The following is a 50925-nucleotide window of genomic DNA, read 5'->3' as shown; positions in this document are numbered from 1 at the left end:
TTGTAATTCTACATCCATTGACCTACTTACCTTTCAGGGTTTTATTTTTTTATTCTTTTATTCAGAATACCCGGAAAGTGACAGAAGAGGGGTATTATTGTCTATGAGTTTGTGGAGATTGATGTATAAGCCTGTATTCTCGCTCAATCAAACCCAACAATTTTTCTTCGACAGCCGTTAAATAAGGGCGATTCACCTTCCCCAATAACTGCAACAGACTTTTGACTGTCTCCTCCAGCGAGTCTGAATACACCCGACTGATGCGATCGCAAATCACCTGCATCTGCTGACACTCCTGGGGCAGATAGTTGAAGGACTTCAGGTGCTGCAACCCAACGGCGTACTCCCCATCCCAGGTTTTGACAGTACAGCTGAATTCGCCCACATGGTTAACTAAATCTGTTAAGCATTGTGCAATTGATAGCAGATACCCTTGTGAAATGAAACCTGCTTGAATGAGCCATCCAGGTTGATAGTCGTCTCAGCACTACCGAGAAACAGGTAGCCATCTGTTCTTAATTGCTGTTTTACCTTTCTTAGCAAGGCTTTCTTGGTCTCTAGATCGTAGTAGATTAAAACATTGCGTAAAAATATCACGTCGATTTCGGGAAGGGATGACCAAGATTGCATCAGGTTGATCTGACGAAACTCTGCCATCTGGCGAATTTCAGACTTTATTTGCCAGTCACTATCTAGCCGATGAAAGTACTTGTCACGGAGATTTTCAGATAGTCCGCGGTTAATTTCAAGTTGGTTATAATGCCCTTTTTGGGCGCGCGCTAATACCTTAGTGGAAAAATCACTAGCAATTAGCCTTATAGACCAATTGGTAAGTAAGGGAAAATGTTCACGAATTAGCATAGCGATGCTGTAGGGTTCTTGTCCATTAGAGCAAGCAGCACACCAAATGTTTAGCGATCGCTCAATGGCTCGTTTTTTGATTAGCTCTGGTAGTATGTATTGTCTCAGTGCTTCAAAAGGGTAATGATCTCGAAAGAATGAGGTTTCATTAGTGACTAACGCCTCGATTGTCTGGATGTGAAGATTGTTAAAGGGTTGAGTGCGTAAATATTTCACCAGTTCAGCAATGAAAGCGAATCCTGCTGATTCTGCAATTGGTTGTAAATGTAACTCCGCTAGATAGCTTTTCTCAGCAGACAACACAACTGCTGAATGATCGCGAACTAATTGACGAAGATACTCAAAATCATTGGTGCTTACACTCTTAGTCTGTTCCATTACAGACCTAAAATAGGAATTTGATTGTAACGAATTCGCCGCATAATTTCACTTGCCATCTGGTCAAGGGTGACAATTTGATCGGCAAGTCCAGCATTAACCACAAAACTAGGCATCCCCCACACTACGCTACTAGCTTTGTCTTGTGCTAGCACTTGTCCACCCGCCTCGCGGATGCACTTACAGCCATGTAATCCATCTTGGCCCATACCTGTAAGGATGACTGCGATCGCCCCGGCACCATAAACTTCTGCTACCGAGCGAAACAGAACATCTACTGAAGGACGACAGGAATTTTCGCTCGGTGCTTGATGAGTAGCAAGTCGAACTACACCTTTGTCGCGTTGCACAACCAAATGAAAATCTCCCGGTGCAATCCAAGCTTGTCCAGGTTCTAATACCACTCCGGGAACCGCTTCGTTCACTGGGATTTGGCATTTAGAAGATAATCGTTCAGCTAATAGTTTCGTAAACATGGGGGGCATGTGTTGCACAATCAAAATGGGAACTGATAAATCGGCTGGAAGCTCTCTAAGCAAGACAGTTAGGGCATTAGGCCCTCCAGTAGAAACCCCAATTGCTACAACGTCAACCCGCTTGGGATTGGTGTAAAGGGGAAAAACAACTGGATGAGCAACCGTGCTTGGTGTTGTCAATGTAGTAGTTATTGCACCAAATACTTTAATTTTGGGAATCAAATCCGCTTGAATATATTGATTTATCGCCTCTACACTTCCTAAGTTACTAGGTTTTGTGGCATAATCTGAAGCCCCTAAAGAGAGAGCTTCGAGTGTTGCGATCGCTCCAGTCCGTGTAGAGGTGCTGAACATAATCACTGGTAGGTGGGGATAGATTTGTCGAATCGCGGAGAGAGTTTGTAAACCATCCATTTCTGGCATTTCAATATCCAGGATCACAATATCAGGATTAACCTGGGGAATTTTGGCAAGGGCGATACGACCGTTAGCAGCGACTCCTACCACTTCTAGTTCTGGATCGATGGACAAAATTTTACTAATTCGACTCCGAACTACTACCGCGTCATCAACAATTAGTATTCGGATTTTGGGCATTGGGGATTGGGGATTGGGGACACTTCTCTGCGAGAGTCTGCGCCAACGGCAAGCTCAGTACATCGCTGGGGACTGGGGACAGTGAAAAAACTAAATATAGCGTGAGTTTGACAAGTCTTATTTGACCTCTCCCCCAGCCCCTCTCCGACACGGAGAGGGGAGCAAAAAGCTTAATTTTTTGTTGCTCCTCCCTCTCCGAAACGGAAAGGGAGGTTGGGAGGGAGAGGTTCATCGAACTCAGGTTACGTTAATATATGAACTGGCTGACGACTTTCTGCAAATCTACTGCCATGCGCGATAATTCTGTGGCTGCCTGTAATGTATTATTCGTGCCAATCGTTGTACTTTGAGTATTCAATGCGACAACTGCGATATTTCTGGCGATATCAGATGTTCCTCTGGCTGCTTCAGCAATATTGCGGCTAATTTCATTTGTCGTTGCTGTTTGCTCTTCAATAGCACTAGCGATCGTGCTTTGAAAGTCGTTGATTTGATTGATAATATCAGTAATTTGAGTAATGGCTTGAACCGCAGCTTTTGTATCTGTCTGAATTGCTTCAATGCGCTGACTAATATCTTCAGTTGCATTTGCTGTTTGTTTGGATAATTCTTTCACCTCGTTTGCGACTACAGCAAATCCTCTGCCGGCATCTCCGGCTCTTGCGGCCTCAATTGTAGCATTGAGCGCCAGTAAGTTTGTTTGCCCAGCGATCGCAGTAATAACTTTAATTACTTTGCCAATTTCAATGCTGCTTTGACCAAGCTTATTAATTGTTTCATTGGTGCGGTCAGCAGTTTTAACTGCTTGAGTCGTGACTTTTGCCCCTTCCATGACGGTCTTAGCAATTTCTTGAATGCTGGCATTCATCTGCTCTACCGCAGTCAAAATTGTACTGCTATTTTGGCTCACCTGTTCGGCGGAGCTAGATGCAGAGGTTGCCTGTTCAGAAGTTTGTTCGGCGTTTTGAGTCATTTCTGTGCTAACTGCGGTCAATTCTTCTGATGAAGAGGCAACTGCCGTTGCCACCTCTGCCATCTGTCTGATTGAAGACCTCAAGCTACTAATCATTTGATTGGCATTATCTGTGAGTTGCTTAAAATCTCCAGCATTGCTTTCCTCAATTTGTTTGGCTAAATTTCCTTGGGCAACGACAAGGGTTACTTCATTAATACTTTTGATCTGCTCTTTTAAATTTGTAGACATTTGGTTAAAGTTATCAAGCAATCCTTGCCAACTCCCGTCTGCTCCTTTGACAACGGCTTGAGATCCGAGCTTCCCTTCTGTACCAATTTCAGTTGTCAAGCGAGAAACTTCTTGGGCAAAGTTTTGGTTTAAACTTACCACTTCATTAAAAACCAAGACAATTTCACTTAGTTCATTATCCTCAACAGGTAAACGGACGCTAAAATCACCATTTTTTACAGATTTAAGTGCTAAAAGTAACGCTTGCAGTTGCTCTTTTTTGACACCATTATCAGTCGCCGAAGCTACACTATCCTCTGAGGAAGATTTAGAGTTGGCTGTTTTTGCAGCCCGATTCGTAGTCATTGCAAGGCGCTCCTCAATTACTCGGTAACGTGATTTATCAAATTAACATTTAGAATTTTTTCGGCATCTAAAACTAGCAGAAATTCATCTAAGAGAGGGTAAGCTCCTGCTAGCATCCAACGCATTTTACCTTTTAAGGTTGTAGGTGGAAGTTGAAACGTGTTCTGTGGAAACTCTAAGACATCACCAACATTATCGACGAGCAGACTGACTACTTCATCTTCAAAACTTACAATAATATTAAATCCCTGTGACTCATCTACAAGTTTTATATTTGATTGTGTCTGTTGTTCGCTCATCTCTAATCGGCGTTGCAAATCGATTACAGTAATAATTTGTCCACGTAAATTAATTAAACCACAGATATCTGGTGGGGCTAAAGGTATACGAGTTATTGCTTGTGGGCGAATCACTTCTTGAACGTGCAGCACGTTAATACCAAAATAAACTCCTTTGAGAAAAAATGTACAAATTTGTTGTTCAGCCATTAGTAATCAATTGCAGCAAATGAGGGTTAGCAATGCGAATTACAGCCTCAATGTCAAGGATTTCTGTAATTTGACCCTGAAATACAGCGCACAAAAGCACACCTGGTCTACTAGAGACACCTGTAATTGTCAGTGGTTCTTCTACAATGTCAAGAATCCGCTCAACCACTAGCCCAACACTGAGTTCTGAGGAGGGTGAGACAATCACTATCTGGAGAGTCTCTGCCACAGTTGCCTTAGTCCGATCGTGGAGGTCATTTTCATAACTACGGAAAAACACTTTGTTCAGGTCAATTAACGGCAAAATTTTCCCGTAGGATTGTACGACATCCTGATTACCTACTTTCTCTACCGCAGAGCAAAGAATTTCTTCAAGCCGAAAGGCAATAGTCAATGGAATGCCCATACGAGCGCCTTCGGGCCCCTCAAACAATAATATTGTTTGACGAGCGATAACTTGATCTTGATCTTTTATGGCGTTTTCAATCAATAACTGCTGCTTTTGTTTTGCAGTTATACCAGAACGGTTCGCCAGACCAACAACATCAATAATTAATGTAACTGTGCCATCCCCTAGAATAGTTGCTCCGGCAAATAAAGATTGCGCCTTTAACTGTTTCCCTAAAGGTTTAACCATAATGTCTTGGATGTCTTCAATTGTGTCCACAACTAATCCGAATTGATAGTTATCAACTTGCACAATTACTAGACTGAACATTTCCAATTTGGAAACACTATTGGGTATTTGTAATACTTGATTTAAATAAACTAATGGTACAAGAGTGTCTCGCAAGCGATACACAGGTACATCGTAAAACATCTCAATCTGATTAACTGCCTGTGCTTCTAGGCGTACTAGCTCTTGGATACTTGCTTGGGGAATAGCATAGCGATCGCTGCCACTGGTGACAATTAATGCGGGAATAATCGCCAAGGTCAGGGGAATCTTAATTTTGAATGTCGTTCCTTGTCCTTTCTGGCTATGAATTTCAATCGTGCCATTAATTTTATCAATATTACTCTTGACAATATCCATCCCAACTCCACGCCCAGAAAGGTTTGTCACCTGTTCTGAAGAAGAGAAGCCGGGTAAGAAAATTAAGTTTATCGCTTCCGACTCACTCATAGATGCGGCTTCTACGGCACTCACTAAACCAAGTTGCTGCCCTCGCCTTTTGAGTTTTTCTAAATCCAGACCACGACCATCATCGCCAATTTCAATATTGACTTTGCCACTTTCATGAAAAGCTCTTAAAAATAGCCGCCCGACAGATGACTTTCCACAAGCAGTCCGCTCTGCTGGTAACTCAATGCCATGATCTATACAGTTGCGTACTAAGTGAGTCAAGGGGTCTTTAATCGCTTCAATAATGCTTTTATCCAGCTCAGTATCTATTCCCTCCATGTCAACCTTAACTTGTTTACCAGAAGCGATCGCCAAATCGCGCGTTACGCGAGGAAACTTTTGCCAAATAGTACTAATTGATTGCAGCCGAGTTTTCACGATCTCTTCCTGCAACTGGGATGTCAGAAGACTAAGGTGTTGGCAAGTAGCAGTAAAGCTACTATCCTTAAACTTGTTACTAAATCCAATCACCTGATTACGGGTTAAAACGAGTTCACCCACTAGGTTCATTACCTGATCTAGCAGGTTAACATTAACTCGGATCTGAGAAGATTCTGATGCTGTCAAGGTTGAGATTTCCGGGAATTCGTGAAGGAAATACGTAGTATCAATATTTGTCTGTAACCCTTGCGGATTAACAGCAGATGCGATCGTCGCCTGCTCAGTGAACTGCAATTGAGTTAAAGTCGTAATCAGTGCTGAATAATCGCGATCGCCCTCATGTCTGGTTGCTTCAATTTGGGACAGAATCTGCCGAATGCCGTCAAGTATTTGCAGTAAAGTATTGATAATCTTGGGGGTAATTGCTAGCTGGCGATCGCGTAAAGACGAGAGCAAATTTTCTCCAGTATGAGCAAGTGATTCCAATTTGGGAAACGGTAAAAAGCCGCAGTTTCCTTTAATTGTGTGGAGCGATCGATAAATGCGAACTACAGCTTCTCCTTGTTCTGATACTTTATCGAGACAAATAATATCTTGTTCAATTTGATTCAGATTTTCATAGCTCTCAATTAGGAATGCTTCTATATCATCGTTAATTTCAGTTAGCTCCATTACCTTTTCTGTGAAAAATTAGACCCTTTGTGTTCATGGTAATTTAATGTTAGTTTAATTGAAAATTTCAGCAATATACGGCTTTCAAATAATGTTTAGATGTTTCATGCTGAAAAGATAATGTTATTTTAATGGTAAAGTAATAAATATGCAATGTCCTTGTTGCTATTCAACTCAAACTTTCAAGAATGGTTTTCGCAAAGGCAGACAATGTTACAAATGTAAACAATGTGGTCGTCAGTTCCTCGAATCTTACCAAGCTTGGTGCTACTCAAACGATGTCAAGCAATTGTGTCTCAAGATGCATCTTAAAGGCATGAGTCTGCGAGAAATCGAGCGGGCGACAGATATTCACCACACGACAATTTTGCATTGGCTTCGTAAAGCCAAGCTTGACTTAGATGAAATTGCAAATACTTAACTAAAGTTTAGTTACACCTTATACCATTAACCTTTCAGCAGATGAATTTTAAATCTTTTTAACTTAAGCAACTAAATTTAAATATTTTTTTATGGTATAAAGATTATTTGATTAATATTTATTTAACTGATATCAAGATATCAATCAACAATTCTTGAGCTAAAACACAAAAGGGCAGAGATAATGACATTGGTTTTGATTATTGATGATGCAGCCTTTTCTCGCAGAATGATCCGAAAGTATTTGCAAGTTGATGGTTACGAAATTATAGAAGCAACTAATGGGCGTGAAGGATTAGAATTAGTTCACCAGCGCAAACCAAATTGTGTATTAGCGGATTTACTCATGCCAGACATGAATGGGTTTGAATTTCTGCAAGCTTTACAAGATGAAGAATTAAAAATTCCCACAATTATCATCTCAGCCGATATCCAAGAAGGGGCACGCAATCAAAGTTATAGCCTTGGGGCTATTAACTTTATTAATAAACCACCAAAAGAAAATGAATTGCGAAAGGCAGTCCAGCAAGTTCTTAATACTAAGGAATAAGTTTTGATGAATATAACAGCAGAACAACTGGATGCACTTCAAGAGTTGATTAATATTGGAATTGGTCGAGCCGCAAGTCTACTGAATGAGATGGTAGACTCTCACATTGGTCTGAAAATTCCATTTGTGAAAGTATTAACTGCTGCTGAAGCCTATCAGGAATTAGCAACACGATTCCATGATGACAGCTTGGCATCTGTAAGACTAGGCTTTACAGGTTCTTTTTCTGGTGCTGCTGGCTTGATTTTTCCTACTGACAGTGCATCATCACTCGTTGCAGTGCTTACAGGTGAAGAGCCAGGTTCTGCCGATCTAGATGCGGTGAAAATTGGCACTCTGAGCGAAATTGGTAACATTGTCATCAACGGGGTAATGGGTTCGCTTAGTAATGTGCTAAAGCAGCATGTGAACTATACATTACCTGTTTACTTAGAAGATACAATTGAAAACTTATTATTATCTACTTATGAAAACGATTCCAAAATCTTGCTAGCACAAGCTCGATTCATAATTGAACAGTTAGAAATTGTTGGGGATATTATTTTAATCTTTCACGTAGGTACATTTGATGCGCTCATAAATGCAATTGATGATGAAATTGCAGTCATGTAATCTATAAAACTTCCTAACCTAGCTAGATAAAAATATTTAAATCTTCTACTCAAATCCTGACGATGAAACAATGAATATCATAGAAAAAGCTCATGAACAATTTAGCCTTTTAGATAAAATTCCTTTAGGAGCTTTTGTTCTACAGTCAGATTACATTGTTTTATTCTGGAACTGCTGCTTGGAGGAATGGACAAAAATTTCCCGAAGTAAAATTTTAGGAAATTCAATTCTTGAATATTTTCCTCATTTAAATCAGTCTCGTTATAGTAGTCGCTTAGAGCAAATTTTTCAAGGCGGTCCTCCTGCAATCTTTTCTTCTCAATTGCATAAATATGTTATTCCTATACCGCTATCTCAAAATAAATATCGTATTCAGCAGACAACTGTAACTGCTGTATCTACAATGGACGAAAATAGGTTTTATGCCCTTTTCTCAATTGAGGATTTCACAGATTTAACTTTTCGAGTTCAGGAATATAAAAACTTACGAGATCAAGCACTAGCAGTAGCGGAAGAACGCCAGAAAGCCCAAGAAGCTGCTGAAGTAGCAAACCGCATCAAAGATGAATTTTTGGCAATTGTTTCTCATGAACTTCGTTCCCCTCTTAATCCAATTTTGGGTTGGGCAAAGCTACTGAAAAACCGCTCATTAAACGAAGCTACTACTGTGCGTGCCCTTGAGACAATCGAACGCAATGCTGTACTCCAGGCTCAGTTGATTGAAGACCTGTTGGATATCTCCCGCATTCTTCGAGGCAAGCTAGCACTTAATTTAGAAACTGTTGATCTTGCTTTTATTATTGAAGCTGCCTTAGAGACAGTGCATTTGGCAGCAGAAGCAAAGTCTATTCAAATTAATCTTGATCTAGATATAAAAATTGGACAAGTTAAAGGTGATGGTAGTCGTCTTCAACAAGTTGTTTGGAATTTACTCTCTAACGCCATTAAATTCACACCAGCCGGTGGAAAAGTCGAAGTCTACTTAGAACAGATTGATTCTCAGATACAACTCAGAATCATTGATACGGGTAAAGGTATTAATCCTGATTTTCTGCCACACGTATTCGAGTATTTCCGTCAGGCAGATAGTAGTACAAGCCGAAGTTATGGCGGATTAGGACTTGGTTTGGCGATTGTGCGCCAACTTGTCGAGTTGCATGGTGGTAGAGTTTGGGCACAAAGCCCTGGTGATGGACAAGGCGCGACATTTACAGTTTGCCTACCAATGCTTCAACAGAGTCTAGAATTCAAAATTGAAGATCAGAATATCTCTGACGATTCCCATCCATTCTGTATACTCCATGCTCCACTAGAAGGGGTACGCTTGTTAATTGTGGATGATGATGCTGATACCCGTGAGTTTCTTGCCTTCCTATTGGAAGAAAACGGAGCAATCGTGATGAGCGCAGCATCCGCCAACGAAGCACTCGCTCTAATTGCACAGTCAAAACCAGACCTACTGTTGAGCGATTTGGGTATGCCAGAAGTTGATGGCTACGCTTTAATCAAAAAATTACGAGCAATGCCTGCTAATCAAGGTGGACAGATTCCCGCTATCGCTCTAACTGCTTACGCCGCAGAAACTACACAAAAACAGGTTTTAACCGCTGGATTTCAACTTCATATCACTAAACCAGCCGACCCCTCAAAATTAGTAGCTGCAATTGCAGCACTTGTTGAGGACTAACTGCTTAATCAAAAGGTTTTCTGCATATATTGTTAAGATACGTAAACAGCTAGTGATCCTTACGGCAGCAAGCTATCCCTTCGGCGGCAAGCTACGCAACGTTAGTAACCTGAGTTCGGGATAATAAATCCTCAAAACCCTTGATTTCTCATTGTTCGGTCTGAAGCTCTGTTTTAATATCTTCTCAATAAAGCATATTGTTGATATTAGTCTTATTTATAAGTCTTGTTGACAAAATGATTGCACTTTAAAGGTTTCTTATATCACTTAGAGTTATGCTCAACCCTTACAAAATACGCTTTTTAGCTTCTGTCTTAACCCGAACTCAGGTTTAGTAAGTTATCCAAGTTTAAGGGACTTCCAGAAATTAAAATATACAGTATACAATAATAATAATCATTCCAAGGGGAAGGGAGATGCTGCCTGCGGCAGCATCTCCCTTCCCCGTTTTGTAGTAAATTCAAGAATGATTCAATTTTTGGGTATCTAGAGGTGTCTATACAATTAACGGATTCACTCGTAAAGTTGTTGAAGGAAACGGCACAACAATTAACAGGAGCAGCCAAACGTAAATTCATCGCACAAACAGTTGCGGCATTAGGACAAGGAGGACAGTCTCGCTTCCGAGCGAGAGTTAGGATGGAATCGCGTAACTATTGGTAAAGGAATTAAGGAATTAAATAGTGGTATCACTTGTGTGGATAATTACCAAGGCATCAAAGATGGCGATTTCCTGAAATAAAAACTCTCAGTAGACCGAAAAGTTCTGCGATCGCTAAAAAACAGTAGTCTACGATACCGTTTTTTTGAAAATGTAGAAGTGCTGATAGGCTGAGATAAATGATAAGATTAGCTTATAAAAAAGCCCTAAAAATCAACCAAAATTAGCCAGATGGCAAGTAAATTTCGCAGGCTAGCCCATAGTTGCGGTCTACTGCTTGGCGTAAAAATTCAAGCATCTGTTTGAGGGTAAATAGATGAGAAAAAACTTGTCTAGTGCTTCTTTTTAATCGGCTCAGATAATGCCATACTAGATAAATCCATATATTAATAATTAAAAAAGCTAAAGCTACAAATAGAAGCCGAATAGTGGGATTTTTAATAGTAGTTTTTATCCGGCACTGATTTTTCATTCGGTAGCTGCTTTCAATACTATCCTTTTGGGTAGCTGCCCGAATTAAAATTTCAAAAATATTCATTTTAAATCCAAACCAATTGAGCTACCGAAGATTACAATCCTCATAGATCACGGCTATCATCCTGAGAAACTTACCCAAGCGTTAGCAGATTTATCCTCAAATCATGAGCTTTCATCCAATTAGAACTTTCAGCCAAGCAATCGTTAGCCGAAAAAGAAGCTAATGAGAAATCTGGATTGTGCCTATTGCTGCTAGATGGGTAATTGAGAAGTCAAACGCTTGGGTGGAGCGATGTAAGAGTTTAGTTAAAAATTTTGACCGGACACTCGTTTGTGCCAATGCCAAGCTCAAGCTTTGTTTTATCAGATTGATGCTCAAAAGACTAACCACTACCTAGAAAAAAGATATCAAATGGGTTCTATAACTCATCAAAAAGTAAGCGATTTCTGTAGACGCAAAGATGCCTCTGGTACGGAATTTAAATATATTTGCTAATGCTCAACTTTGTTGTTAGATAGCCCATCTTTTTGGGAAAGCTAGTCTTATTAATTAGTAAATTATTATATCCCTAGATTTTTATGACAATTTCTCTCTTTTTTGGAGATGCTGGGCGTAGCTTCCTTATCCGTTCGCGGAGTGTCCCGCAGGGAAGGGGTATGGATAGCCACGGTGAAGTAAGCAGGAGGCAGAGGGTTGCAATACAGTTTAGGCTGCTTTTCTACACGAGAGGCCATGCGATCGCAACTGGTAAAAACTAAGAACATGCCTGTCTGTGGAAACTTAGCCCCAGAGGTAGCAGATAAAATTAATAACCTGGTTGGCTTGAATTCAGCCAATTTACAACTCGCTACTTATGAGGTGTTTCATGTTCGCAGTTAGCCTCAGAAAAATGCTCAACAAAAAGGAGTTGCCATCTCTACTTCATAACTTAATTTACCAGATGTTCCAACGCCACCCAATTTCATTAAGGCTTTACGCCACTTTCTTGTCTTGGTTCTGTTGTTCTAATCTTACCCAAATACGCTATTAAAAGAAACCTCAACCATGTTTACTACGCTAAAGAACCTAGAAAAAACTGGTCGCTACAGTCCCTATGAGAAAGACTTAATCCCCAAAGAGGGGCATCTGGTTCCGGTCAGGATCTCTCAACTGATGATTCAGAAAGATGGGGAGCAACTGATCTGGTCTATCCAATTTCTTTTTTATGGATGTGTTTAGAACAATGAGAAAAATGAATAGTAATTCGCTAGGACAAAAAAATAAAAGTATTTTTGTAAACAAATTTAATTTAAGAGTTACAAAGAAGAAAGCTTTCTTCGGTACTCTCATCTTATTGCTTGGTTTGCTTGGAATTACTACTTTCTGGTTTAAATCCAGATATGATTTTGATAATCAGATGACGGTTAAAATCCAAGAATTATCTAATGCCGAGTATCCAGCAAATCCTGCCCCATTAGGCAAAAATTTTCAAAGATATTCCCAACGGAAATTAACAATTATCAAGAAAGATGAAACTCACTTCGATTTTATACTCGAACCGACAAATAAAAAAACAGCAAAGATAATTATAAAAAATGTTGATTTAAAGCTATTAGTGCCTAAAGCACCAGAATGGGTGAAAAAAGATAAAGGTTTAGAAATAATTGCCTTTACAGATCGGGAGTGGAACCGACAACAAGTTAGCTTTCCGGCAAATTCTGAAAATATAGAAATTATCGGAGGCGATGGTTTTGAAACGCAAAATCTTGTAGAGATTGCTTTGGCTAACAATTGCTTAAATGCTGGATTTTGGGAAATTTTGCTTTTTACTAAAGAAGATGGTAATAAATCCCTTTATTATCAAAATTGGTTTACCTTGCCATTAGGGCATTATAAAAATGTATTTGAGAATATCAATAAAATTTCTTATTGGGACTATTGGTGGAGATTAGAACACTGGCAAGATCCGAGTAGCACAGTAATAAATACTAATTTGCTTAGGAAAGTGATCGATGAAAAAGAAATCATTAGCAACTTTCCAATTGATGAAAAAATTATTTTGGCAGGGGAACAAAGTAGAAAAATTAGGACTACACTAGCAACTAATTTAACTAGCTGGAGAGATTTTTATCGCAATGAAAATAAAATTGAATTTGCAACTTTTAGAGCACCAGGGTTTTACGATACCAATAAACCTTGGAAAAATGAATACTGGAGAATCGGTAAATTTGAAAAAGCTATTTTGAGAACCATTAAACCTATCGGTACTCAGCAAAATTTGCAAGAGATAGAATTAATTTTAGGAGATACAAAGAATGGAGAAAAAAATAAATTATTCATCAGTGGTATCGACATAAAAAATCTTCCTAAATTGCCTGTGGAAGAATATCCTAAAGGCTTATATATGCCGATGGGAATTGGGATACCTCCTTTTTATCAAAGTTACGAAGAATTAACAAAATCTCATCCAGACGAAAGCCCCTACTTCAGTTTTTTACTAGATTCAAAAGATAGATGGATAGATCATCACCACTTAGCAGTTGATGGTTCAGTAATGCATCTTGATATGGATAATCCAAATCTTTTGCATCTTTATTTACTGTCTTATGAAAGAAATACTTTAATTGCTCATCTCTTAATCTATTTGAAATAAACGCCGCGCTACCACTGATTACTCAGCACTCACCACTCTCTTATGCTAAAAAACCCTAAATTACTTAAAACTGCTCACCAAGGAATTCTCAAGCAATTCCTGATCGCTTTCTTACCACTGTCTGTCCTGGTCGGGGGCGTGCTGATCATCATTCATCAGGCAGAGAGTAAAACTGAACGGGGCGCAATTTCGATCAACGAAAGCCGTAACGTTGAACTGCAAGCCAAAATAGCTGCTAATGATTTCAATTTAATTAAGTCAGACTTGATGTTTTTGGCTACCCAAAACGAACTACAGTCGATGCTCAACCGACCTGGGAGTACAACTGAAACACTGGAGTTAAGGCAGGCGATCGCTAAAGAGTATTTTTCCATGTCTCAGCAGAAGCAACTCTATGACCAGATTCGCTTTCTTGACACAACTGGTAAAGAAATTGTCAGAGTCAACTTTAATAAAGGTCAGCCCAGCGTTGTCCCTGACGAAAAACTGCAAGTCCAAGCAAAGCGTTACTGGTTTAAGGATACCTTACCCCTCAAATCAGGTGAGGTCTTTGTTTCGCCACTGGATCTAAATATTGAGCGGGGCAAAATTGAACAACCGCTCAAACCAATGATCCGTTTTGGCACTCCTGTATTTGATTCTCAGGGGCAAAAACGCGGCATCGTTGTGCTTAACTATCTAGGTGAGAAATTTATCCAGAATCTGCAAAAAGAAAACTCGACAACTTTAGGCGAAATGCTGCTACTCAATGCTGATGGTTATTGGCTTAAGGGATCAAAGCCAGAGAATGAGTGGGGCTTTATGTACGAAGACCGCAAAAACCAAACCTTCGCAAAAGCCTTTCCGAAAGTTTGGCAGCAGATAGCCACAACGGAGTCGGGGCAGTTCCAAACGGCTGAAGGATTATTCACCTTTAAAACCCTGTATCCTCTACTGGAAGTTCAAAAAGCTCAATCCAGTACGGGGGCGACCCGCGCCTTTGATTCCAGTCAAGAGAAGGTGGATGCCAAGTCTTACCGTTGGAAAATTTTGACTCATGTTCCCCCTGCGACCTTAAATGCGCGATCGCAAAGTTCTTTTAAGCGACTCGTGCTGTTTTATGTTGTTCTGACTGGGTTGATTGGGGTGGGTTCCTGGCTATTAGTCCTATCCCGCTTAGGACGGCAACAAACAGACACAGAACTGCAAGCAACATTCGCTGACCTGACTGCGATTATTGACAATCTAGCAGATGGGTTACTAGTAACCAACACCATTGGCCAGATCACCCGCTTTAACCCGGCGCTACTCAAAATGTTCCAGCTTGGCGACATTGATCTTAAAGGAAAAGACTATCAAGAAATTTCTCAAGTTGAAATTGCTGATTTGGTAAAGCAGACCCACAAGCAGTCACGAGAAATCTTCACAGCTGAGGTCGATCTAGCAGCAGGTCGGGTTGGTCAAGCTCTAGCAACTACCATTTTTAAAGAAGCGTCTAAGGATGAGGCGAGGAAGTGGCTAGGCTCAGTGATCCTGATTCGGGATGTGACAGCTGAGAAAGAGATCGATCAGATGAAAACCGATTTCATCTCTACGGTTTCCCACGAGTTGCGGACGCCACTAACTTCTGTCCTCGGTTTTGCGTCGATCATTAAAGAAAAGCTGGAAACTGATGTTTTTCCAATACTTCCTACCGAAGACCGTAAACTTCAGAAAACGATTAAGCGGGTGGGTGACAATCTCAACATTATTGTGTTAGAAGCAGAACGGCTTACATCTTTGATTAACGATGTCTTAGATATCGCCAAGATGGAAGCAGGTAAGGTGGAATGGCAGATGCAACCCTTCGATCCCAGCGAATTACTAGATTGGGCAACCAATTCCACCGCTGGGTTATTTGAAACCAATGGCTTGCAATTGGTGAGCGAGATTGAACCTGGACTGCCTCAGATAGTAGGCGATCGCAATCGTCTGCTACAAGTCCTGATTAACCTGATTTCTAATGCCGTTAAGTTTACCGAATCCGGTTCTGTCATCTGCTGCATTAAACAAGAGAACGAAGGTGTTTGCATCAGCGTCATTGACACAGGCGTTGGTATTACACCTGAAGACCAGCCAAAAGTATTTGAGAAATTTCGCCAAGTTGGCGACACCCTCACCGACAAACCCAAAGGCACAGGGCTAGGACTGCCCATCTGTAAACAAATCGTCGATCATCACGGTGGTAGAATCTGGGTGGAGAGTGAACCAGGCAAGGGTAGCATATTCTCGTTCCTCATTCCCACCTCTGCTAGCGATCGCAAAACCAGTACCAGTCTGAATCTGGATGCGCTAGTCAAACAACTTAAAGAACACGTCATTACCACCAACCCTGTGCTGAATCAAAACAGCAAAACAATTCTGGTAGTAGATGATGATATCAACATTCGGGAATTGCTTCGTCAACAACTAGAAACCGAAGGCTATAATGTTCGGGAAGCGAAAGACGGCGTGGATGCTATTCATCAAATAAAAATAGCCCGTCCCGACCTGATTCTGCTGGACGTGATGATGCCCCAAATCAACGGCTTCGACGTGGCAGCTGTCCTCAAAAATGATCCTCAGACCGCAGACATTCCGATCATTATTCTGTCAATTATTGAAAACAAAGAACGAGGCTACCATATTGGCATTGATCGCTATCTCACCAAGCCCATTGACACAGAGAAACTCCTCAACGAAATTGGCTCATTGCTTTCCCAAGGTACTTCCAGTAAAAAGGTATTGGTTGTGGACAAAAATGCCTCAACCTTAAAAACCATATCGGATGTACTACAAACTCAGGGATACAGCGTGATTGCAGCCTCCGATCCCCAAGAATGCATCAATAAAGCTCGGTCAGCCAAACCTGACATGATTATCATCGATTCTATTTTCTCTCAAGAAGCCGACATGGTGAAAACCCTACGCTTTGAGAAGGAGTTGGAAAATGTATTTTTTATTATGCTGTCTGAACAGTAATCGCTGCGACTGGGGATTGGTCAAAAATTAGTTTAACCCAATGCCCCACTCCCCACTCCCCACTCCCTCCCAATCTTATGACCCAGAAAATTCTAATTGTTGACGATGAACCCAATATCTTGATTTTGATGGAACAAGCCTTAGAAGCATTAGAAGATGAGGGTGTTGAACTTCTAACTGCTAGAAATGGAGAAGAAGCTCTCGAAACTATTAAAACTGAAAAACCAAACCTGGTTTTTCTTGATGTGATGATGCCGAAAATGAATGGTCTGCAAGTCTGCCATATTGTAAAACACGACCTGCAAATGACTGATGTCTACATTGTGATATTGACAGCTAAGGGACAAGAATTTGATAAACAAAAAGGAATTGAGGTTGGCGCAGATCTATATCTAACTAAACCATTTCGCCCCAAAGAAGTACTTGAAAAATCAATGCAGGTGTTGGGCTTTTGAGGAAAATTTTGAATGCTTTTCACCTGCTTTCGCTTCCATTCTACCGCAGGCGATCGCATTTGATTTAGTTAAGTCGATTACTACTGAGATTAACACCAGTCAAATACTGGTTTTGCCTTCGGAGGTAGCGGCTTGGGACTGCTTTAGTCATGCAGCCACCTCTATGACCAAATCATCGGGTACTTCAAAAATCCCCAACCGCCCAATGTAAGGAATCGGCGTAATCTCTCGCGGATTCTCCAGCTTCCAGTGGTATTGCCCAGGCATTCCCCAGCTAGACGCAACTTGTGAGAATCGGCAATCAACTATTGTGACAACGCCAATATACTTGACCGCGACGTAGAGATATTAGTTCTGGGATTACTACTCCCATGCTTTGACAAAATTCTTTCGCTAACTGCAATACCATTGCCAATTTACGAGGCTTTAAAGCCCGTAGAAACGGCATGAATACGTCCCAAAGAAGTAAGCTTGGCAAAAATCTGATTTAATAAAATAGGCTCAGGCATTTCCGGAAGCATTTTTAAGATTTCATTAACATATCGAAAACCACGGTAGTGAGCCTTAAGGTCAATAATGCCGGAACCGGGATTGTGGTGACGAAAATCAGCGAGAAGATGGTGGGATAAATTAACCATGAAGAATGCTAGATTAGCAGCATTAGTCACAGCAGTTTGTCCCAGGTTCATAAAATCTTCGTGATATTCCTAACATAGTTACTCGGCCGTTCATTGCTAACATAGCCAAGATTATTTGGTTCAACTGCCGCATTGTTGTAGCGTTTATCTGTGGTAGCAGGCATTGTAAGAGTGATAGGATGTCGAACATGGGCAAAATTGTAGTTTTTGAGTTGTCGTTTGGGAAGACAACAACTCTACTACAGAACGCCCTCTCTCTTCATACTCTTGTTTTGGCGAAGGTATTATAGTACATAAGGTTATCAGTGTATTGCTATCGGCAATATCATTGATTTGACTCTTGATGTCTTTAGGCTTACTAACGTCTATAGCTGCTGCTGCCAGTGCAGTGCCAGAGGCAATACCTATTAATCCAAGAACACTAGGAGTAATAATGTCATATGCCCCAGTAATTAGCCAAACGAACAGAAATGAAGCGATGACCAAGAAAAACCAAAATGCCATCTGACAACGGGCAAGGCTAAACCGCTTATCCTTTGGATCTGATGCTTTTGGTGTAAAATCGCGCACTATGTCGGTTTCATTAACCAAATACAACATCCAAACTAGTGATACCCCAAGTCCTATTAAGCAAATCCAGAATAGCCAATCGCGGATACGGACGAGTTTGAATTTTTCGCCTTTTATATCTGTAGGTTCTGCGTAACCGTTTTCTAAACCCACGCTAACTTGAGTAGGTCGTTTAAAAAATTTGTCGGTTAAAAAAGGAGGTGCGCCAAGTAAATCAGCATTGCACTTTTTTATTATGTTTTATAACGGTGATTGTACTCAATATTAATAAACGTGCTATGGTTATAAACCCTGTTTTGTTACCTTGAAAACAATAATCTCAGCTAGATTGTGAAACTTTTATTTAATAAATCCTTGAGTTTTTATTTTCACTCCAGTAACTAAAACTTCTAACTTCAAAGTGAAGCTAAAACCCAAAAAGGCTTTCACCAACTGGTCAAAACTCCCGACAAGCTGAACGAAGTCGTAGCGATCGCAGCCAAAGAAAAACCCTTCCCCACTGCCGCCGATTTTGCTAAAGCAGTACAGAAGGTCGTTCCAAAAAATACGTCACCCACTAGAACCAGTAGCACAGAACAAGAAAAAATCAAAACGCAATTGTGTAATTCTGTCACTGTTTCTTCCCTTTCACATCCCAGATATGGGAAGTCGGGAGTGATTGAGGCAGACGCGCCCAATAACTATCAACAGATTGTCACCTTCAGCGATGGTGAGAGGCTGCTGGTAAACAATAGTGATTTGGCTAGTTTAAATGACGCAATTGTGTCTGAATCAAGTGGGCGGACTTACCCAAAAGAATATTCTGAGGCAATCGCTGCTATTGAAGAACACCATAAACAGGAGCTAGAGCGACTCTCCCAAGAATTGAGGATTGGTTTGCAAACAGAGGCCGCAGCCAAAGCCGAAGCCCAGGTACAAGAGCAAATCCAATCTCTGCAACAACTCTTTAAACAACAAAAAGAAGAAAATATCCAGTTACAGCAACGGTTGGGTGAGAGGGAGGGGTTACGAAAACCGGAGACTGAAAACCAACAACTCCAGCAACGCATTCAGGAATTAGAACACGCCGTAGAGCAACGTCCTTCTCAAGAATGGGGAAATACCATGACCCAGCAAGCGACCAAAGTTTTGAACAAGCAGGTAAAGCAAGCCCTAGAAAAAACAATTGATTTGCGATCGCTAGCGCTAGAACCCCCAAAAGAGAATGCACAAGAATGCTTACGGTTGATGGGCATGGCTTTGAAGAATCTCGCTAGCGCCATGAACAACACCCAAGCACTTGAAGCTGCTGCAATAATTCTGGGGAGTGAGCCAACACCAATTGCGATCGCGAGTTTTCCAGACGCAGCGATCGCCTTATTTTTATTGGTCAGTTTGTTGTGCTTGCACAACACTCTCAATCTAGATTTGGCGAAGCCTTATAGAACCCATTTGGGAATCAGGTTTCTGCGATGCGATCGCTTTGGGCCCCTACTCATCTCTACTCAATCTTCCAATCAGGCATATAACCAGAAGAAACTTGGCTATACATTTGTAAGACCGATGCAGAAATACGTCCTGAGAGTTTTGCGATCGCCCATAGCGCTCTTGTAAAATCATTTTCAATTGTTGAGAATTCGCAAGAGAAAAAAGTTTATGGCAGATATGTCCGGTCAAGACCCCTCGGAAATCACAATGGCAACGGTTGATGAAGAACGAAAAGGCGCAACTTTCAGCGGTACGGTCATCCTTGGTATAGATCCTGATGCTGGGGAAGTCGTTTTCTTTAGAGACTTTTTAATTGAAGATTATAAAGGCGAACTTACCGCAAATCTTGCAACAGATGGCGATATAACGAAAAGCATTGATTTAGGCGAACTCGATCATAAAAGCCCCAGTTTTAGGCTGCCAATTCCGTTGGGAACGGATACATTACCCTACAATACAGTCGTGTTGAGCGACAAAAAAAGCAAGAAAAAAATCCTGACGATCAATCTATAAAATTTGTAACTTAGCTCGTAGTTCAGCCAAATTCGATTGCCCTCCTGTATAGATATCAAATGGGTTCTATAAAAGTGTTCAAGGGTAAAGCGTATTAAGTGATGTCAGAACACCAGACAGCACAAAGCTGTAGAGAAGATATTGGGATATTACCGTGTCCTCTGTACAGCCATGTGATAAGAATTGATTGAAAAGGCGATTGCATACTACTGAGTACGCAATCGCCTTAATTCTGGAAAGATTGAAGTTTTTACAACCAGTTTTCAGACTTGGTTTGGTCATCGGAATCATCTCCGGTGGCTTGAGCAATACAAGTTTTTGGCTTCCGGCTGCTAGTCCCGGTGGCGGCTGGTTTTAGGTTTCGTATCGTTAACTCGATTTGTAAGGGTTGAATTTTGAGCGCTTCTTTGTTTTCTGAGAGGCATCGCGCTCGTCTCCTCTCTTATGATTACTATACTACTACTACTACGCTCACCAGTGGTTGTCAAGCAATTTTAACTGGTGAGCGTAGTGGATAAATCTCTTAACTGTTGTAATCTATGTTCCAAATAAGTGAAGTGATATCCCCATCTAAAGCAACACAAAGTTTCTCTAGAATTTCTGTACTAACAGTCATCTGAGTTGGTTTTTTTGGTTTGTTAATAAAGACGTGAGGAGTCTCTAGCTGCTGAATATAAGCCACAGAAACTCCCACAGCATCAGATAGCTTTTGTCTACTATATCCAGCTTTCTCTCTAAGCTCCCTGAGTTTTTGGGCATTTTCTTCATTCCATCTAAACGCAGCGATGGGTGTTACATCTACTGTGATATTCATTTTTACTTTAATTTTATTTTCACTGCGCTCGCCAGTTGACATGATAATATTATTAATATACTGGTGTCAACCATAAGGCTACACCAAGCAAAGGTGAAAGCGATCGCTTGCCCATTAGCAATGCGATCATTTAGCTCAATTGTCTGACTATATAAGGCTAAAGTCTACAAAAGACTATTTACAAGCACTTGGGAACGATATGGGAATTCCCATATCGTCTTTAATAATTGAAATTGAAGGGTATGGCAAGGAACAAGGTACTTGGGTTAATAGCGCTAAGAAAAAGGCATCAAGGAAAAATATTTTATTTTTTAAACATACTAATTGCTGCAACACCAGACGCACCAGCATCAAGACATTTTTGATAATTGTTTTCGTTAATTCCCCCAAGAGCAAAAACTTTCATTTGTGTTGATGTGCAAGCTTTAGTGAGCATATCTAGACCAATACCTTTTGCTTTTGGATGAGTTGGAGTCGCAAAAATAGGTGAAAAAAATACATAGTCTAATCCTTCATCCTCTGCCTCTTTTATAGATTTTAATGAGTGACATGATTTTCCAAACAGTATACTATTGCTTTTTGCCTCTGGCATTTTAATTTGGTCTTTTTCTCTAAAATGAAAAGCACTAACTAAAGAAAATTTATAATTTAGAGAAAATGGTAAAATGATTTGCAATTCAAAGAATCTATCCGTTTCGGTTTTTTTTCACAGCGACGTGTCCGCGTCCTCCGAAGGCAGATCGCCTGCGCCCGGCCAGACGTACAATCCCACCACGCCCAGATACGAGATGATGCTGATCCACGGCGATATAAGCACGACCAGCAGCGCGAACAGGTAGATGGACGGACCGAAGAGGTAGCGTCTACGGATCGCGCGATACAGGTCTTCGTTGACCGCATCGCTCAGCAGCCGCCGACGGTGCGCCCACCATAGACACAGGTTGAAAAGTACCGCCTGACCTAAGGCGGTCGCGGCATAACAGGCGGCAGCAGCTTGCTGATCAACGACGTTCGTCGACTTCAATTCCTCAGCCAGAAGCCGTGCGGGGAGGGGAATGATCGCGACGAACAATAGCAGCGACAGATTGATTACGAGCAGAACCTGATCGACCTTCTCGATGTATCGCCAGAGGTTGTGATGCGTGATCCAAATTTGCCCAACCACGAGAAACGTTAGCACGAACGCCACCAGCGACGGCCACTCGTGCAGCAGCACCTTAGCGATACCATCCTGCTGAAGCGCGTGGGTATCGATCTCAAACAATTGAACCGACAGCACGGTGAGCACGATCGCAATGACCGCATCGCTGAACGCTTCAAGCCGCTCCGAGCCGCGACTCTGCTCACGCTTGCGGGAGAAACGGGTGGAGCGGCGTTTAAATGGGGGTTCCCCTTCAGCTTTGTCTAGACGCTTCATGTTCAACTCGTAACTCCGAAGCTACTCATTAATTTTACCTAATCTGCGAGTAACTGATGCGATCGCCCTACTACCGCATACCACAGCCCTCAAGTGACCCCAACAGTTCCGTTGAAAGACCGTTCTCAAAAGGCTAAATCGGCATCGGTCAGTGGAAGGTTGCACTTGAGGAGGAGCGATCGCACTTGTACACAGCAAGAGTGATCGCCTTGTCGTCAAATCTGTAATTCAACATCAGATAATCCATGCTGTCTAACAACAATGGCTCTCGCAACGCTCAAACGCAAATTCTGCCAAGCCAAGAGCGATTGGATTAAAACTCTTTAAGTCAATATATCTGTAGTGCTAAAATGCTACTTTTTCACGAAACTGTTTCCCAGCAGAAAACGCAGGCACTCTTGTAGCTGGGATAGTCATTGGCTCATTGGTTTTCGGATTACGCCCTTCGCGCTCTGAGCGATGCCTACGGCGGCAAGCTACGCGTCGCTCGAATGACCCAAACCCAATGAGCGTTACCTTATCCCCATTGGCTACAGCCTCGGTAACAACTGACAAAAAAGCACTGATGATTTCATCAGCTTGCTTTTTTGTGATGTTGGTCTTTGCGGCTACAGCATCCACTAGTTCGCCTTTGTTCATAAATCACCCTGAAGTATTGCAGAAAATCTAGCATTACTACCTCTAGTTAGGAAAGGGGAAAATAAATAATTTCTAGCAACATACGAAAATTAACAATGCACGACTACTATTGTGGCGACTTTGAATTAATGAGTACATTAGGAGAGTACAAATGTATTGTAGATGAGAGTAAGTTGAGCTATGCACCTTTTGTGGTTTCGTCGAGATTTGCGTTTAACTGATAACGAAATTGTCACCTCTTCATCTGGTAATGATGCAACAGTTCTGCCATTCTTCATTATTGACCCTTGGTTTTATACCTGGGCTGATACCGGAAAGAAGAGAGTCCGCTTTTTGTTTGAGTCTTTGGAAAATCTCAACTCAAATCTCCAAAAGTTAGGTAGTCGGCTATACTTATTTGAAGGTAATTCTACAGACATAGTACAAACGTTGACTAGGCAGTTAATTATTGCAGGATATAAATCCCAATTCAGATCCCTTATAGAACACATTTTTGCAGAAATCCCAAGGTTCCATCTCTGAATTGTTAGACTCTTCAATTATCTGAACAATAGGACTAATCTCGTTTTGAGCAAATTCACGCGCAAGAGACTGCAACATCTCCTGTTTTTGAGTGAGGCTGAAGTCAATCATTTTTTATTTTCTCTTTATTTCTACAGTGAAAATATACAACTTTCTTTGATCTACTATCACCTTATAATCAGTATCAAAATATCGGTTTTGTAACCAGATTTTCTTATTTAAAGGCTGTGTACAAGTAGAAAAGTCTTTGTATATCCTAGCTTTAGGATATGCACGTCTCTTTCAAAAAGTAAGCACAAAAGAAAAATAAGTCAAAAATACCTATAAAAAAGTCAATTGCTATAGCCTATTAGAAGATATCTACTAAATTAGTTAAGCTTATACTATATTTTTAGACAGGCTATATGAACTGATTTTAATTATCTAAAGAATTATAGGCAAGATTCAGTTTGCCGACTGACTCTTCTAATAAGCGTTGTTCATTAGCATTTCTTGGTAACACCAGTTGGTGTTCAATACCTATTGAGCTAGTGATACACGGAAGTCCAAAAACAATTTTACTGCCAAGTTAACTGAGGAAAAGAATTGTGCTTTCTTAATATTGTGACAACAGAGTTAGCAACATGAAGCCATTGTGGAGAACTGCCATAATTTTAACTGCGTAGTTTACCGCCGCAGGCATCGCTGGAGCTACCATCATCGCTATCTTGATTTTCCAAAAAACTAACCAGCCATCCATCGCGCTTACCGAAGAATGGATCGCTATCCAAGTGGCAGATGGGGACAGCATCACAGTTCGTCAAACCGATGGTAGCCAAATGTCAGTTGAGCTTTGTGTAATTGATGCCCCGGAAGTGAAACAAGGTGAAGTGCCAGCACAAGCATTCAGCAATGAAGCAAAAGATAAAAGAACTCTTGCTAGTCGCTGCTGCCGATAACCGACTGATGATTATTCCAGTAGGACAGCGATGGTCGTACTGTTGCTGAAGTGATGGCTCACGGACAGGGTGAAGCTGAGATTAGTTTTCAGGAAGAGATAATGTTGATTTGAAGAATGTAAGTGCAATGGAGTGAAGCGACATCAAATAGCCCACCGTAGGCATCGCTTTTCCTCTAAAAAAAACTCTAAGCGATCGCTTCATATTCTAAAGATAAAAGTGATTTGTATAAATTAATACTGCGAATTTTCTGAGAGGAAAACTCAAGAACTCAACTTTCCTCGCTTGAATCTCAAAAATGGGAGAGCATCAACGGTGGGGCAGAGGTGATTTTAGCAGAATTGGTAGTGCTTGGGGTGCTTTCTATTCTCAGTGCATAAAAACTAAAAGTCATCGTAGAGAATGACAGTACAGAGATCGTGAACTAAAACTTACCTAATTAACTGACTGCGTTTACTGAACTTCAAGATTTACCAACTCCAAGCAAGAAATCTTGAAAACGACCAAATAATTAAAGCTATAAAGGAGATAAATCAACATGAGCCAGAATGATAACCCACAACCAGAACCACAGATCACAGGAGATAGTCCATAACCTCCTAAGACAATAGGAAAACCAGTTCAGAATGAATTCATTAACTCCGAACAACAGCTCACAACACCAGAATCATCAAATATTAATTGATCAAAAACTTATGATACCAAACTTAAAAAAACTAGTCATTGAAGATATCTATCTTCAAGAAATTGAACTCAAAGACACTGAAACTCAATCTATTAATGGTGGTTCACCAACTTTACCACTGCCACCACCTAGTAGTAAAATTTCATTATTTTCTCATGACTGGGTAGCAATCCAGCCCCAACCTTTGCCTCCTAGAGTTTCTTTGACTCCAAGATTTTCTTCATAAGTACAAAACTACTTCCAGTGCAGGAGCCACAGGACTTACGCAACTGTCACAAGCAATAGCGCAGCTACACTACGCCATGCACTAAACAACAATCCCGTTCCTAAGCTTTGTATTCGGAACGGGATCAAAATAATATCTATATACCATGACTAATCTCCATAAGAACGTCTAGGGCAGTTTTATATTGCGTAATAGAAGCCAGATTCACAACTGCACGCAATGATTACAAAATAATATCAGTGTCTATTTGAAGAAAAACCTTGGGTGTGTACCGAGGGTAAATTGTAGAAGTGGTGCAACGCCGTCTACTATTGCTAGTTCTTTATTTACAATTGGCTTGGCAGGAATAATAATCAATTGCAGCAATTTAATCCACTAAGTAAGTCGTGGTGAAAATTTATAAGTATGTAACAAAAAATTAAGCAGAAGAATGAGAGTTAAATTTTACACGTTGTGTACTGTAGTTTCTTTTTTCACCTCTTCTTTGAACTCCATCAATGACAGCATAACGCTCTTTTATGTCTCTGGTGAGAGAAAAATGCTGTGATTTGCTGAGATTTTTGAAACTCCTTGAAGGCTGTGAATAATGCAGACGCTGCTATGTCGGAAATATTGGGAAATAATCAAATATATCTGTGAAAAAACCAAGATATGGCAGACATTACAGTTAACATGATTAAGTAACAAAATCATGTTGAACGTGAATAAAAAAACTACTAAAAAAGCCTTAAACCCAAGCAAGCTGGGGAGGATATAGAGAAAAATCTGGCAGAAAATCTACTACGAAATCCATAAAGATTTCCTAATTTAACAGCCATATCAGTTTTCAAATCGGTTTTTACATACCATGTCTGATTTTTTGGCAAATTATTTGGGTCAGTAGTGATTCGCCAATACGTTATCAGTGTGGATTCGCTTTCATTTATCTGTTGTATATATCTTTTTTCTGACTTTCCATCACTAAATTTTCGCTCAAACTCTTGCCACACACTATAAGCATTAACTGAGACAATTCCATTATCAACTTTTCCCAAGTTGCCAATATATTGTCTCGCAACGTAATCTGTGTGCTTCCCTTTCTTTTTATCTCCAGTTTCATCAATTACTAACTTAAATGAACGTCCCTCTAACATTAAGAGAGTCAGTTCTAAACGTCTGTTTCGTAAATCTTCTAGTGACCAAGGTGAATTCGTAAGAAAGTTTTGCAGTGGTTGTGCATCGTGTAAACCTACTGCTTTCGATATTTCTGGTAAAGATTTACGCTTTATATCAGATAACATCCCAGCATGAAGATGTTTAAAATTTTCAAATGTCCTCACTTCTGGAAACAAATCTCTATAGGCATCGCAGTACTGATCTACCACGGTGATCGTGGAGGTAGCCGTTCTTGAACCCAATTAAATACCCTTGCTAAGTTAAACTCTTAGTAATTATACTCTCATGAGAGTAATAAAAGAGCGTTATGATGCTAGTGAATTAGTTAAGCAAGTAGGTTATCACAGTTCAATTCTTATCGATCAAGGGACTTGTGATAAATTTTTAGCTAAACAATTACTGCCAGAGGTGTTTAAGCAAGTTTGTACAGATGTTAACCAGCCGCTAAACTTGCGTTACCAAGAAGGCTATGACCACAGTTATTATTTCATCGCCAGTTTAATTGAAGATCATATCCGCCACCATGCAAGCGCTTTTAAAAAACTAGACCGGAAAACAGGAATTCAGATTTGACACTTTTCTTAAGTTTTATATTGTAGTTAAACAAATAACCATTGAAAGCCCAAAGAAATCCTAATACTCCCGACAATAAAAACGAGACAATAACTAAACAAATTGCCCAGCGGCGTTGCAGTCCTGCTTTGGCATGGCTAAAGTTTGCACCTATTAAAATAGCGTTGGTGAAGTTTGCGCCTCGAATGTCTCAAATGTCGTAATTCTTGGTGGTATGGTTCCTCCTGTGTCACTACCATTACCCCCCCAGACTACATTTCCGCCATGAACCTGCATAAGTTCTTCGTCTGATAAATCGACCAACTCTATTTCCGATAGCAGGTTTGTTATTGACTGGATTTTGGCTTGTTTTTTATCTGACTTGTTAATTTTCATTTGAGTTATCGGATTCACTGTTATTAGAAGCTTACATTAAAAGCAATTTACCTGAGTTGGTTGTATTTTCTTAATTCCGCTTGAACTCCATTTGGGCGAAGTGGTCTTGCAGCAGTTTGTGGACGAAGCGGTAGCGACCACCAACTCGTTGAAGGAATAATCGCTCGGTGCAGTAGTTAAGGAAACAGGCATAATTCCAAGAATTATTAAATTGAGATTAACCTGGATAAGTTAATGAGTATTAAGTTGCTCCAAAAATTGATGTTGCTAGGTTCAGGAGAACTAGGTAAAGAATTTGCGATCGCTGCTGTTCTTCGCGTTTAATAAGCAATTAAGCAAACATAATATTACATCTTGTACTAGAACACTGAACAACTATAGGACTAGTATTTGATTTCTGAAAAGATACGTAGGGTGTGTTAGCGACAGCGTAACGCACCATCATCAAGGGTTTGGTGCGTTACGAACTGCGTTCTAACACACCCTACAATACCTAATTTCGTTCAAAAATCAAATATGATTCCTATAGAAGTCGCGGTTATATAAGTGAAGTCTGCTTACGCGGGCTGACGAAAAATTAGGCGTTACATAATACAGGGACGATTTTGCTAGTTTTGTAGCATGGACATTTTGCCCGTTCCTTGTATTTTCAAGTGGGCTAGCTACAAAAATCATCCTTTGTATTCAGCAACGCCTAATTTCTTTTGCGTAATTGCCCATGACGCACAATAAACGTTTGGATTTATTCCAAATTTAGAGAGAATCTCAATTCAGTAAGTCCAGTTGTCTAAACTTATTCTTGGGGGAAGAAGAAGTAACTGTGTAAAATCTTACAGATAATTAAAGTAACTGCCTCCAAGATTTAAACCTGTTAGGCCTTCAACAATCCCTATTAACTCATTGACCTCTCCTGACTATTGAAAGTAAATAGCTGTACCTGCTGGTAAACCTTCAGAATTACGGCTTAAAACATATTTGTTTGATGAACCGTAGAGTACAATTTTGTCTTGACTAACATCAAAACCGCGCTGGTGGAAATTTGACTGTTGCGACGGAGTAAGAGTAAATCGCTGTTGATGTTGATATTACCACCGTTACCGGATGCAGTTTCGGTGTTGAGTTCGCTTTGGTTGTCTAAAGTAATTTTAGGTGAGTTGATTTCGATATTGCCAGCCTTACCCATACCTCCGGCTTCCACTGTGCTGAAAATGTAAGCATTACCTGTAAGGGAAACAACATCTTTTGCACCCACTGTCACATTCCCTGCATTTCCCTGTCCATGAGTTGAGGCAAGCGATGTCTACGACGGGCTACACCTACGTGGGTTTAAGGTGCGATCGCCACCATAACTTTTACAAGATGTATAATATAAAACTTGACTTTCAGACTGGAATAACACCACCTGAACCCTGGCTGCTTTGGGTATCACAGCTTTTAAGCAATGAGCAAATTGAGGCTGTAAAAACTCGTTGGAATGTAACGGGAGTTCTGAAGAGTGAGGAAAATACCTTTTTTGTTTGAGCTTGGGCAAGATATGGAGCAAACTCAATTACCAGAAATAGCCCAGTGGTTGAGAGGCTGGTAAATTAAATTCTAGCGTGGAAAAGCGATCGCACCCCCAAAGAGCGATCGTCAGTAGCAACAATTTTGGTATTTGAATACAACAGCATTAGTAAAGCGTCCATTTAACTTGTCTGTGTAGACCAATGTGGAATAATAAGTGGTTGTTTTTGGACATACTGATTTGATTGCAAGACAGTTCAGTTAAGTATTTATTTCTTATCTTTGCGCTCTTTACATCCTTAGCAGCTCGTTAAAAAATTTGATTTTGACAAAGAGTTTTAGCTTTAACTGAATCGTATTAGATTTTATTGGTGATTAACGATACTTTAGAACCAATTTTGTTATCAATATCCTTGGGAGCTTATTATGGAACTGCTGATTTTACCAGGTGATGGCATAGGCCCTGAAATCACAGCAACAGTCATTTCGTGTATTAAAGCACTTGATAAACGTTTTTCGCTCAATTTGCAACTGCAAATCGAAGAAGTTGGTCTAGCAAGGCTGCAAAAACATGGTAGTACCATGTCTCCAGATTTACTTGATCGTGCAATAGCTTTTGACGGCATTATTCTAGGCCCGCTTTCTACTGCTGAGTATCCACCCTACACGCAGGGCGGCATAAATATTTCGCGTGAATTCAGGCAGAAGTTGGATCTTTTTGCAAATATACGCCCAAGCATTAGTAGGGCTGGGATATCAAAATATACGACAAACATGAATTTAATCATTGTTCGAGAAAATACCGAAGGATTTCTTGCAGATAGGAATATGGTATTTGGAACAGGCGAATTTATGCCGACAGAAGACCTAGCTTTAGCTGTCCGCAAAATTTCTGCTAGTGCATCAAAAAGGATTGCTAAAACTGCTTTTAAATTAGCACTTAATAGAAAAAAGAAAGTAACTGTTGTACATAAAGCAAACTCCCTAAAATTAAGCGACGGTTTATTTGTTAGGGAAGTAAAGCGAGTTGCTTCTTCTTATCAAAATATTGAATTGAATGAAGTCTTTGTTGACGCGATGGCTGCCCTACTAATTCGGAATCCTGAAAAATTTGATGTAGTATTGACTACTAATTTATTCGGCGACATCCTATCAGATGAAGCCGCAGAACTTTCAGGAAGTTTAGGACTTGCAGCTTCTTTAAATGAAGGAGATAATTTGGCAGTAGCGCAGGCTGCTCATGGTTCTGCACCTGATATTAGCGGTCAGGATAAAGCAAATCCTACAGGATTGATGCTTTCTACAGCAATGTTATTCGACTGGATCGGACATCAGAAAAATAATACAAATATGCTAGAGGCAGCATTATGTTTTAAGTCTTCTATAGAACACGTACTCTTAAATCCAACTACCCGCACTGTAGATATTGACGGCTATTTAGGAACAGCTAGCTATGGACAAATAGTTGCAGAAACAATTAGTCAGATTTAAAAGACTTCCGAGGAGACAAAATAAACTGCTACGCAGGTACAGTGAGCTTTATTGCCTTACTTATCCAATACTTAGCCAATTTACGAGTCTTGTGAATCATCGGTGAAAGATTAAGATTACAGAGCTTTTATCAATAATTCAATCATCTGGTGCAAATACTCTTAATTTGTCTCCTTACTCTCCTGACTTTAATCGAATTGAGCATTGGTAGTCACAACTGAAAGCTTTTTTACGTCAGTTTTATCCTACAACAACAATGGTTGATACGTTAATTGCAACTGCACTTGACTTGTTCAATTCTAAACATCTAAAAAATTGGTTTGCAAACTACTGCTACTGCACCCGATCAACCTGAAATATGCTGTATCGTTCTTCTGTCACTCTCCGAAAACATTTGCCATTTCTGGATTCTAGAGCTTTTGTACAGCAAGCGATGTCTACAACAGGCTATTCGGCATCGCGCGATTCTTTTCTAATAACAAATACAAGACTCATTTTTTTCTAAAAGTATAGCTTGTATTCATTGCCTCATCGGGCTTCTAGCAATCGCCCTCTAGCAATCGCCCTCTTGGAGAGTGACAGAAGCTGTTTACGGACGCGCTCGCTTCCGTTATGGATGGAAGAAACAAGTCAAATCCTCTTCCCTTCTGCCTTCTGCCTCCTGCTTCCTGCCTTGTTTGTTAGGAGAGGGCTATATCTTAATCATCCTATGGAAAAGCAACTATGACTGAAAGAGTTTTTAACTTCAACTCCGGTCCAGCAATCTTGCCGTTGGCAGTTTTGGAAGAGGCGCAGTGCGATCTTATGGCTTTACCCAGAGTGGGGATGTCAATTCTGGAACTTTCCCATCGCTCTAAAACGTTTGATCAAATTATCAGAAGTGCAGAAAGTAGCTTGCGCGAACTACTGGAAATCCCGAATAACTACCATGTTCTTTTTTTGCAGGGCGGCGCGAGTTTCCAGTTTTCAATGGTGCCGATAAATCTGCTCGCGAAGAACAACAGCGCGGATTATATTGTCACTGGCTCATGGTCAAAGAAGGCTGTTAGAGAAGCCAAGCGTGTGGGTAAGGTTAATATTGCAGCAACAACCGAGGATAGCAACTTCTCGCGTATCCCACAACAAGATGAACTCAAGCTCGATGACAGGGCTGCTTACATCCACATCACAATAAACAACACAATTTTTGGCACGCAGTGGAAAACAGAGCCGTCTATTGGTAATGTGCCGCTCATTGCTGACGCTTCATCCGATATCCTCTCCCGACCAATACCCATCGAGAAATATGCGCTCATCTATGCTGGAACACAAAAAAACATGGGAGTGAGCGGAGTCGTACTTGTCATCATTCGCAACGATCTGCTTGAGCGCATTCCTGATGGTCTGCACACGATGCTAGACTACCGTACTCACGTCGAAAACAAGTCGCTCTACAACACGCCAAACACTTTCGGCATTTATATAAATAATCAGCCTAGTTTGTAAGTGGCTCCAAGGCAAAGGTGGACTCGCGACTATGCAAGGCGAAAATGAAGCAAAGGCAAAGTTACTTTACAATGCAATTGATGCATCTGACTTTTATCGCGGTCACGCCAACGCTGAATCGCGCTCTATGGTGAACGTTACGTTCCGTCTGCCGTCAGAGGAACTGGAAAAACTGTTTGTTGAAGAAGCGGCAGCCGCACGCTTTGAAGGCTTGAATGGTCACCGTTCAGTTGGTGGTCTGCGGGCCTCAATTTATAACGCTTTCCCGCGTGAAGGAGTCGAAGCGCTAGTATCATTCATGAAAAAATTCGAGAAAAAATATGGCTGAAATTATGGTTGTGTTGCAAAAAATGACTGAGAAAATGAAACCCCTATTTGGATGCTTTTTACACATCGGTAGAGCAGAGGGATAACCCTGACTTTTCACGGGATGTGGAAAAGGGGATTGGTTCGCGATGAACTATCGCAAACCAATCCTTTGAACTTAAGATGATTTGCGTCCTTTAACCCTCTTTTGTCACTTTGGGAGAATCCAATCGCTCAAACGGTTACGGGGCTTTAATTTCTACTTTTTGTCTATAAATTTTAGTTTCTGTTAGAAAATAAAGCCTCAAACCTAGACTAAATCCAAGTCTTAGAATTTGGCTGAGATTATTGTTTTTCTAGAGTGACAAAAGAGGGATTAGTTACTCCCAATCCTCAATCACCAGTCCACTAACGCGACTGAATTCTCTAGTGTTGTGCGTGACTAGCGTTAAGTTATTCACCAGCGCGATCGCGGCAATCTGCAAATCGTAAGGCCCAATAGGTGTACCAAGTGTCCCTAACTCTGCCCGAATTGTGCCAAAAATCCGAGCCGCCCGATCATCAAAAGGTAAAGATACGAAATTATTTAAAAATGCTTCTTGTAATGCTAGGGTGCGCGTAGGGTTGTTACTTCGCATTGCACCATAAAATAGTTCAGCTTTTACTATCGAACAAACAACAATATCTGCTGGTGATAGCGATTCTAGCCTCTGCCTCACAGCAGACATAGGACGATTCAGATAAATAATACAAGCATTGGTATCTAACAAAAATCTCACTCTAATGGCTCCCTAGTGTCATACTCACCTTGGGGATATCTTTGAATTGGGTCATCTGCTAATGATCCAGCTGTTTGTTCAAAAAATCCGGTTGGCCATCCCAATTCTTCGGGTGTTTTTGGGGGTGCTGATGGTTCTATTTGTTGATAAATCACTACGACTTCCATTTCTTTGTCTGTTATGCCAACAGGAATCTCAAGGTGCAAAATGCCATCAGCCCCAACATGAGAACATAACTTTATACTCTGCATTACTGTTTTCTCCTAGTCCTTGGTTGATTGAAAATTACATGGCATCTCATCTATGATGCCGTATTCTTTTTCAATCACACTCAACAGCTTCTCCTCCACAGCCGTCAAATACGGTCGCTTCAACTCCCCCAGGTGCTTTAGCACAGCATTACCAGCCTGTTCTAAGTTCTCATTTTCCCGTAATCTACCAATGCGATCGCTGTTAGAGAAATGCCAATTATCTACATCTTCTGAGATTCTATTGAGTTTTGTTAATTTCTAGCCAGTTGTAGAGTGGGAACTGAACTCTGTTAAGCGCTGTATGAATCATGTAGAGGGGTTTTACAGCACTCAATTAAACAACTGGCATAGCTGGATGTCAAGAAGCGGGAAGTTTTATCTTTTCCCTTGTACAACTTCTTCACTTTCCCGTTGTGTTGCTAACTCCATTGAAACTGCAATCCAAAGACATTGGATGCCAATTTGCCAAAGTTGCTTGGGGCAGTATCTCACCCCCGTATTCAGATTCCAAAACACTTAATAATTTTTCTTCCACAGCAGTCAGATAAGAGGCATTCAGTTTCCCCAAGGAATGCAACAGATTTTTTATTGTCTCCTCAAGTAAATCAAAATACACTCGACTGATGCGATTGCAAATCATCTGAACTTGCTGACACTTCAAAGGCAAGTAATCGATTTCACGTGCTTCAGTTTAATAAAAACACGATCTAGTTCCTACACCATCTGAATAAAATATACTTAAAACTTATAACTATAGTTTAAAAAGCTCAGATTTTTACTCAAAATATAGGTAATAGCAGAAGTTTAATTATTTTATACCAATTTAATATGAAGCTGCATATAATAGAGGAAACAAACTCGATAAATTAAAAGAACCATGAGCCGCCCTTTTAAGATTGAAATCGCGGAGAGCGAAGAAGAACTTAAAAAACGTTTACAAACAGCGAATTTAGGAACCCAGAAAGAAAAGCTTATTATGCTGTGGTGGATAAAAAGCGGGCAGGTTAAAGAGCAGCAAGATATTGGAAAACGCTTGGCAAGAGATACTTCAACGGTCACGAGATGGTTGCAGAAGTACAAAACTGATGGGATATCAGGCTTATTAGAAATCAAAAAAGCACCAGGAGCAAAACGGAAAATCGATGATGCTGCGATCGCAGCACTCTCAGAGGAGTTAAAAACAGGAAAAGGCTTTAGTAGCTATGGTGCAATAGTTGAGTGGTTAAAAGAAGAACATGGACAAGATATAGAGTATGCAACGGTTTATGCCTGGGTTCGATATCGATTGGGGGCAAAACTAAAAGTGCCTCGCCCTCAAAGCCATAAGCACTGGCGTTAAGTTGGTATCTGAGTTTAAAAAAAACTCGGTATCATACTCAATTGTCTAGAAGAACATTTAGCACCCGGCAAGTGTGTTCGCTACCTGTGCCAGGATGAAACTAGGGTTGGACTCAAAACTCTTACAGGAAAAGTGATTACAGCTTTTGGAGTCAAGCCCACTGTTAAGGTGATATGGCCGAGGGAAAACTTTTGGATTTATGGTGCAATTGAACCATTAACTGGAGACCACAATATTATGAATATCCAAAACTAGATGGCGAGTGTTTTCAACAGTTTTTGGACTGGCTATCTGTGCAATTAGGCTCGGATTATGCAATTTTACAGATTGACCAAGCACCGGCTCATACAAGTTCAGCAATTAGCTGGCAAGAGTTTATTATTCCTCTATTTCAACCACCATCGGCTCCTGAACTCAATCCTATCGAGAGGCTTTGGCAAGCTCTTAAGAAACCTCTCAAAAATCAACTTTTCTCTTCTTTACAAGCTTTACGCGAACGCATCCAAGAGATATTCGACCAACTTACATTTGAGCAAGTAATTTCTGTCTCTTCTTATAACTTTATCCTAGAAGCTCTTTTCTATGCAGCTTCACATTAAATTGGTATCAGTGCATAAAAACTAAAAGTTGTCGTAAGGAGTGATATGCAGAGAAGTTCATTCCCTCTGCCATGTCCTTCTGTAGCATTACCTGCATTGGCGAGTGTTTCATGGGTAAATTACGAAAAGAAAAAACCAATAACTATATCCCTACTAATGCTGTTGTTGGTGGCAGTCAGAATGGAAAGAAACTGTATGTTTGCCAAGCGATACATGATAAAGAGTATAGAACCCATTTGACATCTTATAATGTGGATTTGTTCCGGCAGTAGCCAGATGGGTGATCGAGCGCTCCAATGCTTGGATGGAGCGTTGTAAAATTCTGGTTAAGAACTTTGAACTAACCTTGACTGGTGCCAATACCAAACTCAACCTCTGCTTCATTAGGCTAATGATTAAGAGGCTTGCAGACCCTTCCTAAGATGTCAAATGGGTTCTATAGGAATCCGATTTCATTGTTGAAAGTATACTGAGACTAAAATCTTTGAACGACAAAGCTTTTATCTGACAAAATTTTCATTAATCAAACCGGAGTCCTATATAAGACTCATATCTGATTTATGAACAATATTTCAGATAAAATCCTGCTAAAACGGGCTTTTCAGTCTCAGGATATTTTAAAAAATTAAATCATAGTTATATATGTATAGGAATCCTATTTGATTTTTGAATAAGCTCCGTACATCTGTAGAGTGTCAAAACCAAAGGTTGTGTCTCTAATAAACCACTCAAACATCCATCCCAACAGTCCTTAGTTTGCAACCAACTCAACACCTCTTCTCGCTATTCGGCATTCAGGTAGCTCTTTCTCCCTTTGTGGTTCAAGCGCAGTCCCGAAATTCCATATTCCTCGTAGGCTTGCTTCCAACCTGTTATGGAGCCTCTAGACACATCTAGAATTGTTTGAATTTCATCATAAAAATAGCCTTGATAAACCAGTTTGACTGCCAACGCTTTCCTGACCTCACGCACATCTGGATGCAGAGCTATAAAATCTTGTAGTTCGGCGATCGCATGAAATTTTATTCCCTCTGTTGACTGTTGGCGCGATACTTCCAGTGCAAGTGTGGCAGTTTGTAAATGCTGACTTATCATTGTCCTTTATTAGACTTTCATTTCCCTACGTATTATCTTGTAGTCTTGTTCAAAAATCAAATAGGAGTCCTATATAATTCCTGTTTTACCTACCCTGACTCACATTCCTTAGAAATTATTACGATTAAAACTTATGATTTTCAAAAACAGTTTTTCTGAGCTACAAACATCTAAAGTTGCTATGTTGCGAGTAGAAGAAGAGTTGCTGCTTACCAGATTTTTAATGGAACGTTTAACAGATGCAGTTTTCTGGATAACGTCAGATGCACAGATTATATACGTTAATTATGCAGCCTGTAGTTTGGTAGGGTATCCTTATGAGGAATTAGTCTCTAAGACTATACATAATATAATACTAGACTTTCCGCTAGAAGTTTGGCCGAATTACTGGAAAAGTATCAAACAACAAGGTTCCTTATATTTTGAATCTTTATATAAAACTTTAAAAGAACAGTGTTTTCCTGTGGAAATCTCTGCTACATATATGGAATATGAAGCTAAAGAGTATGTTTGTATTCTGATCCGAGATATTAGCAAACGCAAACAAGCTTCATTCAGCTTAGATAAATCTAATCAAACTCGACTGCAAAAACAAGCAGCTACGAAAGAGTATTATGCGGTAAATTTCTCGCAAACTATAGTTTCACCTTTATCTGAAATTACAAAATCACTAAATTCACAATCGATATTTCCTTCTGACTCTCATCTGAGCCAAGTCTTCGAGTACATTGAAGCAAATTATCATCAACCAATTAGTTTACAAGATGTGGCTTTTGCTGTTGGTTACTGTCCTGCTTACTTAACTGACTTAGTGCGCCGTCATACGGGACAAACAGTAAATCATTGGATTGTGGAACGTCGGATGGTAGCAGCACGTACCTTGTTACTTGAAAGTAACTTGTGCGTGAATCAGATTGCTGAAACGGTAGGTTATCAGCATGAAGGTCATTTTTTCCGCCAGTTTCGCCAACATCACAAGACTACTCCCCAAGCTTGGAGGAAAACACAATTATTAACAATTCAAAATTCAAAATGACCGAAAACGAAAAGGATACAGAGCAACTAAATTTATTTATGGGGATCATTAATTTTGAATTTTGTTAGCGAGTCGGCGTTCGCGCTGCGTCTCGTAGAGAGCGTCAGGAGCGTACCCTTGCGAGGAAACAAGCTACGTGCTAAGTCTCGTAGAGAAGCGACGTGACGCTCACAAAATTCAAAATTGTTTGTCCAGTATCTCTTATAGAAGAGAGTTTCAGAGAGTTCCAAATAAAAAATAAATGATTGAGGACTGCTATAGCAATCCTCAATGATTCGTGAACAACGAGATTCCCGACAACTTTTACAAAGTCGGGGATCTGACTATATAAGTTGGAACAGTAAAAACTAGAAAAATGTGAGTCTTATACAAAGATTGTGCATTGAAGTAATTAGTTAACTTTCCTAAGCTGCTAAAGATAAGAAGCAGTAAAATAATTTTAGAATTGAAGCTTCCTATTTCAATACTGCTCGGATAAGTAGGGGAGGCAGAGGAAGTAGGGGAGGTAAAACTCAACGCCAGCCTCCATTTCTCACCCTGCTCAAGAACTGCTTGCCTCAACCAAGAAATTCCAAAACCTACGCAGTATTGCTTCCTATTTATACGTTTATCTAAAAATTTTTCTACCTCAACAGGTATTGCATTTTGAAAATGAAGCATTCTCATCGTCTTTTTTACCCTCCAGCTTGGCCGATCGCTGCTAAGATTTCGGCGGCATTGGTGGCGGCGGCGCTGATACCGATGAGCTTCATTTCTTATTACAATCTGCGACAGAGCTTAGATAGTGTAGAGGCTGGAGAATACCGCAAGTTAGAACTATTAGCTACTAGTGTTGCTAGTCGTCTTGACCAATTAATTATTGATATCCAGCGGATTGTGGTTCAAGTTAGCAGCGATCGCCATGTGGTAAATTTTCTCGCTGCAACCTCCTTTGGAGAACGATCGGGTTTGCGTAATGATATGCAACAAGCCTTAGAAAATGTCTTCCGTTCTAATCCAGACTTTGATGCTATTTTTATCATGGATAAAGAGGGACGTGCTGTTGCAGCTACCGATCCCACATTTGTTGGTCAAAATTACGCTTTCCGTGAATATTTCCGTTCTAGTATCCAGGGTAAATCCTACATATCAAGTATTTTGGTGGGGAAAACGACGAAACGACCCGGAATGTTTCTCTCTCACCCAGTGCGATCGCCCAGTGGTGAAATCGTCGGAGTCTTAGTACTCAAAATTAGGGGCGCAGATATCAGAGCGATTGTCAATACATTGCAAGTAGGTTCTCAAAGCTACGCATTTCTCATTGACCAACAGGGGGTAATCATCAGTCATGCCGATCAATCTCTGCTGTACCATAGCCTTATCCCTCTGCCTCCTGATATTTTAAAGCAGATTGCCGCCGATAGACGTTATGGCTTAGAGCAGATTCAGAGCTTGAACATTGCAGAGTTGAAAGTGATGGTAAAAGCAAAACTTGTAGGTCATGCAATCTATCGCTTTCCCCCCCAGCAGATGCCCCGCATAGTTGGTTTTGCACCTTTAGCAGAACAATCCTGGGTTTTGGGAATCAGCGAACCCAAGACACAGTTTGCTGCACCTTTGAATCGGCTGATTTGGCTGCACGGCAGCAATGTGGTAGTTGTAGGCGGCATCACAGCGATCATGGCGCTACTCTTAGCCAGAAGAATTTCTCGACCAATTCACGCCCTTACAGAAGCGGCTCAAGCTATAGAACATGATGATTTTGATTCTCATGTATTGGAACTGCGTCAGAGTTTGGCGAAATCAACTGATAGCCAAGATGACATCGGTCAATTAGTGTGTGTTTTCTTGAAGATGGCTGAAAAAGTCAAAATGCGAGACCAGAAATTGAAAATGCAAGTCCAAGAACTTCGCATTGAAATTGATGAAACCAAAAGAGCTAACAATGTTGCGGAAATTACGGAAAATGAACACTTTCAGCAGTTACAAATGAAAATCCAAAAGCTCAGAGAACAGACGGTAACTGTTAGCGAAACTGAGACAGAGTACTACCAGAGATTGCAGAGTAAAGTCCAATCGTTGAAAGAGCGATCGCTAAAAACTGAGGTATAAATCATGTCATCCGACGACGAACTGATATCACGGGAGGAAGTGCTGGCGGGTTTACCTGCGAGACGAGCGAATATGCTACTGTTTTTGATCGAGAGTCGGACGGCGCAAATAGTGGCGCGATCGCTGGTGGAGTTTTCCTTAACGGAACAAGCTACCAATGAGCGGGATTTAGCTTTCTTAGAAGCCTTTGCTTTAGGAAATGCCCCACCACTCCACCCCACAATTCAGCACTTGGAACGCTACGCCAGTCAGTGGGCATCTCTAGTACCAGAAAACCCCAAATTGAAAGCAGCCATCGCTCATGCTTTGGGACAAAAATACACTTTCACCGAGAAAGTAGTGCCTCACATCCGCACTACTTTGGGTTTGGATGAGAAAACCGTACAAGTGGCTTATTCCCGCTTTTATAGAAAACAACTCTTAACTATTTTTGCATCCAAATTGCCCCTGATTGAACAGTGGCGCTGGATGAGTGCAGCGATCGCCCAAAGTCTCGAATCTCTACCACCCTTTTGGCTAGCTTCCTTACTCACCGTTGCTTTAGGGCTTCCCCAAGCCTTCTTAGCTTTACCCATTGCTGTGGCCGATGTTGGTCCCTTAGTTACCATTGCCTTTTTGCTAATTATCGGTACCATCAACATCCTGACGATGGCTTGTATGGCAGAAGCCGTAGGGCGTAGTGGTGACTTCCGTTATGGGAATTCTTTCATTAAACAATTAGTATCGAATTATTTAGGAAATGCAGGTTCATTTATACTTTCTATTGCAGTTGGTATCCGGGTTTTTCTGATTGCATTAGCTTGTTATATTGGTTTGTCGGTGACGATGGCCAGCTTTACACCCATACCGGCAGCATTGTGGGCAGCATTGCTTTTTGGTGCAGGGTTGTATTTGCGATCGCGTAAATCTTTGAACTTCACCGTAGCCTTAATGGTATTTTTGGCAGTAATCAACGTCAGTTTGCTGCTGATCCTTTCCCTGCTGGCATTTGGTCATATTCAACTAGAAAATTTATTATATGTAAAATTGCCCTTTCTGGATGGTCATTTCCAACCAGGGATACTACAGAGGATTTTCGGTGTCAGCTTGATGCTTTACTTTGGCCATGTGTATGTCGGGGAATGTGGCAAACTTATACTTCCGCGTGACTCTAGCGCCACCTCCTTGATTTGGGGTAGCATCGCCGGCACAGCTTTTTTGACTATATTGTTTTGTATTTGGGTCTTAGCAGTCAATGGAGCGATCGCCCCCCAATTGCTAGCAGGACAATCCGGCACCGTTTTAGCACCACTAGCACGAGAAGTCGGTTCCATCGTCACAGTTTTGGGGGCAGTTTTAGTCACCCTACTTTTAGGAATGGCTTGGTTACGTAGTTCCAGTCTCCTAGTCAACTTAGCTAAAGAGTGGTTGCCTATCCGACCGAAATCTGTATTAAGCGTACCTCGCCAGCAAGGAATGTTAATATTACATCCCTCTGGAGAATCCAGCCAGATTCCCCATATTGGTTTAACCTACTTGGGACAATCAGACACTCAATCTAAGTTTCGTGTAGATATTCAGTTAAGCGGCAAAGTTGACTCTGTAGAAATTGCCATCGCTGAACATTGGGATATTAAAGAGCTATTCCATCAATTCCCCGACTTACGCAAGTGGGATACCCGCTTGGCTTTAGAGGTAAAATCAGCCAACCACGATAGAGTTTGTCTACAAGTCATTTCACTCATGCTTTTAGTTTATGAAGGAGGCTTGAAAGCTGATGCTGGAAATTTGGCTTTTGAGCATCAGAGTCAAACCAGAAAGTTTTGGAAAACCTTGCTAAACCAACGTCGCTTCTTCCTATCCATCAGCCCCTTACTGTTAGTCTTCCTGCTGACAGAATGGCTTTTCCTCGCTGGTGTTCAATCCTTTACCAATATACTTGCCTTCGCCGGCATCCTTGGCAACTCCCTTGTTGGTGGTATTTTCCCAGTTTTATTATTGCTTTCTAGTCGGCGCAAAGGCGAGCTGATACCCGGAGTAGTCTTGAAGATTCTCAACCATCCATTATTCAGCGTGGGTGTATACAGTTTATTCTTAGGCATCCTGCTCATCCACGGCTTATTTATTTGGGAAAATTCCGTGGCGCGGTTTACTGCATTGTCCGTTGCTGCACTATCTTTAGGAGCAACTCTGGTAATGAAAAACTATGGAGCCTTCGCTTCTCGTGTGGTTGTAGAACTACGAGAAGATCAACACTTGGGAAGTAGTTCCGAATTTACAATTACAGCTGGCGGACACCCAAAAATCGCCCAAGTGCTGCTGGGATATGCCGATGGTGAGGAACATCACCAAGCAGCCACAATAGAGATTCCATCACTCTCATCCCTGCGCTATGCCACCTTTGGGTTAGCAAACAAGCAAGAAAAAGAACTGAGAGTGTGGGTACACACAAGCAACTCCCAAATTGACTCCAAAAGTTTGCCTGTATTTGTAGAAGTTCAAAATGGAGACAAGAATATGCAGTTTAACTTGCAGCTATGCAACGGACGAGTTTTATTACCCTTGGGAGGCGATCGGTGCTGGTTAAAATTCACCTTCCCAGAGTTAGCAAAATAAGGGAGCAGGAATTTTAGATTTTAAATTTTGGATTTTGAATTAAATTTCAATCTAAAATCTAAAATCCAAAATTGAATTGCCCAATTCCGAATAAATAATTAATTACGAGGTAATCTATGGCACAAATTATCGCAGTTCATTCATTCCGTGGCGGTACTGGTAAATCAAATTTGATTGCCAACATAGCAGCTACTATGGCGCTTCAAGGACAACGTGTAGGCATTATTGATACTGACATCCAATCACCAGGAATTCACGTTATTTTCGGACTCAACGAGAATAAAATAGAACGCTCACTCAATGATTATTTATGGGGACAATGTGATATTAAAGACGCTGCCTACGACGTGACTAATATTCTAATTGCAGAACCAGGAAATGTAAGTACAGTCAAGGGTAAACTTTACTTAGTACCTTCTAGTATTAAAGCTGGTGAAATCGCCAGAATTCTCCGTGAAGGGTATGATGTAATCCGACTCAACGATGGTTTTCAGCAACTTATTCGCAGCCTGAAACTAGACTATTTATTAATAGATACACATCCAGGATTGAATGAAGAAACCTTGCTTTCCATAGGTATTTCTAATGTTCTCATAATTCTCTTACGTCCAGATAATCAAGACTTTCAAGGTACTGCGGTAACAGTGGATGTAGCCCGGAAGCTCAGAGTGCCAAAAATGTTGTTGGTAATTAATAAAGCGTTACCAAGCTTGAACTTTGCAGACTTGCAAAAACAGGTTGAGAAAATCTACAACGTCCCAGTAGCTGGGATTTTACCCCTTTCCGAAGAAATGATGCAGCTAGCAAGCCTTGGTATTTTCTCCCTACGTTACTCTGAACATCCCATCAATCAAACAATTGCAGAGATTACCGACCAAATTGCTAGTTTAGTCGTTGCTCGTTAGTTATTGGGCATGGGTCAATAGTTCTGCTCTCTCATTTCCCCCATTCCCCAATTCCTAATCGCCTATGATTAAACAATCATTTCGTACCGATGTCCTCACCTACTTTGGAGCTACTGCTACAGAGGCGGAGGAATTATTAGTATACAATCAAAACGTTTTTAATCACAACACATTAACTCATCCTCTCAAGTTCCCCCTTACTCCTGAATTATGTATGGCTGCTTGGGAAGAATACGCCGTTGCAGCCAGAGTTATAGGAGTATTTGAAGCACTCAAACAACGACTAGTTCAGTTCCAATTCCCCGTTCAAGAAGGTATGAGCCAAACTGAAGCGTATCTGTCTACCACTCGTAGGGGCATTACTACGGATGGAATGCCTGAAGCGACTGGTTTGGTTTTACAACAACCTGAAAAACTTCAATTAATACTGCATCAAAGCTTGGCTGGCATCATACCAGTATTACTAGCTGGAAACCGAAAGGACTTTCTTTCTTTAGTACAAGCCCTGACAAAGCGAAATGAACTCCACCCAGTCCCTAACTCTATGGGAGCCTGCATAATTAGCGGTTTTAATAACTGGGATCGGATTCGTCAGTACCGCCAAAAATGGGAAGCTGAAAATCTTGCTAGCTCAGAAATTAATTGGGCAAAAGAATTTCAACGGTTGATACCGCAAAAGCAACTTTATCAGGATAAGTTGATTATTTTGAGTGATGGCGCTTATAGCAACGTTTCAGCCAGCGATATGGAACTTGAAGAATCCCAATGGCAGCAATTATCATTAACAATTCGGTTGGAACATGAATGTACACACTATTTTACACGCCGCCTGTTTAACTCCATGCAGAACAATATACTTGATGAGCTAGTTGCCGACTACAGAGGCATTGTAGCAGCTACAGGGTATTATCGAGCCGACTGGTGCTTGCGATTTCTGGGCTTAGAGTCGTTTCCTGATTACCGCGAGGGAAGTATGCAAAACTATCGGGGTAATCCACCCCTCTGCTTTCCGATGGGGCTTTTAGGATTATACAAGCATTAGTGAAAGCCGCCGCCGAAAATTTGCAGCGCTTTCATGTTGAGTATGCACGTAAATTAACTGATGCTAATATTCAACCCTTGATGTTAATGGCATTGACTTATTTAACATTGGAAGAATTAGCTTCAAAAGAGGCGAACTCGTTTATTCAACAAAACTTAGATAGATTGCTCAAGACTTCGTATGTAGAAACGCAAAATTGTACTTTGTCCCGCTTTGCTAACGCGTTTATACAAGAATCAAAAATATAAAATTAAAAACAGGTATTAGTTATGACAGAAGTTTTACTCAAAGAATTAACTACCAGTGACATTGATTGGATGATTGCGACAGGTCATCAACGAGAAATAGCTGCTGGCACTATACTTATCCAAGAAGGAAAAGCTACCGATTATTTGCACATTTTGCTCGATGGTATTTTAACAGTTAGCATTTCTCAACCAGATAATAATCCTTTAACTCATGCTTTTGCAGCGATCGAAGGAGATAAAATTTTCAGTCGGGAGATTGCGAGATTATCCAGTGGCGAGATAATAGGGGAACTTCCCTTAGTAGGGACCCGCGTTACAGCCACAACTGTAAAAGCTGTAGAAAAATCTCTAGTAATGTCGATTTGCCAACATAAATTGACAGCAAAATTGCAGCAAGATGTTGGTTTTGCTTCGCGTTTTTATCGTGTGATCGCAATTATCCTTTCCGATAGAATTCAAAGCACCATCAATCAACAGGGACGTAAAAACTTAGCACAAAGTCAACCTTTGAGAGATGTACTATTTGTGTTAGGAGGATTACATGATAGTGACATCGATTGGATGACGACTTGTGGTAAAATGCAAAAAATTCTTGCTGATACTGTACTTATCCGTGAAAGCGGGCTTGTAGATGGTCTGTATATTCTTTTAGATGGAGCAATGTCTCTTTCTATTGATGACAATGAGCGTAACCCCTTAGCGCGTGCTTTTGCTGCTATAGAAGGTACTGAAATTTCTGGTAGAGAAATAGCCAGATTATCCAAAGGCGAAATCATCGGCGAAACACCCTTCATTGATGGACGGCTGCCTTTGGCAACGGTTAAAGCTATTGAAGATTCAATTGTATTGTCAATTGAACGACAGCAATTAGCAGCAAAGTTACAGCAAGATATAGGATTTACATCTCGTTTTTATCAAGTTATTGCAACTTTGCTTTCTCAACGATTACAAGGAATGCTGAGTCAGCTTGCTTATGGTAGGCGGGTTTATAGTAAAGGTTTACCGTTAGCTCAAGATGTAGAATACGAGGATGAATTGAATGATAATGTTTTAGACCGTGTAGCGATCGCGGCAAAAAGATTTGATTGGATGTTGGGGCAGTTAAAAGTAAGTTGAATTACTGGCTAGAGAGCGCATCATATTATTAGATAGTGGATTCATCGTGACAAAAATCCAAAAAAATCATAGTCTTACCTAAAAATTGTGCATTGTGTTCAATCGCGCTTTGACTGTGCGATCGCTATTTTAATTTCTCAGAGATTAGAAGGAATTCTCACTTGGCTGAGAGTGCGGAATATGACGGTGAGTTAAATGATAGCGTTTTAGATGGTGTTGCGATCACTGCAAAAAGATTGGTTAAAACCAGAAGAAGAAGCAGCATGGTAGGATTTATAAAAGGCGATATTGTTATCGTTCCATTCCTATTCTCCGACTTAACTAAAACAAAACGCAGACCTGCTTTAGTTATTGCTACACTTCAGGGAAATGACCTGATTCTTTCCCAAATTACTAGTACAGCTTGGCGCAAGTAAACCCACCATTAAAGTTGGTGAAAAAGCTGTGATTTGAAACCCTTGTGAAAGGTAGGCATATTTACGCCGAGAGGTACTAAACTACAAAATATCAAGTCAAAACTAAAAAAAGCTGAGTTTCAACCTAAATAATGTGCATTGTCTTTATATTTCCAGCCTGATAGTCTGTTAAACATAAACCTTGAATTGAAGGAACTCCTAAATGTCTGAGCAAAGATCTCAACCAAAAACCCGACAAGAGTTTGAATCCCAATTAATTATCAAAGCCTGGAAAGATGAAGCTTTTAAACTTGAGCTAATCAGTAATCCAAACGCAGTTTATGCCAGAGAATTGGGACAAATAATCCCCGAAAGTGTTAATATTCAAGTATTAGAGGAAAACTCTAATACTCTCTACTTAGTAATTCCTAGAAGTCCTGCGGATGCAGAAGTTTCTGAAGAATTATCTGACGAAGCACTAGAGGCTGTGGCAGGAGGTTGGTGGGTTGTCAGTCCGATATTAGTTGCTGGTGGTCTTACTGCTGAGTTTGAAAAGTCGATACTACCCCAAAGTACACTTAACACACTTAACATAGTGAAGCTGAATAATCTACCTAGTTTGTAATTGACGACCTAACTTGTTTTGGCTCTTCAGTTCATTTTATGGAATCGAATAATAAAATCTAATCGTAGCCTGTGTTCCTTGCTGTGACTGGATTTTAAGTTTTTGAACCTTTCTATCAAACTGCGATTTTAATGTCGTACCATAAAACCAACGCAAGAGCCTTTGTTTTCAATTGTTACCATTTGAAGGTAAGTAATTTAATCCAACAGAAGCCTGTGCGTTATTTTCAGGCTGCTGTTGGCTTATTAATAATAGTCATTTTCAGAAATATCACCTTTTAGAACAAGATATATTTTATGTCTAACCAAACTCAAAATTCCAGCTTTAATTTGACAACTGGACTAATTGACTATAACTGGGTAAATGAGGCATTAAGTTTAGAACAAACTGGAAAGATGGAAGCAGTACGTCCAAGCCAGATAAAACGTTTTATGGAGAGGTGGACGGCAGATCCTAATTTCCGAAAACAGGTATTTGCAGAACCATATAAAGCTATTATCAGTTACGGTATAAAAGTAATTCCCGAACAAATTAGACCCTTATGGGATCTAAACTTTACTAAAGAGCTTAATGAAGAGTTATCGGTTTCTGCATCTTTAAAGTGCTGGCAAAAATTTACTGATGAAAACAGAACGCATAGGGTTACAAAATCTATTGCAGGTAATTCAATTGAGCCACGCTTTAAAGCATGGCGTGAACGACAAATTGCTCGGACTACAAGAAAATTTAAAAAACAGCTTGGGGATGATATTTTACATGCTAATGTTTGTTTTGAGCTTAGTAAAGGATGCTCTATTGGATGCTCTTTTTGTGGTATTTCTGCGCCTCGTTTAAATGATATTTTCTTTTATACTCAAGAGAATGCAAAGTTGTGGCGTGAAATACTTGAATTAATAAAAAACATACTTGGCCATTCAGCAAGTGCAGGCTTTTGCTATTGGGCTACTGATCCATTTGATAATCCAGATTATGAAAAGTTTTGTAGTGATTTTCACGAAATTTTAGGAATTTTTCCTCCAACTACGACAGCTCAACCACTAAAAAATCCAGAGCGTACCCGCTCACTTTTAAAGCTATCAAGTCAGAAGGGATGTTCAGTTAATCGTTTCTCCATTCTCTCTCTGAAAATGCTTAATCAGGTTCATGAAGAATTTACTCCTGATGAATTAGCCTTTGTCAGTTTAGCACTACAAAATAAAGAAGCTGACACCATAAAAGCTAATGCTGGGCGAGCAAGGGAGCGAAACTTCAAGAAAGAAGAGAAAGATAATGACTTACCTGAACAGGGGACAATTGCCTGTGTTACAGGTTTTTTGTTTAACATGGTTGATCAAAGCGTTAAACTCATCAGTCCTTGTAATGCAGATGATCGTTGGCCATTAGGCTACATAACTTATGACGAAGGAACTTTCTCTAACGCCGAGGATTTAAAGATTCTTCTGGAAAAGATGATTGCTAAAAATATGTCTCTCATGGTTAGACCAGATGATATCATCAGTTTTCCTCGTGATATCAAATATGAGAGCTTTTCTGATGGCTTTCATCTCTCAACCAAATTCAAAACTTATAAGTTTCGCAACGATCCGTATTTCAAGGAGCTAGGCGAGGTTATAAAAAATGGAGACAAAACCGCTGAAGAAATTGTTGCTTTGTTCAACGTTTGTGGCATCTCACCTACTCATACCTTGAATACTCTCAATCTTTTGTTAAAGAAAGGAGTTTTAGATGATGAGCCGAAAATGGAAGTCATTCAACTAAAAATTTAGAAATATCTATTGCAGTTGGGCTGGCGAATGTCTTATTTATAAGCTGCTAACTGATTTCTATAAGATAAATGTAAATGTTGAACCAAAAACGCAGTATATTTCGCAAAGAATCTTTGGAGCGTCTATCTTCACCCGAAAGACTAGACCAACTCATGCAGGTAGTCAGCCCCAGAAGTTGGCTACCTCTTGTCGCCTTGGGTTCAGTGGTGGGAGTAGCTGTTATCTGGGGCATTTACGGACGCATCCCCATTACTGTCGAGGGTCAAGGTGTACTAATTTACCCCAGCAATGTTGTGCAACTGCAATCAAAGAGTGCAGGGCAATTAATGACTTTCAATGTGAAAGTTGGAGATGTGGTCAAAAAGGGGCAGGTGTTGGCAACCATTGACCAAGCTGAACTCCGTAAGCAATTACAACAGCAACAAGCTAAATTAACGGAATTAGAATCACAAGACCAAGCAGTTGGTTCGCTACAAGGGCAAAGGCTAGAACAAGAAAAACGATCGCAATCCCAACAACGCCACTACCTCCAGCAACGTATACTGGAACTGCGAGCCATTACGCCTCTGTTGAAAACCAAAGGTAACACCTCAATTTACCAACAACGTCAAGGTTTACAGCAACGTCTCCAGCAAGCCCAAGCCTTAAACCCCGTTTTCCTCCAAAGAATGGAAATTCGCAGACAGCTATTCAAAAAAGAAGGCGCGATTTCCGGTGATGAAGCACTTAAGGCAGAACAGGAATATTTGCAAAACCTGGAAAAAATCGCTGACATCCAAAATCAGTTGAAAGAACTCGATGTAAAAACGACTCAAACAGAAAAAGATTATCGGGAAAACCTCAGTACCATTTCTGACCTCCAAACTCAGTTGAAAGAATTAGATAGCAAACAGGCTTCTGTGGCTCAACAAGACCTGGAAAGTGTAACTGCCCGTAAAAAAGAGATTCAAGAAGTTAAGCGACAAATTGCCCAATTAGAAGTGCAATTAGGCAATGATAGCCAGATTATTAGTCAGTATAGCGGACGCGTTTTAGAAATCACGCTGACACCAGGACAAGTTGTTAGCGCCGGAACTCGCCTCGCAACTATTGAGGCGGAAAATCCTCAAAGCAAGCTGGTTGGCGTTACCTATTTTCCTATTGCTGATGGGAAGAAAATTCAGCCGGGGATGAAAATACAGATTACTCCCCAAACGGTGAAGCGGGAACGCTTTGGTGGCATTGTGGGTAATGTTACCAGCATCTCACGCTTTCCCATTACCAAAGAAGCAGCCGCTAATGAGGTGGGCAATTCCGAAGTGCTACAAGTTTTAGTATCTCAACAACAAGGACTGATACAAGTATTCTCTGACCTTGAGCCAGATTCCACAACGCCAAGTGGCTATAAGTGGTCTTCTTCCATAGGGCCGCATCTGAAAATTTCTTCGGGAACTACTACTGTTGTACGAGTCAACGTGGAAGAACGCGCTCCTATCACTTTCGTTTTACCTATCTTGAGGTCGGTCAGTGGTATCTATTAAATCTACTTTAGTAACACCGTTTAATCCTTGGCAGTATTTACAAAAATTACTGCCACGCCGTAGCATTCGGGTAAAAACACCCACTCTTCTACAAATGGAAGCTGTGGAATGTGGTGCTGCGGCTTTGGGAATTATTCTTGGTTACTACAATCGCATTGTACCACTGCCACAACTGCGGCGAGAATGCGGAGTTTCCCGCGATGGCAGTAAAGCATCTAATATGCTCAAAGCTGCCAGAAGTTATGGACTCGAAGCCAAAGGGTTTAAAAAAGAACTCAAGCAACTGCAAGAATTGCGCCCTCCATTTATTGTCTTTTGGAACTTTAACCATTTCCTTGTAGTAGAGGGATTTCGCCAACAGCGAGTTTATCTTAATGACCCTGCTATGGGGCCGCGTCATGTATCTTTACAGGAATTTGACGAGGGGTATACGGGAGTGGTGCTGGTGATTGAACCAGGCACGGAGTTTACTAAAGGTGGTCGTAAACCCAGCATGATTTTATCTCTGTGGTCACGGCTACAGGGTGCTGGAGATGCTTTAGCTTACTCTATGGTTGCGGGATTTTTCTTAACGGTGGTTGGGTTAGTAGTACCTGTATTCAGCCAAGTGTTTGTAGATGACATCTTGATACAGGGGCGACAATTATGGCTGCGTCCTTTGCTGGTGGGAATGGCGATCGCTGCTATACTCCAAGGAGCGCTAACTTTACTACGGTTGCGCTATCTGCGCCGCCTAAAAATCAAACTGGGTGTAGGGATGTCCAGCCGCTTCCTGTGGCATATCCTCCGCTTACCTGTTAGCTTTTATGCTCAACGTTTTGCTGGAGAAATTAGTAACCGGACTACTCTCAATGACCAAGTTGCTGATGTTCTAGCAGGAAAGTTGGCAACTACAATTATTGATACTTTGATGGTGGTTTTTTATGCCTTAGTAATGGTGCAATATGACTGGATGCTGACTTTGATGGTGGTCAGCTTTGCTGCTATGAATGTCTTAACTTTGCAGTGGATTTCTCGACAACGGATAGATGCTAATCAAAGATTGATCCAAGAGTATGGTAAGGCAGCTGGGTTATCTATTGCTGCACTTCAAAGTATTGAAACGTTAAAACTGGAGTTTAGACTAAGTAGGAAAAAATGACCCAGCAGCACTGAGTTGATAAAATACAAGCTTTAAATATGGAAATCTTTAATATTAAGCAGA

The 50925-nt window shown here is 40.7% G+C and carries 51 protein-coding genes and 7 pseudogenes; 35 read left to right on the top strand and 23 right to left on the bottom strand.

The annotated features are described in order from the left end of the window. Positions 1 to 94 precede the first annotated feature (94 nt). The 6 genes from V7K45_RS07945 to V7K45_RS07920 form a co-directional block, all read right to left on the bottom strand. Complete coding sequence (locus V7K45_RS07945) at positions 95 to 385, bottom strand: hypothetical protein (protein WP_335002089.1); 291 nt, start codon at positions 383 to 385, stop codon at positions 95 to 97. A gap of 17 nt (positions 386 to 402) precedes the next feature. After that, entirely contained in the window at positions 403 to 1239 is an 837-nt protein-coding gene (locus V7K45_RS07940; RefSeq protein WP_335002087.1) for a CheR family methyltransferase, read from the bottom strand. Beyond that, positions 1239 to 2312, bottom strand: a complete 1074-nt coding sequence (locus V7K45_RS07935) for a protein-glutamate methylesterase/protein-glutamine glutaminase (RefSeq protein WP_335002085.1) — start codon at positions 2310 to 2312, stop codon at positions 1239 to 1241. The genes V7K45_RS07940 and V7K45_RS07935 overlap by 1 nt, the downstream gene beginning before the upstream one ends. Before the next feature lie 247 nt (positions 2313 to 2559). After that, positions 2560 to 3861 (bottom strand): methyl-accepting chemotaxis protein, encoded by a 1302-nt coding sequence (locus V7K45_RS07930; protein ID WP_335002083.1) that lies wholly within the window; start codon positions 3859 to 3861, stop codon positions 2560 to 2562. A gap of 17 nt (positions 3862 to 3878) precedes the next feature. Then, positions 3879 to 4349: a chemotaxis protein CheW gene (locus V7K45_RS07925; protein WP_335002081.1), complete on the bottom strand. Its 471-nt coding sequence runs from the start codon at positions 4347 to 4349 to the stop codon at positions 3879 to 3881. Further along, positions 4342 to 6528, bottom strand: a complete 2187-nt coding sequence (locus V7K45_RS07920) for a chemotaxis protein CheA (protein WP_335002078.1) — start codon at positions 6526 to 6528, stop codon at positions 4342 to 4344. Before V7K45_RS07920 ends, V7K45_RS07925 begins: the two co-directional genes overlap by 8 nt. A gap of 148 nt (positions 6529 to 6676) precedes the next feature. Here V7K45_RS07920 and V7K45_RS07915 point away from each other — a divergent pair, with 148 nt between their 5' ends. From V7K45_RS07915 to V7K45_RS07895, 5 genes and pseudogenes are all read left to right on the top strand, one after another. Then, positions 6677 to 6949 carry an IS1 family transposase gene (locus V7K45_RS07915; protein ID WP_190937236.1) on the top strand — a complete coding sequence of 91 codons (273 nt, stop codon included), beginning with the start codon at positions 6677 to 6679 and terminating at the stop codon, positions 6947 to 6949. A gap of 183 nt (positions 6950 to 7132) precedes the next feature. Next, on the top strand, positions 7133 to 7498 hold the full coding sequence (locus tag V7K45_RS07910; RefSeq protein ID WP_179070312.1) for a response regulator: 366 nt from the start codon (positions 7133 to 7135) through the stop codon (positions 7496 to 7498). A 6-nt stretch (positions 7499 to 7504) separates the two neighbouring features. Beyond that, positions 7505 to 8110 carry a chemotaxis protein CheX gene (locus V7K45_RS07905; RefSeq protein WP_335002074.1) on the top strand — a complete coding sequence of 202 codons (606 nt, stop codon included), beginning with the start codon at positions 7505 to 7507 and terminating at the stop codon, positions 8108 to 8110. 70 nt (positions 8111 to 8180) lie between these two features. Further along, on the top strand, positions 8181 to 9797 hold the full coding sequence (locus V7K45_RS07900; RefSeq protein WP_335002072.1) for an ATP-binding protein: 1617 nt from the start codon (positions 8181 to 8183) through the stop codon (positions 9795 to 9797). A 498-nt stretch (positions 9798 to 10295) separates the two neighbouring features. Next, a pseudogene (locus V7K45_RS07895) lies at positions 10296 to 10506 on the top strand (ISAzo13-like element ISMae28 family transposase); the annotation flags it as partial. Between the two features lie 175 nt (positions 10507 to 10681). Here V7K45_RS07895 and V7K45_RS07890 read toward each other — a convergent pair. Further along, positions 10682 to 10948 (bottom strand): annotated as a pseudogene (locus V7K45_RS07890) (ISH3 family transposase); the annotation flags it as partial. Positions 10949 to 11629: 681 nt separating this feature from the next. Between V7K45_RS07890 and V7K45_RS07885 the strand changes: the two are divergent. The 5 genes from V7K45_RS07885 to V7K45_RS07865 all read left to right on the top strand — a co-directional run bounded on the left by V7K45_RS07885 (position 11630) and on the right by V7K45_RS07865 (position 17213). Further along, on the top strand, positions 11630 to 11815 hold the full coding sequence (locus V7K45_RS07885; protein WP_335002067.1) for a hypothetical protein: 186 nt from the start codon (positions 11630 to 11632) through the stop codon (positions 11813 to 11815). A 352-nt stretch (positions 11816 to 12167) separates the two neighbouring features. Further along, on the top strand, positions 12168 to 13568 hold the full coding sequence (locus tag V7K45_RS07880) for a hypothetical protein (RefSeq protein WP_335002065.1): 1401 nt from the start codon (positions 12168 to 12170) through the stop codon (positions 13566 to 13568). A gap of 42 nt (positions 13569 to 13610) precedes the next feature. Then, positions 13611 to 16547 (top strand): response regulator, encoded by a 2937-nt coding sequence (locus tag V7K45_RS07875; RefSeq protein WP_335002063.1) that lies wholly within the window; start codon positions 13611 to 13613, stop codon positions 16545 to 16547. Positions 16548 to 16624: 77 nt separating this feature from the next. Continuing rightward, positions 16625 to 17002: a response regulator transcription factor gene (locus V7K45_RS07870; protein ID WP_179066360.1), complete on the top strand. Its 378-nt coding sequence runs from the start codon at positions 16625 to 16627 to the stop codon at positions 17000 to 17002. Beyond that, positions 16971 to 17213, top strand: coding sequence for a hypothetical protein (locus tag V7K45_RS07865; RefSeq protein ID WP_335002093.1), 243 nt, complete (start codon positions 16971 to 16973; stop codon positions 17211 to 17213). The genes V7K45_RS07870 and V7K45_RS07865 overlap by 32 nt, the downstream gene beginning before the upstream one ends. Positions 17214 to 17418: 205 nt before the next feature. On the opposite strand, the pseudogene V7K45_RS07860 reads toward V7K45_RS07865, so the two are convergent. Together V7K45_RS07860 and V7K45_RS07855 are read right to left on the bottom strand one after the other, a co-directional pair. Further along, positions 17419 to 17700: pseudogene (locus V7K45_RS07860) on the bottom strand (IS4 family transposase); the annotation flags it as partial. 84 nt (positions 17701 to 17784) lie between these two features. Next, on the bottom strand, positions 17785 to 18363 hold the full coding sequence (locus V7K45_RS07855; protein WP_335002061.1) for a hypothetical protein: 579 nt from the start codon (positions 18361 to 18363) through the stop codon (positions 17785 to 17787). A 276-nt stretch (positions 18364 to 18639) separates the two neighbouring features. On the opposite strand from V7K45_RS07855, the pseudogene V7K45_RS07845 reads away from it, so the two are divergent. The 3 genes and pseudogenes from V7K45_RS07845 to V7K45_RS07835 all read left to right on the top strand — a co-directional run. Continuing rightward, positions 18640 to 19542, top strand: a pseudogene (locus V7K45_RS07845) (hypothetical protein); the annotation flags it as partial. 303 nt (positions 19543 to 19845) lie between these two features. Continuing rightward, positions 19846 to 20190, top strand: coding sequence for a hypothetical protein (locus tag V7K45_RS07840; RefSeq protein WP_190571367.1), 345 nt, complete (start codon positions 19846 to 19848; stop codon positions 20188 to 20190). A gap of 199 nt (positions 20191 to 20389) precedes the next feature. After that, positions 20390 to 20548, top strand: a complete 159-nt coding sequence (locus V7K45_RS07835) for a hypothetical protein (protein ID WP_335002051.1) — start codon at positions 20390 to 20392, stop codon at positions 20546 to 20548. Between the two features lie 165 nt (positions 20549 to 20713). Here the strand turns inward: V7K45_RS07835 and V7K45_RS07830 are convergent, their stop codons facing one another. The 5 genes from V7K45_RS07830 to V7K45_RS07810 all read right to left on the bottom strand — a co-directional run bounded on the left by V7K45_RS07830 (position 20714) and on the right by V7K45_RS07810 (position 23060). Continuing rightward, a complete protein-coding gene (locus V7K45_RS07830; RefSeq protein WP_335002049.1) occupies positions 20714 to 21046 on the bottom strand; it encodes a helix-turn-helix domain-containing protein in 333 nt (110 codons plus the stop codon). Positions 21047 to 21308: 262 nt separating this feature from the next. After that, positions 21309 to 21680 carry a thiamine phosphate synthase gene (locus tag V7K45_RS07825; RefSeq protein WP_335002047.1) on the bottom strand — a complete coding sequence of 124 codons (372 nt, stop codon included), beginning with the start codon at positions 21678 to 21680 and terminating at the stop codon, positions 21309 to 21311. Between the two features lie 30 nt (positions 21681 to 21710). Next, on the bottom strand, positions 21711 to 22421 hold the full coding sequence (locus V7K45_RS07820) for a TMEM175 family protein (RefSeq protein WP_335002044.1): 711 nt from the start codon (positions 22419 to 22421) through the stop codon (positions 21711 to 21713). Between the two features lie 21 nt (positions 22422 to 22442). Next, positions 22443 to 22640 (bottom strand): hypothetical protein, encoded by a 198-nt coding sequence (locus tag V7K45_RS07815; protein ID WP_335002042.1) that lies wholly within the window; start codon positions 22638 to 22640, stop codon positions 22443 to 22445. Positions 22641 to 22766: 126 nt separating this feature from the next. Next, entirely contained in the window at positions 22767 to 23060 is a 294-nt protein-coding gene (locus tag V7K45_RS07810) for an HU family DNA-binding protein (protein WP_335002040.1), read from the bottom strand. A gap of 180 nt (positions 23061 to 23240) precedes the next feature. On the opposite strand from V7K45_RS07810, the gene V7K45_RS07805 reads away from it, so the two are divergent. Further along, positions 23241 to 23582 (top strand): deoxyribodipyrimidine photo-lyase, encoded by a 342-nt coding sequence (locus V7K45_RS07805; RefSeq protein WP_335002038.1) that lies wholly within the window; start codon positions 23241 to 23243, stop codon positions 23580 to 23582. Here V7K45_RS07805 and V7K45_RS07800 read toward each other — a convergent pair. Then, entirely contained in the window at positions 23502 to 23693 is a 192-nt protein-coding gene (locus V7K45_RS07800) for an acyl-CoA dehydrogenase family protein (protein WP_335002036.1), read from the bottom strand. The genes V7K45_RS07805 and V7K45_RS07800 overlap by 81 nt on opposite strands. Positions 23694 to 24289: 596 nt before the next feature. On the opposite strand from V7K45_RS07800, the gene V7K45_RS07795 reads away from it, so the two are divergent. Both V7K45_RS07795 and V7K45_RS07790 read left to right on the top strand, forming a co-directional pair. Next, entirely contained in the window at positions 24290 to 24520 is a 231-nt protein-coding gene (locus V7K45_RS07795; protein WP_335002034.1) for a thermonuclease family protein, read from the top strand. Positions 24521 to 25215: 695 nt separating this feature from the next. After that, entirely contained in the window at positions 25216 to 25431 is a 216-nt protein-coding gene (locus V7K45_RS07790; RefSeq protein ID WP_335002031.1) for a hypothetical protein, read from the top strand. A 716-nt stretch (positions 25432 to 26147) separates the two neighbouring features. On the opposite strand, the gene V7K45_RS07785 is transcribed toward V7K45_RS07790, so the two are convergent. After that, on the bottom strand, positions 26148 to 26828 hold the full coding sequence (locus V7K45_RS07785; RefSeq protein WP_335002029.1) for a transposase: 681 nt from the start codon (positions 26826 to 26828) through the stop codon (positions 26148 to 26150). Between the two features lie 64 nt (positions 26829 to 26892). On the opposite strand from V7K45_RS07785, the pseudogene V7K45_RS07780 reads away from it, so the two are divergent. Further along, positions 26893 to 27159 (top strand): annotated as a pseudogene (locus V7K45_RS07780) (alpha/beta hydrolase-fold protein); the annotation flags it as partial. Here V7K45_RS07780 and V7K45_RS07775 read toward each other — a convergent pair. From V7K45_RS07775 to V7K45_RS07765, 3 genes are all read right to left on the bottom strand, one after another. Then, positions 27122 to 27319 carry a hypothetical protein gene (locus V7K45_RS07775; RefSeq protein WP_335002091.1) on the bottom strand — a complete coding sequence of 66 codons (198 nt, stop codon included), beginning with the start codon at positions 27317 to 27319 and terminating at the stop codon, positions 27122 to 27124. The pseudogene V7K45_RS07780 and the gene V7K45_RS07775 sit on opposite strands and share 38 nt — an antisense overlap. Further along, entirely contained in the window at positions 27313 to 27534 is a 222-nt protein-coding gene (locus V7K45_RS07770; RefSeq protein WP_335002027.1) for a hypothetical protein, read from the bottom strand. Before V7K45_RS07770 ends, V7K45_RS07775 begins: the two co-directional genes overlap by 7 nt. A gap of 964 nt (positions 27535 to 28498) precedes the next feature. Next, positions 28499 to 28786 carry a hypothetical protein gene (locus V7K45_RS07765; protein ID WP_335002025.1) on the bottom strand — a complete coding sequence of 96 codons (288 nt, stop codon included), beginning with the start codon at positions 28784 to 28786 and terminating at the stop codon, positions 28499 to 28501. A gap of 44 nt (positions 28787 to 28830) precedes the next feature. Here V7K45_RS07765 and V7K45_RS07760 point away from each other — a divergent pair, with 44 nt between their 5' ends. The 4 genes from V7K45_RS07760 (at position 28831) to V7K45_RS07745 (ending at position 32341) form a co-directional block, all read left to right on the top strand. Then, positions 28831 to 29055 (top strand): hypothetical protein, encoded by a 225-nt coding sequence (locus tag V7K45_RS07760; RefSeq protein ID WP_335002020.1) that lies wholly within the window; start codon positions 28831 to 28833, stop codon positions 29053 to 29055. Between the two features lie 408 nt (positions 29056 to 29463). After that, complete coding sequence (locus V7K45_RS07755) at positions 29464 to 30528, top strand: isocitrate/isopropylmalate dehydrogenase family protein (RefSeq protein WP_335002018.1); 1065 nt, start codon at positions 29464 to 29466, stop codon at positions 30526 to 30528. A gap of 723 nt (positions 30529 to 31251) precedes the next feature. Next, positions 31252 to 32013, top strand: a complete 762-nt coding sequence (serC, locus tag V7K45_RS07750; RefSeq protein WP_335002016.1) for a 3-phosphoserine/phosphohydroxythreonine transaminase — start codon at positions 31252 to 31254, stop codon at positions 32011 to 32013. A 31-nt stretch (positions 32014 to 32044) separates the two neighbouring features. Next, the gene (locus tag V7K45_RS07745; protein WP_335002014.1) at positions 32045 to 32341 is read left to right on the top strand and encodes a hypothetical protein; all 297 of its coding nucleotides are present in this window, start codon (positions 32045 to 32047) and stop codon (positions 32339 to 32341) included. Between the two features lie 358 nt (positions 32342 to 32699). Here the strand turns inward: V7K45_RS07745 and vapC are convergent, their stop codons facing one another. The 3 genes from vapC to V7K45_RS07730 all read right to left on the bottom strand — a co-directional run bounded on the left by vapC (position 32700) and on the right by V7K45_RS07730 (position 33989). Then, a complete protein-coding gene (gene vapC, locus V7K45_RS07740) occupies positions 32700 to 33098 on the bottom strand; it encodes a type II toxin-antitoxin system tRNA(fMet)-specific endonuclease VapC (RefSeq protein ID WP_335002012.1) in 399 nt (132 codons plus the stop codon). After that, a complete protein-coding gene (locus tag V7K45_RS07735; protein WP_335002010.1) occupies positions 33095 to 33349 on the bottom strand; it encodes a hypothetical protein in 255 nt (84 codons plus the stop codon). Before V7K45_RS07735 ends, vapC begins: the two co-directional genes overlap by 4 nt. A gap of 400 nt (positions 33350 to 33749) precedes the next feature. Then, positions 33750 to 33989: a hypothetical protein gene (locus tag V7K45_RS07730; RefSeq protein ID WP_335002008.1), complete on the bottom strand. Its 240-nt coding sequence runs from the start codon at positions 33987 to 33989 to the stop codon at positions 33750 to 33752. A 237-nt stretch (positions 33990 to 34226) separates the two neighbouring features. Between V7K45_RS07730 and V7K45_RS07725 the strand changes: the two genes are divergently transcribed. After that, positions 34227 to 34688, top strand: coding sequence for a helix-turn-helix domain-containing protein (locus V7K45_RS07725; RefSeq protein ID WP_334855808.1), 462 nt, complete (start codon positions 34227 to 34229; stop codon positions 34686 to 34688). Positions 34689 to 34903: 215 nt separating this feature from the next. Then, complete coding sequence (locus tag V7K45_RS07720; protein WP_442941971.1) at positions 34904 to 35287, top strand: transposase; 384 nt, start codon at positions 34904 to 34906, stop codon at positions 35285 to 35287. A 786-nt stretch (positions 35288 to 36073) separates the two neighbouring features. Here V7K45_RS07720 and V7K45_RS07715 read toward each other — a convergent pair. Continuing rightward, positions 36074 to 36382 (bottom strand): annotated as a pseudogene (locus V7K45_RS07715) (helix-turn-helix domain-containing protein); the annotation flags it as partial. Positions 36383 to 36515: 133 nt separating this feature from the next. Between V7K45_RS07715 and V7K45_RS07710 the strand changes: the two are divergent. The 12 genes and pseudogenes from V7K45_RS07710 to V7K45_RS07655 form a co-directional block, all read left to right on the top strand. Beyond that, positions 36516 to 37418 carry a helix-turn-helix domain-containing protein gene (locus V7K45_RS07710; RefSeq protein ID WP_335002004.1) on the top strand — a complete coding sequence of 301 codons (903 nt, stop codon included), beginning with the start codon at positions 36516 to 36518 and terminating at the stop codon, positions 37416 to 37418. A gap of 651 nt (positions 37419 to 38069) precedes the next feature. Beyond that, positions 38070 to 39509: a PDC sensor domain-containing protein gene (locus V7K45_RS07705; RefSeq protein ID WP_335002002.1), complete on the top strand. Its 1440-nt coding sequence runs from the start codon at positions 38070 to 38072 to the stop codon at positions 39507 to 39509. A 3-nt stretch (positions 39510 to 39512) separates the two neighbouring features. Next, entirely contained in the window at positions 39513 to 42104 is a 2592-nt protein-coding gene (locus tag V7K45_RS07700) for a hypothetical protein (protein ID WP_335002000.1), read from the top strand. A gap of 116 nt (positions 42105 to 42220) precedes the next feature. Continuing rightward, positions 42221 to 43009 (top strand): MinD/ParA family ATP-binding protein, encoded by a 789-nt coding sequence (locus V7K45_RS07695; RefSeq protein WP_335001998.1) that lies wholly within the window; start codon positions 42221 to 42223, stop codon positions 43007 to 43009. A gap of 64 nt (positions 43010 to 43073) precedes the next feature. Next, positions 43074 to 44051, top strand: coding sequence for a DUF7005 family protein (locus tag V7K45_RS07690; protein ID WP_335001996.1), 978 nt, complete (start codon positions 43074 to 43076; stop codon positions 44049 to 44051). Next, the gene (locus tag V7K45_RS07685; RefSeq protein WP_335001994.1) at positions 44051 to 44299 is read left to right on the top strand and encodes a DUF7005 family protein; all 249 of its coding nucleotides are present in this window, start codon (positions 44051 to 44053) and stop codon (positions 44297 to 44299) included. The genes V7K45_RS07690 and V7K45_RS07685 overlap by 1 nt, the downstream gene beginning before the upstream one ends. A 21-nt stretch (positions 44300 to 44320) precedes the next feature. Next, on the top strand, positions 44321 to 45415 hold the full coding sequence (locus V7K45_RS07680) for a cyclic nucleotide-binding domain-containing protein (RefSeq protein WP_335001992.1): 1095 nt from the start codon (positions 44321 to 44323) through the stop codon (positions 45413 to 45415). 161 nt (positions 45416 to 45576) lie between these two features. After that, a complete protein-coding gene (locus tag V7K45_RS07675) occupies positions 45577 to 45831 on the top strand; it encodes a hypothetical protein (protein ID WP_335001990.1) in 255 nt (84 codons plus the stop codon). Positions 45832 to 46033: 202 nt separating this feature from the next. Then, entirely contained in the window at positions 46034 to 46435 is a 402-nt protein-coding gene (locus V7K45_RS07670; RefSeq protein ID WP_335001987.1) for an NHLP leader peptide family RiPP precursor, read from the top strand. A gap of 296 nt (positions 46436 to 46731) precedes the next feature. Next, complete coding sequence (locus V7K45_RS07665) at positions 46732 to 48201, top strand: radical SAM family RiPP maturation amino acid epimerase (RefSeq protein ID WP_335001985.1); 1470 nt, start codon at positions 46732 to 46734, stop codon at positions 48199 to 48201. Between the two features lie 74 nt (positions 48202 to 48275). Then, positions 48276 to 49721, top strand: a complete 1446-nt coding sequence (locus tag V7K45_RS07660) for an NHLP bacteriocin system secretion protein (protein ID WP_335001983.1) — start codon at positions 48276 to 48278, stop codon at positions 49719 to 49721. After that, a pseudogene (locus V7K45_RS07655) lies at positions 49708 to 50832 on the top strand (cysteine peptidase family C39 domain-containing protein); the annotation flags it as partial. The gene V7K45_RS07660 and the pseudogene V7K45_RS07655, both read left to right, overlap by 14 nt. Positions 50833 to 50925: the final 93 nt, after the last annotated feature.

The organism is Nostoc sp. (genome assembly GCF_036917375.1).
Lineage (GTDB): Bacteria > Cyanobacteriota > Cyanobacteriia > Cyanobacteriales > Nostocaceae > Nostoc.
Note: the sequence above shows the minus strand (reverse complement) of the source record. Positions and strands in the feature narration are given on the sequence as shown.

Coding starts and splice junctions, on each gene's coding strand:
- V7K45_RS07840 (WP_190571367.1), top strand. CDS start 19,846: ATGGCAGATATGTCCGGTCAAGACCCCTCGGAAATCACAATGGCAACG.
- V7K45_RS07910 (WP_179070312.1), top strand. CDS start 7,133: ATGACATTGGTTTTGATTATTGATGATGCAGCCTTTTCTCGCAGAATG.
- V7K45_RS07770 (WP_335002027.1), bottom strand. CDS start 27,534: ATGAAAATTAACAAGTCAGATAAAAAACAAGCCAAAATCCAGTCAATA.
- V7K45_RS07755 (WP_335002018.1), top strand. CDS start 29,464: ATGGAACTGCTGATTTTACCAGGTGATGGCATAGGCCCTGAAATCACA.
- V7K45_RS07680 (WP_335001992.1), top strand. CDS start 44,321: ATGACAGAAGTTTTACTCAAAGAATTAACTACCAGTGACATTGATTGG.
- V7K45_RS07710 (WP_335002004.1), top strand. CDS start 36,516: ATGATTTTCAAAAACAGTTTTTCTGAGCTACAAACATCTAAAGTTGCT.
- serC (WP_335002016.1), top strand. CDS start 31,252: ATGACTGAAAGAGTTTTTAACTTCAACTCCGGTCCAGCAATCTTGCCG.
- V7K45_RS07660 (WP_335001983.1), top strand. CDS start 48,276: ATGTTGAACCAAAAACGCAGTATATTTCGCAAAGAATCTTTGGAGCGT.
- V7K45_RS07810 (WP_335002040.1), bottom strand. CDS start 23,060: ATGAACAAAGGCGAACTAGTGGATGCTGTAGCCGCAAAGACCAACATC.
- V7K45_RS07725 (WP_334855808.1), top strand. CDS start 34,227: ATGAGCCGCCCTTTTAAGATTGAAATCGCGGAGAGCGAAGAAGAACTT.
- V7K45_RS07925 (WP_335002081.1), bottom strand. CDS start 4,349: ATGGCTGAACAACAAATTTGTACATTTTTTCTCAAAGGAGTTTATTTT.
- V7K45_RS07875 (WP_335002063.1), top strand. CDS start 13,611: ATGCTAAAAAACCCTAAATTACTTAAAACTGCTCACCAAGGAATTCTC.
- V7K45_RS07930 (WP_335002083.1), bottom strand. CDS start 3,861: ATGACTACGAATCGGGCTGCAAAAACAGCCAACTCTAAATCTTCCTCA.
- V7K45_RS07790 (WP_335002031.1), top strand. CDS start 25,216: ATGATACCAAACTTAAAAAAACTAGTCATTGAAGATATCTATCTTCAA.
- V7K45_RS07880 (WP_335002065.1), top strand. CDS start 12,168: ATGAATAGTAATTCGCTAGGACAAAAAAATAAAAGTATTTTTGTAAAC.
- V7K45_RS07700 (WP_335002000.1), top strand. CDS start 39,513: ATGTCATCCGACGACGAACTGATATCACGGGAGGAAGTGCTGGCGGGT.
- V7K45_RS07905 (WP_335002074.1), top strand. CDS start 7,505: ATGAATATAACAGCAGAACAACTGGATGCACTTCAAGAGTTGATTAAT.
- V7K45_RS07735 (WP_335002010.1), bottom strand. CDS start 33,349: ATGCAGAGTATAAAGTTATGTTCTCATGTTGGGGCTGATGGCATTTTG.
- V7K45_RS07820 (WP_335002044.1), bottom strand. CDS start 22,421: ATGAAGCGTCTAGACAAAGCTGAAGGGGAACCCCCATTTAAACGCCGC.
- V7K45_RS07760 (WP_335002020.1), top strand. CDS start 28,831: ATGTCTACGACGGGCTACACCTACGTGGGTTTAAGGTGCGATCGCCAC.
- V7K45_RS07730 (WP_335002008.1), bottom strand. CDS start 33,989: ATGATTTGCAATCGCATCAGTCGAGTGTATTTTGATTTACTTGAGGAG.
- V7K45_RS07920 (WP_335002078.1), bottom strand. CDS start 6,528: ATGGAGCTAACTGAAATTAACGATGATATAGAAGCATTCCTAATTGAG.
- V7K45_RS07670 (WP_335001987.1), top strand. CDS start 46,034: ATGTCTGAGCAAAGATCTCAACCAAAAACCCGACAAGAGTTTGAATCC.
- V7K45_RS07830 (WP_335002049.1), bottom strand. CDS start 21,046: ATGTCAACTGGCGAGCGCAGTGAAAATAAAATTAAAGTAAAAATGAAT.
- V7K45_RS07800 (WP_335002036.1), bottom strand. CDS start 23,693: ATGATTGACTTCAGCCTCACTCAAAAACAGGAGATGTTGCAGTCTCTT.
- V7K45_RS07935 (WP_335002085.1), bottom strand. CDS start 2,312: ATGCCCAAAATCCGAATACTAATTGTTGATGACGCGGTAGTAGTTCGG.
- V7K45_RS07915 (WP_190937236.1), top strand. CDS start 6,677: ATGCAATGTCCTTGTTGCTATTCAACTCAAACTTTCAAGAATGGTTTT.
- V7K45_RS07705 (WP_335002002.1), top strand. CDS start 38,070: ATGAAGCATTCTCATCGTCTTTTTTACCCTCCAGCTTGGCCGATCGCT.
- V7K45_RS07745 (WP_335002014.1), top strand. CDS start 32,045: ATGCAAGGCGAAAATGAAGCAAAGGCAAAGTTACTTTACAATGCAATT.
- V7K45_RS07805 (WP_335002038.1), top strand. CDS start 23,241: ATGCACCTTTTGTGGTTTCGTCGAGATTTGCGTTTAACTGATAACGAA.
- V7K45_RS07695 (WP_335001998.1), top strand. CDS start 42,221: ATGGCACAAATTATCGCAGTTCATTCATTCCGTGGCGGTACTGGTAAA.
- V7K45_RS07690 (WP_335001996.1), top strand. CDS start 43,074: ATGATTAAACAATCATTTCGTACCGATGTCCTCACCTACTTTGGAGCT.
- V7K45_RS07900 (WP_335002072.1), top strand. CDS start 8,181: ATGAATATCATAGAAAAAGCTCATGAACAATTTAGCCTTTTAGATAAA.
- V7K45_RS07870 (WP_179066360.1), top strand. CDS start 16,625: ATGACCCAGAAAATTCTAATTGTTGACGATGAACCCAATATCTTGATT.
- V7K45_RS07665 (WP_335001985.1), top strand. CDS start 46,732: ATGTCTAACCAAACTCAAAATTCCAGCTTTAATTTGACAACTGGACTA.
- V7K45_RS07940 (WP_335002087.1), bottom strand. CDS start 1,239: ATGGAACAGACTAAGAGTGTAAGCACCAATGATTTTGAGTATCTTCGT.